The 57671-nt window shown below is 65.6% G+C and carries 39 protein-coding genes and 2 pseudogenes (1 of these 41 running past the window's edge); 21 read left to right on the forward strand and 20 right to left on the reverse strand.

From position 1 onward, the window contains the following. From dnaA to DGN21_RS00060, 12 genes are all read left to right on the forward strand, one after another. Nucleotides 1-1329, forward strand: a complete 1329-nt coding sequence (gene dnaA / locus DGN21_RS00005) for a chromosomal replication initiator protein DnaA (protein ID WP_024939149.1) — start codon at nt 1-3, stop codon at nt 1327-1329. 277 nt (nt 1330-1606) lie between these two features. Then, on the forward strand, nt 1607-2707 hold the full coding sequence (gene dnaN, locus DGN21_RS00010; protein WP_016901842.1) for a DNA polymerase III subunit beta: 1101 nt from the start codon (nt 1607-1609) through the stop codon (nt 2705-2707). 1087 nt (nt 2708-3794) lie between these two features. After that, complete coding sequence (recF, locus tag DGN21_RS00015) at nt 3795-4901, forward strand: DNA replication/repair protein RecF (RefSeq protein WP_167763460.1); 1107 nt, start codon at nt 3795-3797, stop codon at nt 4899-4901. 114 nt (nt 4902-5015) lie between these two features. After that, on the forward strand, nt 5016-7460 hold the full coding sequence (gene gyrB, locus DGN21_RS00020; protein ID WP_016901840.1) for a DNA topoisomerase (ATP-hydrolyzing) subunit B: 2445 nt from the start codon (nt 5016-5018) through the stop codon (nt 7458-7460). Between the two features lie 67 nt (nt 7461-7527). Beyond that, nucleotides 7528-8364, forward strand: coding sequence for a CPBP family intramembrane glutamic endopeptidase (locus DGN21_RS00025; protein ID WP_102255252.1), 837 nt, complete (start codon nt 7528-7530; stop codon nt 8362-8364). Nucleotides 8365-8426: 62 nt separating this feature from the next. Then, nucleotides 8427-9233, forward strand: a complete 807-nt coding sequence (locus DGN21_RS00030; protein WP_016901838.1) for a M48 family metallopeptidase — start codon at nt 8427-8429, stop codon at nt 9231-9233. A 152-nt stretch (nt 9234-9385) separates the two neighbouring features. Then, entirely contained in the window at nt 9386-10582 is a 1197-nt protein-coding gene (locus DGN21_RS00035; RefSeq protein ID WP_024939146.1) for a tetratricopeptide repeat protein, read from the forward strand. 267 nt (nt 10583-10849) lie between these two features. Continuing rightward, entirely contained in the window at nt 10850-11407 is a 558-nt protein-coding gene (locus tag DGN21_RS00040; protein ID WP_024939145.1) for an energy transducer TonB, read from the forward strand. Nucleotides 11408-11492: 85 nt separating this feature from the next. Continuing rightward, nucleotides 11493-12254: a TonB-system energizer ExbB gene (gene exbB / locus DGN21_RS00045; RefSeq protein ID WP_005912445.1), complete on the forward strand. Its 762-nt coding sequence runs from the start codon at nt 11493-11495 to the stop codon at nt 12252-12254. Nucleotides 12255-12299: 45 nt separating this feature from the next. After that, nucleotides 12300-12722, forward strand: a complete 423-nt coding sequence (locus DGN21_RS00050; protein WP_011035268.1) for a biopolymer transporter ExbD — start codon at nt 12300-12302, stop codon at nt 12720-12722. 3 nt (nt 12723-12725) lie between these two features. Further along, nucleotides 12726-13136: a biopolymer transporter ExbD gene (locus tag DGN21_RS00055; protein ID WP_011035269.1), complete on the forward strand. Its 411-nt coding sequence runs from the start codon at nt 12726-12728 to the stop codon at nt 13134-13136. Between the two features lie 353 nt (nt 13137-13489). Continuing rightward, nucleotides 13490-13897 (forward strand): biopolymer transporter ExbD, encoded by a 408-nt coding sequence (locus tag DGN21_RS00060; RefSeq protein WP_126966812.1) that lies wholly within the window; start codon nt 13490-13492, stop codon nt 13895-13897. Nucleotides 13898-14024: 127 nt separating this feature from the next. Here DGN21_RS00060 and DGN21_RS00065 read toward each other — a convergent pair whose 3' ends face one another. From DGN21_RS00065 to cls, 3 genes are all read right to left on the reverse strand, one after another. Beyond that, entirely contained in the window at nt 14025-14792 is a 768-nt protein-coding gene (locus DGN21_RS00065; protein ID WP_126966813.1) for a pyridoxine 5'-phosphate synthase, read from the reverse strand. Nucleotides 14793-14802: 10 nt separating this feature from the next. Beyond that, nucleotides 14803-15072: a hypothetical protein gene (locus DGN21_RS00070; protein WP_024939143.1), complete on the reverse strand. Its 270-nt coding sequence runs from the start codon at nt 15070-15072 to the stop codon at nt 14803-14805. A 74-nt stretch (nt 15073-15146) separates the two neighbouring features. Further along, on the reverse strand, nt 15147-16607 hold the full coding sequence (gene cls, locus DGN21_RS00075; protein ID WP_046345200.1) for a cardiolipin synthase: 1461 nt from the start codon (nt 16605-16607) through the stop codon (nt 15147-15149). Nucleotides 16608-16742: 135 nt separating this feature from the next. Here cls and DGN21_RS00080 point away from each other — a divergent pair, with 135 nt between their 5' ends. Next, nucleotides 16743-17837 carry a PA0069 family radical SAM protein gene (locus DGN21_RS00080; RefSeq protein WP_126966814.1) on the forward strand — a complete coding sequence of 365 codons (1095 nt, stop codon included), beginning with the start codon at nt 16743-16745 and terminating at the stop codon, nt 17835-17837. 85 nt (nt 17838-17922) lie between these two features. Here DGN21_RS00080 and DGN21_RS00085 read toward each other — a convergent pair whose 3' ends face one another. Then, complete coding sequence (locus DGN21_RS00085) at nt 17923-18627, reverse strand: 2OG-Fe(II) oxygenase (RefSeq protein ID WP_104591067.1); 705 nt, start codon at nt 18625-18627, stop codon at nt 17923-17925. 120 nt (nt 18628-18747) lie between these two features. Then, entirely contained in the window at nt 18748-20088 is a 1341-nt protein-coding gene (locus tag DGN21_RS00090; RefSeq protein ID WP_024939140.1) for an outer membrane protein transport protein, read from the reverse strand. A gap of 217 nt (nt 20089-20305) precedes the next feature. Between DGN21_RS00090 and DGN21_RS00095 the strand changes: the two genes are divergently transcribed. From DGN21_RS00095 to DGN21_RS00105, 3 genes are all read left to right on the forward strand, one after another. Then, a complete protein-coding gene (locus DGN21_RS00095) occupies nt 20306-20998 on the forward strand; it encodes a rhomboid family intramembrane serine protease (RefSeq protein ID WP_024939139.1) in 693 nt (230 codons plus the stop codon). A gap of 99 nt (nt 20999-21097) precedes the next feature. Continuing rightward, complete coding sequence (locus DGN21_RS00100) at nt 21098-21418, forward strand: DUF1820 family protein (protein WP_016901574.1); 321 nt, start codon at nt 21098-21100, stop codon at nt 21416-21418. Then, on the forward strand, nt 21418-22404 hold the full coding sequence (locus DGN21_RS00105) for a D-2-hydroxyacid dehydrogenase family protein (protein WP_046345202.1): 987 nt from the start codon (nt 21418-21420) through the stop codon (nt 22402-22404). Before DGN21_RS00100 ends, DGN21_RS00105 begins: the two co-directional genes overlap by 1 nt. Before the next feature lie 201 nt (nt 22405-22605). Here the strand turns inward: DGN21_RS00105 and DGN21_RS00110 are convergent, their stop codons facing one another. Both DGN21_RS00110 and DGN21_RS00115 read right to left on the reverse strand, forming a co-directional pair. Then, nucleotides 22606-24102, reverse strand: a complete 1497-nt coding sequence (locus DGN21_RS00110) for a S41 family peptidase (protein WP_184578292.1) — start codon at nt 24100-24102, stop codon at nt 22606-22608. A gap of 141 nt (nt 24103-24243) precedes the next feature. Continuing rightward, nucleotides 24244-25542 (reverse strand): peptidoglycan DD-metalloendopeptidase family protein, encoded by a 1299-nt coding sequence (locus DGN21_RS00115; RefSeq protein WP_184428928.1) that lies wholly within the window; start codon nt 25540-25542, stop codon nt 24244-24246. A 97-nt stretch (nt 25543-25639) separates the two neighbouring features. On the opposite strand from DGN21_RS00115, the gene DGN21_RS00120 reads away from it, so the two are divergent. Further along, the gene (locus DGN21_RS00120) at nt 25640-26296 is read left to right on the forward strand and encodes a hypothetical protein (protein WP_104544113.1); all 657 of its coding nucleotides are present in this window, start codon (nt 25640-25642) and stop codon (nt 26294-26296) included. A 60-nt stretch (nt 26297-26356) separates the two neighbouring features. Then, nucleotides 26357-28087, forward strand: a pseudogene (locus tag DGN21_RS00125) (M28 family metallopeptidase); the annotation flags it as partial. A 427-nt stretch (nt 28088-28514) separates the two neighbouring features. Here the strand turns inward: DGN21_RS00125 and DGN21_RS00130 are convergent. From DGN21_RS00130 to DGN21_RS00145, 4 genes are all read right to left on the reverse strand, one after another. Next, nucleotides 28515-28964, reverse strand: a complete 450-nt coding sequence (locus DGN21_RS00130) for a PepSY domain-containing protein (RefSeq protein ID WP_160955047.1) — start codon at nt 28962-28964, stop codon at nt 28515-28517. 337 nt (nt 28965-29301) lie between these two features. Next, nucleotides 29302-30363: a glycoside hydrolase family 5 protein gene (locus DGN21_RS00135; RefSeq protein ID WP_160955046.1), complete on the reverse strand. Its 1062-nt coding sequence runs from the start codon at nt 30361-30363 to the stop codon at nt 29302-29304. A gap of 513 nt (nt 30364-30876) precedes the next feature. Next, entirely contained in the window at nt 30877-31866 is a 990-nt protein-coding gene (locus tag DGN21_RS00140; protein WP_184428999.1) for a glycoside hydrolase family 5 protein, read from the reverse strand. Nucleotides 31867-32665: 799 nt separating this feature from the next. Further along, nucleotides 32666-33739 carry a glycoside hydrolase family 5 protein gene (locus DGN21_RS00145; protein WP_126966817.1) on the reverse strand — a complete coding sequence of 358 codons (1074 nt, stop codon included), beginning with the start codon at nt 33737-33739 and terminating at the stop codon, nt 32666-32668. A gap of 308 nt (nt 33740-34047) precedes the next feature. Here DGN21_RS00145 and DGN21_RS00150 point away from each other — a divergent pair, with 308 nt between their 5' ends. Then, a complete protein-coding gene (locus DGN21_RS00150) occupies nt 34048-35106 on the forward strand; it encodes an NAD(P)-dependent alcohol dehydrogenase (protein WP_016901586.1) in 1059 nt (352 codons plus the stop codon). A 188-nt stretch (nt 35107-35294) separates the two neighbouring features. Here DGN21_RS00150 and DGN21_RS00155 read toward each other — a convergent pair whose 3' ends face one another. The 4 genes from DGN21_RS00155 to DGN21_RS00170 form a co-directional block, all read right to left on the reverse strand. Next, nucleotides 35295-36380, reverse strand: a complete 1086-nt coding sequence (locus DGN21_RS00155) for an acyltransferase (RefSeq protein WP_126966818.1) — start codon at nt 36378-36380, stop codon at nt 35295-35297. A gap of 678 nt (nt 36381-37058) precedes the next feature. Then, nucleotides 37059-38540 carry an FAD-dependent oxidoreductase gene (locus DGN21_RS00160; RefSeq protein ID WP_160955044.1) on the reverse strand — a complete coding sequence of 494 codons (1482 nt, stop codon included), beginning with the start codon at nt 38538-38540 and terminating at the stop codon, nt 37059-37061. A 176-nt stretch (nt 38541-38716) separates the two neighbouring features. After that, a complete protein-coding gene (gltB, locus tag DGN21_RS00165; protein ID WP_126966819.1) occupies nt 38717-43189 on the reverse strand; it encodes a glutamate synthase large subunit in 4473 nt (1490 codons plus the stop codon). A 202-nt stretch (nt 43190-43391) separates the two neighbouring features. Beyond that, a complete protein-coding gene (locus DGN21_RS00170) occupies nt 43392-43772 on the reverse strand; it encodes an I78 family peptidase inhibitor (RefSeq protein WP_016901590.1) in 381 nt (126 codons plus the stop codon). Nucleotides 43773-43830: 58 nt separating this feature from the next. Here DGN21_RS00170 and DGN21_RS00175 point away from each other — a divergent pair, with 58 nt between their 5' ends. Beyond that, nucleotides 43831-45108 carry a DNA topoisomerase IB gene (locus DGN21_RS00175; RefSeq protein WP_181097841.1) on the forward strand — a complete coding sequence of 426 codons (1278 nt, stop codon included), beginning with the start codon at nt 43831-43833 and terminating at the stop codon, nt 45106-45108. 201 nt (nt 45109-45309) lie between these two features. On the opposite strand, the gene DGN21_RS00180 is transcribed toward DGN21_RS00175, so the two are convergent. From DGN21_RS00180 to DGN21_RS00190, 3 genes are all read right to left on the reverse strand, one after another. After that, on the reverse strand, nt 45310-45654 hold the full coding sequence (locus tag DGN21_RS00180; RefSeq protein WP_024940425.1) for a hypothetical protein: 345 nt from the start codon (nt 45652-45654) through the stop codon (nt 45310-45312). Nucleotides 45655-45881: 227 nt separating this feature from the next. Further along, nucleotides 45882-46103, reverse strand: coding sequence for a hypothetical protein (locus DGN21_RS00185; protein ID WP_046345213.1), 222 nt, complete (start codon nt 46101-46103; stop codon nt 45882-45884). Further along, nucleotides 46100-54628, reverse strand: a complete 8529-nt coding sequence (locus DGN21_RS00190) for a glucoamylase family protein (RefSeq protein ID WP_215825220.1) — start codon at nt 54626-54628, stop codon at nt 46100-46102. Before DGN21_RS00190 ends, DGN21_RS00185 begins: the two co-directional genes overlap by 4 nt. Before the next feature lie 639 nt (nt 54629-55267). Here DGN21_RS00190 and DGN21_RS00195 point away from each other — a divergent pair. After that, nucleotides 55268-56101: pseudogene (locus DGN21_RS00195) on the forward strand (penicillin acylase family protein); the annotation flags it as partial. Between the two features lie 238 nt (nt 56102-56339). Here DGN21_RS00195 and DGN21_RS00200 read toward each other — a convergent pair. After that, on the reverse strand, nt 56340-57380 hold the full coding sequence (locus DGN21_RS00200) for a serine protease (RefSeq protein WP_160955042.1): 1041 nt from the start codon (nt 57378-57380) through the stop codon (nt 56340-56342). A gap of 86 nt (nt 57381-57466) precedes the next feature. Continuing rightward, nucleotides 57467-57671 carry the end of a hypothetical protein gene (locus DGN21_RS00205; RefSeq protein ID WP_160955041.1) on the reverse strand. It continues 1229 nt past the right edge of the window, so only the last 205 of its 1434 coding nucleotides appear in the window; its start codon lies off the right edge, out of view; the stop codon is at nt 57467-57469.

The following is a 57671-nucleotide window of genomic DNA, read 5'->3' on the forward strand; positions in this document are numbered from 1 at the left end:
ATGGATGCTTGGCCCCGCTGTCTGGAACGTCTCGAAGCCGAATTCCCGCCCGAGGACGTCCACACCTGGTTGAAACCCCTGCAAGCCGAAGACCGCGGCGACAGCATCGTGCTGTATGCGCCGAACGCCTTCATCGTCGACCAGGTCCGCGAGCGCTACCTGCCGCGTATCCGCGAACTGGTGGCGTATTTCGTCGGCAACGGCGAAGTGGCGCTGGCAGTCGGCTCCCGCCCGCGTGCGCCGGAACCGCAGCCGGCACCGATGGCCACGCCCAGCGCACCGGTTGCCGCGCCGATCGTGCCGTTCGCCGGGAATCTGGATTCGCACTACACCTTCGCCAACTTCGTCGAGGGTCGCAGCAACCAGCTCGGTCTGGCCGCCGCGATCCAGGCCGCGCAGAAGCCGGGCGACCGCGCCCACAACCCGCTGCTGCTGTACGGCAGCACCGGCCTGGGCAAGACCCACCTGATGTTTGCCGCCGGCAACGCGCTGCGCCAGGCCAATCCGGCCGCCAAGGTGATGTATCTGCGCTCGGAACAGTTCTTCAGCGCGATGATCCGGGCGCTGCAGGACAAGGCGATGGACCAGTTCAAGCGCCAGTTCCAGCAGATCGATGCGCTGCTGATCGACGACATCCAGTTCTTCGCCGGCAAGGACCGTACGCAGGAGGAGTTCTTCCACACCTTCAACGCGCTGTTCGATGGCCGCCAGCAGATCATCCTGACCTGCGACCGCTATCCGCGTGAGGTCGAAGGCCTGGAGCCGCGGCTGAAGTCGCGCCTGGCCTGGGGCCTGTCGGTGGCGATCGACCCGCCCGATTTCGAGACCCGCGCGGCGATCGTGCTGGCCAAGGCGCGCGAGCGCGGCGCCGAGATTCCGGACGACGTGGCGTTTTTGATCGCCAAGAAGATGCGCTCCAACGTGCGCGACCTGGAAGGTGCGCTCAACACGCTGGTGGCACGCGCCAACTTCACCGGCCGCTCGATCACGGTGGAATTTGCCCAGGAGACACTGCGCGACCTGTTGCGCGCCCAGCAGCAGGCGATCGGCATCCCCAACATCCAGAAGACCGTGGCGGACTACTACGGCCTGCAGATGAAGGACCTGCTCTCCAAGCGACGCACCCGCTCGCTGGCGCGTCCGCGCCAGGTGGCGATGGCGCTGGCCAAGGAACTCACAGAACACAGCCTGCCCGAGATCGGCGACGCCTTCGCCGGCCGCGACCACACGACCGTGCTGCATGCCTGCCGGCAGATCCGCACGCTGATGGAGGCCGACGGCAAGCTGCGCGAGGACTGGGAAAAGCTGATTCGCAAGCTCAGCGAGTAAGCCGGCAACGGTCTTGACCGCCCGCTTGGAGAAAAGCGTGGAAACGTTGGGGTCAAATGCGGGAGAATCTGTGGATAACGTTGCCTCGCAGGTCGGGCGGAAAACTATCCACAGGTTTTACCGCCAGACCAGGGGCACTAGTCCAACGACTTTCAGGCGCTAATTTGTCTTTGGAAACAAACAGTTATGGTGGTTATCCGCTGAAAACGGCCCTACCATCACCACCAAGCTTTTGATTTATTCCATTATCTTTTAAAGCATAGGGGCACGGAACCACATGCGTTTTACACTGCAGCGCGAAGCCTTCCTCAAACCATTGGCCCAGGTGGTCAATGTGGTCGAACGCCGTCAAACCCTGCCGGTTCTGGCCAATCTGCTGGTGCAGGTCAAGGACGGACAGGTCTCCTTGACCGGTACCGACCTGGAAGTGGAAATGATCTCGCGCACGATGGTGGAAGACGCGCAGGACGGCGAAACCACGATTCCGGCGCGCAAGTTGTTCGACATCCTGCGTGCCCTGCCCGACGGCAGCCGCGTCACCATCTCGCAGACCGGCGACAAGGTCACGGTGCAGGCCGGGCGTAGCCGCTTCACCCTGGCAACGCTGCCTGCCAACGATTTCCCGTCGGTGGACGAAGTCGAAGCCACCGAACGGGTTGCGGTGCCGGAGGCGGCGTTGAAGGAGCTGATCGAGCGCACTGCGTTCGCCATGGCCCAGCAGGACGTGCGTTATTACCTCAACGGTTTGCTGTTCGACCTGCGCGAGGGCTTGCTGCGGTGCGTGGCCACTGACGGCCACCGTCTGGCGCTGTGCGAGACCGAGCTGGAAAAATCCGGCGGTGCCAAGCGTCAGATCATCGTGCCGCGCAAGGGCGTAACCGAGTTGCTGCGGTTGCTGGAAGCGGCGGACCGCGAAGTGGAGCTGGAAGTCGGTCGTAGCCATATCCGCGTCAAGCGTGGCGATGTGACCTTCACCTCCAAGCTGATCGACGGCCGCTTCCCGGATTACGAGGCGGTGATTCCGATCGGCGCCGATCGCGAGGTCAAGGTGGACCGTGAAGCGCTGCGTGCATCGCTGCAGCGTGCGGCGATCCTGTCGAATGAGAAGTACCGTGGCGTGCGGGTGGAAGTGTCGCCGGGACAGCTGAAGATCAGCGCACACAACCCCGAGCAGGAAGAAGCGCAGGAAGAAATCGAGGCCGACACCAAGGTCGACGATCTGGCCATCGGCTTCAACGTCAACTATCTGCTCGACGCGCTGTCTGCACTGCGCGATGAGCACGTGGTCATTCAGCTGCGCGATGCAAATTCGTCGGCACTGGTGCGCGAGGCCAGCAGCGAGAAGTCCCGCCATGTGGTGATGCCGCTGCGTCTCTGACGTCGCGTTCCACGTGGAACACGAAGAGCCCGGCGAAAAAGCCGGGCTTTTTCGTTTTGGAGGTCAAGATCGCTACGTTCGTTGCGGTGTAAGGCTTTGGGAGGCGTGAGCGTCCGTGGGCATCCGCTCTGCGCTGGTATTGGGTGCCCAGATGCGTCGGTGCCTTACCCGGAGCTACTTTGCCTTCGGGCATGAGCCTCAGAGCATCAATGCCGCACGTTTACCAAGCCAAGAACGGTTCGATAGACGCCACTCACGGGTAGTCAGACTTCGACGACCGGACAAGGGCGTTGGTTCGTTTGCTTGGATTGACGGGTGTGAGTTGGAACACGAGCGCTATCAAAAACTGGCATCAGCCCGGTGCGCTGCTGTCGTCAGCACGGATACTTTGCCCATCTGTGTTTCAGACATGCCCAAGGATCAGTGAGCTGTCTTGCCTAGGGAACGCGCCGCGTGCGATCGCTGTGCTCTGGGCAAGCAGGCAACCTAGCCGTGACCTGTCGAGTTGCGGAGGCTTTGTTGGCAGATCCACGCGGTGCACGTTGAACAACGTGCTTCTCCTCGTGTCACCAACCGCATTGAGGAAAGCCGGCTTGTCGCAGCTCCTGTGAGATTCGGTGGCCATGCATGCTGCGCTTTGTCGTCCAGCGAAGTCGCGCTCATTGGAGTTGGCCTGAACGCATTCATCAAAGACAGCATGGCCCGCTCAGAACCAGCATGTGCAGTTGCGTCTGGCGTAAGCATCCTCAAGCCGGTTTTTTGAGTTATGCACATCGCGCTTTGCCTTTAAATCTATAAATAATTTAAGAGCTTGGTGGTGATGGTAGGGCCAGATTTCGCCGGAAACTACCCTATGTGATTGTTTTTAATTTACTTTTAGGCCTCGAAACCCTGTGTCTAGACCCGTGTAGAGGGGTCCACAACCTGTGGATAAGCGGAAGCGGTTGTTCGGGCCTGCTTTTTATCCACAGGTTGTCCCCTGCCTGTCCCTAGGGTCGCCTCACGTCTGCACGGGCAGGATCCGCATCGATCACGTATCCTCCGCTCCGACCGGGATGCCGGATCACAGCGCAGAGCAGACCGATCGATGCACGTAGTGCGGTTGTCCATCCATCGACTTCGTCGTTTCGAGACCGTCGACCTCCACCCCGCCAGTTCCTTGAACCTGCTGACCGGCGATAACGGCGCGGGTAAGACCAGCGTGCTGGAAGCGTTGCATCTGATGGCCTATGGCCGCAGCTTTCGTGGCCGTGTACGCGACGGGCTGATCCAGCAAGGTGCCAGCGATCTGGAAGTCTTCGTGGAGTGGCGCGAGGGAACCGCCGCGATTGGCGAACGCACGCGGCGGGCGGGGTTGCGCCATAGCGGCCAGGAATGGACGGGGCGGCTGGATGGCGAAGATGTCGCCCAGCTGGGTGCCTTGTGTGCGGCGCTGGCTGTCGTGACCTTCGAGCCCGGCAGCCATGTGTTGATCAGTGGCGGCGGTGAGCCGCGGCGGCGCTTCCTCGATTGGGGGCTGTTCCACGTGGAACCTGACTTCCTGGCGCTGTGGCGGCGCTATGCGCGGGCGCTCAAACAGCGCAATGCCTTGCTCAAGCAGGGCGCACAGCCGCGCATGCTCGATGCCTGGGATCACGAACTCGCCGAATCCGGCGAAACGCTGACATCGCGTCGCCTTCGCTATCTGGAGCGCCTGCAGGAGCGACTGATTCCGGTCGCAACCGCGATCGCCCCGTCGCTCGGGCTGTCCGCGCTGACGTTCGCACCGGGCTGGAAGCGCCATGAGGTGTCGTTGGCCGACGCGCTGCTATTGGCACGCGAGCGTGATCGCCAGAACGGCTACACCTCGCAGGGGCCGCACCGGGCCGATTGGGCGCCCGCCTTCGATGCATTGCCGGGCAAGGATGCGCTCTCCCGCGGCCAGGCAAAGCTCACCGCCCTCGCCTGCCTGCTGGCACAGGCCGAAGATTTCGCCCACGAGCGCGGCGAATGGCCGGTGATCGCCCTGGACGACCTGGGCTCGGAACTGGACCGCCACCACCAGGCGCGCGTGTTGCAGCGCCTGGCGTCCGCACCGGCGCAGGTACTGATCACCGCAACCGAAATGCCGCCCGGCCTGGCCGAATCCGGCAAGCTGCTGCATCGGTTCCACGTGGAACACGGCGAAGTGGCCGTGTTGACACCCTCCGCGTAACCGTCGGCGGCGCAGGTGGGCCGACTGGTATAATTTCCGGGCTATCCCCCTTTTCCCACGGTGCGATGCGGCTTCCGTCGCCTGCGCCCGTGTTGTGGAGCTAACGGCACACGCATGACCGACGAACAAAACACCTCGCCCACCCCCAACGGCACCTACGACTCCAGCAAGATCACCGTGCTGCGTGGCCTGGAAGCCGTCCGCAAGCGCCCCGGCATGTACATCGGCGATGTCCATGACGGCACCGGCCTGCATCACATGGTGTTCGAAGTGGTCGACAACTCGGTCGACGAAGCCCTGGCCGGCCATGCCGACGACATCGTGGTCAAGATCCTGGTCGATGGATCGGTTGCGGTGTCCGACAACGGCCGTGGCGTGCCGGTCGACATTCACAAGGAAGAAGGCGTCTCCGCGGCGGAGGTGATCCTCACCGTGCTGCATGCCGGCGGCAAGTTCGACGACAACAGCTACAAGGTATCCGGCGGCCTGCACGGCGTGGGCGTGTCGGTGGTCAATGCGCTGTCCGAACACCTGTGGCTGGACATCTGGCGCGACGGCTTCCACTACCAGCAGGAATACGCGCTGGGCGAGCCACAGTACCCGCTCAAGCAGCTGGAAGCCTCGACCAAGCGCGGTACCACGCTGCGCTTCAAGCCGTCCGTGGCGATCTTCAGCGACGTCGAGTTCCATTACGACATCCTGGCGCGACGCCTGCGCGAGCTGTCGTTCCTCAATTCGGGCGTCAAGATCACCCTGATCGACGAGCGCGGCGACGGCCGTCGCGACGATTTCCACTACGAAGGTGGCATCCGCAGCTTCGTCGAGCATCTGGCGCAGCTCAAGTCGCCGTTGCACCCGAACGTGATCTCGGTGACCGGCGAGCACAATGGCATCGTGGTGGACGTGGCCCTGCAGTGGACCGACGCCTACCAGGAAACCATGTACTGCTTCACCAACAACATCCCGCAGAAGGATGGCGGCACCCACCTGGCCGGCTTCCGCGCCGCGCTGACGCGTGTGCTGAGCACCTACATCGAGCAGAACGGCATCGCCAAGCAGGCCAAGGTCGCGCTCACCGGCGACGACATGCGCGAAGGCATGATCGCGGTGCTCTCGGTCAAGGTGCCCGACCCAAGCTTCTCCTCGCAGACCAAGGAAAAGCTGGTCAGCTCGGATGTGCGTCCGGCGGTGGAAAACGCCTTCGGTGCGCGCCTGCAGGAATTCCTGCAGGAGAATCCGAACGAAGCCAAGGCCATCACCGGCAAGATCGTCGACGCCGCCCGTGCGCGCGAAGCCGCCCGCAAGGCGCGCGACCTGACCCGCCGCAAGGGCGCGCTGGACATCGCCGGCCTGCCCGGCAAACTTGCCGACTGCCAGGAAAAAGACCCGGCGCTGTCCGAGCTGTTCATCGTCGAGGGTGACTCGGCAGGCGGCTCGGCAAAGCAAGGCCGCAACCGCAAGAATCAGGCGGTGCTGCCGCTGCGCGGCAAGATCCTCAACGTCGAACGCGCGCGTTTCGACCGCATGCTGGCCTCCGACCAGGTCGGCACGCTGATCACCGCGCTGGGCACCGGTATCGGCCGCGACGAGTACAACCCGGACAAGCTGCGTTACCACCGCATCATCCTGATGACCGACGCCGACGTCGACGGCTCGCACATCCGGACCCTGCTGCTGACCTTCTTCTACCGGCAGATGCCGGAGTTGATCGAGCGCGGCTACATCTACATTGGCCTGCCGCCGCTGTACAAGCTCAAGCAGGGCAAGAGCGAGCTGTATCTGAAGGACGACGCGGCGCTCAACGCCTACCTGGCCAGCAACGCGGTCGAAGGCGCGGCGCTGATCCCCGCCACCGACGAGCCGCCGATCACCGGCGAGGCGCTGGAAAAGCTGTTGATGCTGTTCACCAGCGCCAACGAGGCGATCGCGCGCAACGCACACCGCTACGACCCGGCGCTGCTCACCGCGCTGATCGACCTGCCGCCGCTGGACGTGGACAAGCTGCAGGCCGAAGGCGAGGTGCATCCCACCCTGGATGCGCTGCAGGCGGTGCTCAACCGCGGCACCCTCGGCACGGCGCGCTACCAGCTGCGCTTCGACCCGGCCACCGATGGCGCCTCGGCGTCGCTGGTGGCGGTGCGCAGGCACATGGGTGAGGAATTCACCCAGGTATTGCCGATGGGCGCGTTCGAAAGCGGCGAGCTGCGTCCGCTGCGCGAGGTCTCGCTGGCCCTGCACGATCTGGTGCGCGAAGGCGCGCAGATCGTGCGCGGCAACAAGACCCACCCGATCACCAGCTTCGCCCAGGCGCATGCCTGGCTGCTGGAAGAGGCCAAGCGCGGCCGCCAGGTACAGCGTTTCAAGGGCCTGGGCGAAATGAACGCCGAACAGCTGTGGGAAACCACGGTCAATCCGGACACGCGTCGCCTGTTGCAGGTGCGTATCGAAGATGCCGTGGCCGCCGATCAGATCTTCAGCACCTTGATGGGCGATGTGGTCGAGCCACGCCGCGACTTCATCGAGGACAACGCGCTGAAGGTGTCCAACCTGGACATCTGAGCCACCGTTGCCCGTCGGCGCACCGCTCAGGCGTTGCGCCGACGCCTGCGGTTTTTTCAGGACGACGATGAGCGCAGATCCTTCCCCGCGGCCGGTACCGACGCCGGCCGCCGGCACCGCCCCGCTGTTGCCGCCATTGCTCGGCTTCGGCATCGATGTGCTGATCGCCACCGGCCTGCTGCTGTCGCTGAGCGTGGCCGGGTTTGCGCTCTGGGGCGTGTTCCGCGGCGTCAGTGCCGTGCAGGCCGCCAAGGCGCAGGGCCTGACGCTGTCCTCGAGCGAGATCATGGCCACCATCGGCCAACCCGGCGTGCTGGTGCAATTGCTCACCGCGTTGGTCAGCACCGCCTCGCCGGCGCTGCTGCTGTATTACTGGCGTCGGCGTGCGACGGCAGACGAACACCGGGCCTCGCGCGCCGCTGCAAGGCGTGCCTCCACCTGGGGCTGGACCGCGCTGATCGCGGTCGGCGTGTTCCTGCTCAGCAATCTGGTCAGCGTCGCGGCGTCCGCGTTGGGCATCAAACCGGTGCCGACCAATCTGCCGCTGATGGAAGAAGCCATCAGGCAATGGCCGCTGGCGCTGGTGGTGTTTGCCGTGGCGATCGCCCCGGCGTACGAAGAATTGCTGTTCCGACGCGTCTTGTTCGGCCGCCTGCTCGCCGCTGGCCGGCCCTGGCTGGGCATCGCGCTGAGCAGCGCGATCTTTGCGCTGGTGCACGAAGTGCCCGGCGTCAGCGGCAACGGACCGGCTGCCATCGCGCAGCTATGGCTGGTGTACGGCGGCATGGGCGCGGCGTTCGCATGGCTGTACTGGCGCACCGGCACGCTATGGGCACCGATTGTGGCGCATGGCGTCAACAACGCCACCGCCCTGGCGGCACTGTACTTTTTTGGCATCGGCTGAGCCGTTTGACGAAAAGTTAAGACGAGCCTGCCAAAATGCCCCCAGGGTTCAAGGGGGATTGAATGAAAGCCAGGCTGTTGATCGTTGTCGCCGTCTTTGCACTGACGGCATGTGCCACCACAACCTCGCCGACCGGCCGCCGACAGGTGGTGGGAGGCGTCACGCAGGACCAGCTCGACAAGCTTGGCGCCGAATCGTTCGCGCAGACCAAGGCCAAGGAAAAAGTCAGCACCGACGGCAAGCAGAACGCCTACGTGCAGTGCGTGGTCAATGCGCTGGTGGCGCAGCTGCCGCCGCAGTGGCGCGAAACCCGCTGGGAAACCGCGCTGTTCGTGGATAACGAAGCCAACGCCTTTGCGCTGCCCGGTGGCAAGGTCGGCGTGAATACCGGAATCTTCACTGTCGCCAAGACGCAGGATCAGCTGGCTGCCGTGCTCGGGCACGAAATCGGGCATGTGATCTCCCGCCATCACGAAGAGCGCATCACCCGCCAGCTCGGCGCGCAGACCGGCCTGGGCATCATTGGCGCGCTAGCTGGTGCGGCCTACGGCGACGGCGCCGCTAGTGCGGTCAACCAGGTCGGCGGGATGACTGCCCAGACCGTGTTCCTGCTGCCCGGCTCGCGCACCCAGGAAAGCGAGGCCGATGTGGTCGGCCAGCGCCTGATGGCCCAGGCCGGCTTCGACCCTGCCCAGGCAGTCACGCTGTGGCAGAACATGATGGCCGCCAGCGGCAATCGCCAGCCGCAGTGGCTGTCCACCCACCCCGACCCCGCCAATCGCATCCGCGAACTGCAGGCAGACGTCAATCAACTCGAACCGGTTTACCAGCAGGCGCGACAGGACGGGCGCGTGCCGCGTTGCGGCTGATATCGCAGCGCTCACGTACCGAATGTCGCAACACAGCATGGAAACCGTTTTCGGGAACTGAGACTTTCTGCTAAGTTTGCCGGCTCAGATTTTTCGTACAGCGTTTATTCCGCTTTTCGTACCGCCCGACGGCGGCTCGTCCGAGGTGAAACATGAAACTGCTCAACCGCAAGCAAGCCCTGTTGTCCCTGTTCATCGCCGCGTCCCTGGGCGGGGCTGTCGTCACCGACGCGGTTGCGCAGTCGGATCGGTCGTCCGAGCGCGCCAGCCGCAAGTCCAAGAACAGCGGCAAGGCCGAAGAGTTGTATCCGCAGTCCACCCGCGCCGCGCCGACGATCAAGCCCTCCTCCAAGATGGGCAGCAAGCTGCAGAAGCTGATCGAAACCTTCAACAAGGGCGAAGACTTCCCGGCCGTGCGCAGCCAGGCCGACGAGATCCTCGCCAATGGCTCGGCCAACGAAGCCGATAAGGCGCTGGCGTCGCAGCTGGCCGCCCAGGCGGCGTACAACATGGACGACACTGCTGCTGCCAAGAAGTACCTGCAGCAGGCGATCGGCCTGAATGCGCTGGACAACAACGGCCAGTTCCAGTCGATGCTGATGCTGGCGCAGTTGCAGATGCAGGACGACCAGCAGGCCGAAGGCCTGGCCACGCTGGACAAGTATCTGGAAGAGAGCAAGTCGCAGCGTCCGGAAGACCTGATCCTCAAGGGCCAGGCGCTGTACCAGGCCGAGCGCTACAAGGAAGCCATTCCGGTGCTGAAGCAGGCCATTGCCGCCTCGCCCGAGCCGAAGGACACCTGGAACCAGTTGCTGATGGCGTCCTACGCCGAAGCCGGCCAGACCGGTGAAGCGGTGGCCGCTGCCGAAGCGCTCGCCGCCAAGACGCCGAACGACAAGAAGGCCCAGCTCAACCTGGCCAGCATGTATATGCAGGCCGACCAGATGGACAAGGCCGCCGCAGTGATGGACAAGCTGCGCGCTGCCGGGCAGTTGACCGAAGAAAAGGAGTACAAGCAGTTGTATTCCATCTACGCCAACACCGAGAACAAGGAAAAGGACGTCATCGCGGTCATCAATGAAGGTATGCAAAAAGGCATCCTTAAACCCGATTATCAGACATACCTTGCGCTGGCACAGTCGTATTACTACAGCGACGACGTGCCCAAGGCGATCGAGAATTGGCAAAAGGCCGCACCGCTTTCCAAGGACGGCGAGACCTATCTGAATCTGGCCAAGGTGCTGCATTCGGAAGGTCGCATCCCGGAGGCCAAGCAGGCCGCGCAGCAGGCAATCGCCAAGGGTGTCAAAAAACCTGATGACGCCAAGAAGATCATCAATCTGAAGTAAAAAAGAAAATAAACCCCCGAAATCCCTGTGTTTTTAGTGGTTACAGGACTCGGGATTGGTATAAGCTTGGGGGTTCCTGCGGTGTCAAAGCCGTCCGAAAACCTGGGGATCATCACAGTGATCCGGGGCCCCCACTGAAAGAGCCATTGGCGCATGACGGAACAACTCGTTATCCACAGGCATGACTATGATGCCGGGAACCAGGGTCTGAGCTGGGCCCGCATTATCGGCATTGCTTTCGTAATTGCCTTGCACCTCACTGCACTGATGATGTTGCTGATCCCTGCAGTGGCGCCGAAGGCTCCGGCAGAGAAGGAGCGCACCACCATGGTCACCTTGGTGGATGCACCGCCTCCTCCCCCGCCGCCGCCGCCGCCGCCGCCGCCGGAAGACAAGCCGCCACCGCCGGTCAAGAATCTGTCGCCGCCGAAGCCGTCACCGGTTCCGCCGCCGCCGGAAGCTCCGGTTGTCGATGTTCCCGAACCGCGTCCCAGCGATATCGTCACGCCGCCGAGCCCGCCGGCTCCGCCGCAACCGCCGAGTGACATCGGCGCCAGTGTCGATATCTCGTCCAAGAACATGAACCCGCCGAAGTACCCGCCGGCTGCATTCCGTGCCGGTGTCCAAGGTGAGGTCATCCTGATCGTGGATGTGGATGCCAACGGCAACGTGACCAATGTGTCGGTCGAAAAGTCCAGCCGCAACCGCGACCTTGACCGTGCCGCGATGGACGCAGCACGCAAGTGGAAGTTCAACGCCTCCACTGTCAACGGGCAGAAAGCCGCCGGACGTGTCCGCGTCCCGGTCAACTTTGCTCTGAACTGATCCCACGGGCCGGCCACGGTCGGCCCAGGATCCTGTCTTCCTTTCGCTCCACCCTTCATCACCACACACAACAAAGGTAAGCGTCATGCTGCAGGAATTCTTTATCGCCGCCGCTGCAGGGGGCTCCAATCCGTCGGCCGCCCTGTCGCAGATGGGCTTCGAGCACTTGATCACTGAAATGACGTCCAGCCCCGGCGATTTCGCCGTGTCCTGGGTCGTTCTGATCACCCTGATCGCCATGTCCGCTGCCTCCTGGTACTGGACTGTCATCAACATCTTCCGTGCCACCCGTCTGAAGAGCGCGGCTGACCGCGTCACCACTGCGTTCTGGGATGCCCCGAATGCACAGGATGCCATCCGCGCCATGGAAGAGCAGCCGGCTTCCGAGCCGTTCTCCAAGATCGCACTGGACGCAGCGCAGGCTGCTGCTCACCACCAGCGCGCCGAAGGCAGCACCGGTGGCCTGGGCGAGAGCCTGAGCCGTTCGGAATTCGTCGATCGCGCCCTGCGTCAGGCCGTGACCCGCGAAAGCACCAAGCTGCAGTCGGGCATGACCCTGCTGGCCACCGTCGGTGCGACCGCGCCGTTCGTCGGTCTGCTCGGTACGGTGTGGGGCATCTACGGCGCGCTGATCAAGATCGGTGCAACCGGTTCGGCCTCCATCGACGCCGTTGCCGGCCCGGTGGGTGAAGCGCTGATCATGACCGCGATCGGTCTGTTCGTCGCCATCCCGGCCGTGTTCGCGTTCAACTTCTTCTCCAAGGTCAACAGCTCGGTGATCGCCAAGTTCGACACCTTTGCCCACGACCTGCACGACTTCTTCGCCACTGGTTCGCGCGTTCGCTAATCCGTAGTAAAGAACGACTTCGCAACGATTTAGACGGAGCCCGTTATGGCCTTCAGTAGTGGAAACAGCGGTGGCCCGATGGCCGACATCAACGTGACGCCCCTCGTGGACGTGATGTTGGTGCTGCTGATCATCTTCATCATTACGGCACCGCTGATGTCCCATAAGGTCAAGGTGGAGCTGCCAGAGGCCAACCTGATCCAGAAGGAAGATGCGGAGAAACGCGCCGCGCCGATCACCCTGGCCGTCAAGGAAGACGGGTCGCTGTACTGGAACGACGAGCCGATTTCCAAGGAGGCCTTGGAATCGCGCCTGTCCACCGCCGCACAGCAGACACCGCAGCCGCCGCTCAATTTGCGTGGCGACCGCACGACTAAGATGCGTACGATCAACGAGATCACCAAGATCGCGCAGGGTCAGGGCATGTTGGACGTCGGCTTCGTCGCAACCAAAGAGAAGGGGCAGTAAGCCATGGCATTCAGTACCGGTGGAAACCGCGGCCCAATGGCCGACATCAATGTCACGCCCCTGGTGGACGTGATGTTGGTGCTGCTGATCATCTTCATCGTGACCGCGCCGATCATGACCTACCCGATCGCCGTGGATCTGCCGCAGCGGGTGCTCAACCCGCCACCGCAGACGACCGAACCGCCGCCGCCGATCGAGTTGCGGATCGACGCCAGCAACCAGGTGTTCTGGAACAACAGCCCGACCCCGGTCGCGCAGTTGCAGCAGAAGATGGAAGAAGTGGTGCAGGCCGATCCGACCAATCAGCCGGAACTGCGCATCGACGCCAATGAAGATGCGGAGTACGAAGTGATGGCCAAGGTCCTCGCTGCGGCGAAGAACTCGCAGATGAAGAAAATCGGCTTCATGCAGTAAGACATCGCAAGACCGCAACACAACAGTCATGACGCGACTGCAACGCCACCGGAAACGGTGGCGTTTTTTTATGCTCGATCAATGGGGTGGTTGCTGCTGCGATGTTCGACGCGCATGCATGCGGCCGGCTGTTTGCCAGGACGTGATATCCGTTTCCCGGGCACCGGGCGAGTGATGCATGCAGTGACCCTCAGGTCGTCCGCGCAAGCAAACCGCCGGAGGTGCAGCGACAAGTCGCAACGGCACGCTTCGGGGCTCGGCCTGCCAGAGGCGTCTGCCCTGCCCTTCCCTCACTGCCGACCAGGTGTATGCTCGATCGTGCAGCACCCACGCTCATAGCACAGGAGGCAGTCATGGCTTTCAGTACGGCAGGCAATCGGGGACCGCTGGCGGAGATCAATGTCACGCCGCTGGTGGATGTCATGTTGGTGTTGTTGATCATCTTCATCGTCACCGCTCCGATGCTGGCGCGGCCAATCACGGTGGACCTGCCACAGCGCAGCGAGCAGACCCAGTCACGCATGGACCCGCCTGCACCGATCGGGTTGCGTGTGGACGCCAGCGGGCAAGTGTTCTGGAATGCCAGCCCGATAACGCTGCAGCAATTGCAGCCCAGGTTGATCGAACAGATGCGCCAGGCAGCCGGCAATCAGCCAGAGCTGCGCATCGCCGCCAGTGCGGATGCCGAATACGCGGTGATGGCCAAGGTGCTGGCTGCAGCCGAGAATGCGCAGGTGGATCGCATCAGTTTTGTGCAATAAATGGGTGATTAACCAGCCTGGTAAATCAGCCGCAAGTCATCGATAACGATTGCATCGGGGCAGACGCCCTGCCCCGATGCAATACCTAGAAACTAGACAACGCATCCATATAATCGACTTGATTATCTCAAGCGCTGATCGATGCGCCGCGCAGTATGTCCAGATAGGCGCGCACGGTCGCATCCAGGCCTTGATACAAGGCTTCGCTGATCAATGCATGACCGATCGAGACTTCGAGTACGCCGGGGACAGCGCTCAGAAAGTCGCCGAGATTGGCCTGCGACAAATCGTGGCCGGCATTGATGCCCAGACCTGCGGCGGCGGCGCGCTGCGCTGCGTCGGAAAACAGCTTGAATGCAGCATCCGGCTGGCCGCTCAGATGCGCGTGCGCATATGGGCCGGTGTACAACTCGATCCGGTCTGCACCGAGTGCTGCCGCCTGTGCGATAGCGGGATTTTCGGCATCGACAAACAGACTGACGCGAGCACCGATGGCCTTGAACGAGGCAATCAGCGTGGCCAGTTGGGAGGTGTCCTGGGCAAAATCGAAACCGTGGTCGGACGTCAGTTGTCCATCGCCATCCGGTACCAGGGTGACCTGTTCGGGGCGGGTGGCACGACATAAGTCCAGCAGGCCCGGATAACCGTCGCGCGGCGGCGCGAACGGGTTGCCTTCGATATTGAATTCGACACCGTGCTCGCGTGTCAGCGCGCTCAGCGCCAGCACATCGTCGGCGCGGATATGCCGCTGGTCCGGGCGCGGGTGCACGGTGATGCCGTGCGCACCGGCGGCAATGCAGGTGCGTGCGGCCTGCACCACATCCGGATCGTGGCCGCCGCGCGAATTGCGCAACACCGCGATCTTGTTGACGTTGACGCTGAGCTTGGTGGTCACTGCGTCGGTCTCAGGCCTGTGGCTCGCCGTCGCGCGTGGCATTGAGGGCAGCCGCCTTGCGGGCTTCGGCGATCTCGCGCAGGCGGCGCAGCTCGGCCGGGTCGATCAGGCTGCTGGTATCGCGCTGGGTATCGCCCATGCGCGAGGCGAACCAGCCGCGCGTCCACAGCAACAGCAACAGCAGTGCCACCAGCAGCGAGGCCACCAGCAACCACACGTGCGGCGTGCTGAACGCCAGCACCAGCGCACCCAATGCCATAAGCAGAAACAGCCAGTGCATGACGAGCTCCCCGATCAGTGGCGGCAGTGTAGCGCCGCGCCCGGCATGGTTCCACGTGGGCGCGGCGATGCGGCTCAGAGCAGCGGTGACAGCAGCCGTGCACAGGCTTCGGGCAGCCGCGATCGCCACAATGGCCGGTGGCGGGCGAAGCGCACCTCCTGCGCCTGCTGCAGGTCGGCGTCGATCAAACCGGCCAGCTCGGCGGCCACCGCCTGATCGCGGAACAGCATCGACAGCTCGAAATTCAGGCGAAAGCTGCGGCTGTCGAAATTGGCGCTGCCGACGATGCAGACCTCGTCGTCGGCCAGCAACGCCTTGGTGTGCAGCATGCGCGGGCCGTATTCGTAGATGCGCACGCCGGCCTCGAGTAGCTCGTCGAAATACGAACGCGCCGCGTAGGTGACCAGACGCGAGTCGCTGACACGCGGCACCAGCAGGCGCACGTCCAGTCCGCCCAGTGCGGCCGAGGTCAGCGCCATGCGCGCGGCCTCGCCGGGCACGAAATACGGCGTGACCAGCCAGACCCGATGCCGGGCTTCGTGAATCGCAGCGACCATCAGCCGGTGGATGGACTCCCACGACGAATCCGGGCCGGAGACCAGCACCTGCGCGTCGACATCGCCCTGCGCACGGCTCGGCACGTCCTCGGGCCATAGCTGCTGGCCGTGGAAGGCAGCGCGGCCCTGCCCGGTGGCGTACAGCCAGTCTTCCAGGAACACCAGCTGCAGGCTGCGCACCACGTGGCCCTGCAGGCGCATGTGCAGGTCGCGGTAGGCATCGCTGCGGACCTGCTCGTTCTCTTCGTCGGTGACGTTGATGCCGCCGGTGAAGCCGATCCTGCCGTCGACCACGACCACTTTGCGGTGGGTGCGCAGGTTCAACCACGGCCGCTTGAACGGCTTGAGCAGCTGGGATGGATGGAACCAGGCGGTCTCCACCCCGGCCGCGCGCAGCGTGCGCAAGCTGCGCCGGGTCATCGCCGACGACCCCACCGCATCCATCAGCAGGCGCACCTTGACCCCGGCGCGTGCGCGCTCCATCAGCGCATCGCAGATCGCGGTGCCGCTGTGGTCGGGCTGGAAGATGTAGTACTGCAGATGGATATGATCGCGTGCACCGCGGATGGCCTCGATGATGGCCGCATAGGTGGCCGCACCATCCACCAGCCAGTGCACCTCGGTGGCGCTGCTGGGGGCCAGCCCGGTAGTGGACTGGGCGATCTTGGCCAGCTCGGTGCAGTCCGCATCCGGCGGGCAGACGCTGCTGTAGCTCTCCATGCCCGAGCGCGAACGGCCGCGCCGCAGTCGCTGGCGTTTGACCTTCTGCGGGCCGAGCCAGTAGTAGATCAGCAAGCCCAGGTACGGCAGCGCCGCCAGCGACAGCACCCAGCTGAGCGTGGCCACCGGCTCGCGCTTCTGCAGCACGATCCAGCTGGCGATCCACAGCAGGTACAGCACGTAGGCGGCGAGGAGAAGCGCTTCGAGGTGGGGAATGGTGGCCAGCCACTCCCACGCGCCCTGTACGGATGCGAGCATGCGCGGATTCTACGGGGCGCACGTACCACTGCGGTGAGCGTGGGGACGATGCGATCGCCGCGCCGGGTCTGAAAGCTTCATCGTGGCGCGCCCCTGGTCGCATCGATTGAGACCCGCCGGCCGTACGATGACGCGATGGCAACAGCGATCAAGGGCCGTGGGGCGACCGGCCATCTGCCCGGACGCTTCGAAACCACCACCCAACAACCGGTGGACGATGGCTGGTACGCCGACGACGGCGAGGAGTTCGCCGCGCCGGCATTGCGCACCCAGGTCACCGAGGAAACCGCGCGCAGCATCATCAGCCGCAATCAATCGCCGGACATCGGCTTTTCGCAATCGGTCAATCCGTATCGTGGGTGCGAGCATGGTTGCAGCTACTGCTTTGCGCGGCCTTCGCATGCCTACCTCAATCTGTCGCCCGGGCTGGATTTCGAGACCAAGCTGTTCGCCAAGACCAACGCGCCGGAGCTGTTGCGCCGAGAATTGTCGCGCCCGGGCTATGTGCCCAGCCCGATCGCACTGGGCATCAACACCGATGCCTACCAGCCGATCGAGCGCAAACGCGCACTGACGCGGCGCCTGATCGAGGTGCTGTGGGAAACCCGGCACCCGTTCACGCTGATCACCAAGAATGCGCTGGTTACGCGCGATCTGGACGTGCTTGCACCGTTGGCACGCGAGGGCCTGGTCAACGTGCATTTTTCGGTGACCACGCTGGACCCGCATCTGTCGGCCAGGCTGGAACCGCGCGCATCCGCACCGCATGCCCGCCTGCGCGCGATGCGGGCACTGCACGAGGCCGGCGTGCCGGTCGGGGTGATGGCCGCGCCGGTGATCCCGTGGATCAACGACCATGAGCTGGAAGCGATCCTGCAGGCCGCGTCCGCTGCCGGCGCGCACAGTGCCGGCTATGTGTTGTTGCGGCTGCCGCACGAAGTGGCGCCGCTGTTCCGCGACTGGTTGCAGACCCATCACCCGCAACGCGCCGGGCACGTGATGAGCACGATCCAGCAACTGCGCGGCGGCAAGGATTACGACAGCGCCTTCGGCACACGCCTGCGCGGCCAGGGCGTCTACGCGGAGTTGCTGGCACGCCGCTTCGCCCTGGCCCACCGCCGCAGCGGTTTCGACGCACGCGACATGCCGGCATTGGACACGACCAAGTTCCGCCGCCCCGCTCCGCCGGCCAAGCCGGTGCCGCAATCGCCGCAAGGCAGTCTGTTCTAGCGGCGGGGCTTGGGGATTTGGGATTGGGGATTCGTAACAGCCGACGCACTGCAGTGACCCGCCCTTACCAATCCCCAATCCCCAATCACGAATCTCCGCCGTACAAGGCACTCGCCGACTGGAACAGGATCCAGCTGGTGGCGATGAACTTGTCGCCGCCGACCGGGCGGTTGCCGCGGTGGGTGTGGGTGAAGGCGGTGGGGGCGATCAGCAGGCTGCCGGTGCGCGGGCGGGCCTTGCGCTGCTGGAACAGGAATTCGGTCTCGCCCTGTTCGAACTCGTCGTTGAGGTACAGCGTCCACAGCAGATGCCGGTGCAATGTGTCGGCGCTGGCATCGCGTGGATACAGCTCGCAATGCCAGTAGGGATAGCCGCCCTGGTCGGCGGTGTACCACTGCAGGTTGATCGCGCCCGGACGCAGGCAGGTACGGGCCAGGTCGCCCAGCGCCTGGTCGCTCATCTGCGCGATGTCCTCGGCCACCAGCCGGTGCGGGCTGCCGTCGGCAGTGGTGACCTGCAGCATCAGCGGTGAGATCAGGGCTTGTGGATAATGCCGCAGATAGGTCAGCACGCCTTCGAACACCGCTTGCTGCAGGCGGTTTTCCACCGCCGCCCACTCGGCTACGCCGCTGATGCGCAGGTCGCGGCTGTGTTTGAGTTCGGGAAACACGCCGCCACCGATACGGCCGGGATGCAGCTGCTGGCTGTCGCGCATGCGTTGCACGATGGCGGCGCAATCCTCGCGCGAGACGGCGTTGTCGGTGATCTGGATGAAGTCGGGTTGGCTCATGCGCACGACCATAGCAATCTGCGCTAGCGCCTGCACAGCGCGCCCGGCGGCGCACGCAAGGCAGCAAAGAAAAACCCCGCCGAAGCGGGGTTTTTCGTTACACGCGTGGTGCTACGACGATCAGAACTTGTAGTTGACCGAAGCGGCCAGCACGTCGCCCTTCACCTTGTAGCTGCCCGCCAGGCGGTCGCCGGTGGCACTGCGGGTGTCGCTGGTCGGGTCGCTGGTGAACAGGTGGGTGTAACCGAAGTTGTATTCGGCCTGCTGCGACGGACGCCAGCTCAGACCCAGCGAGACCCACTTGCGGCTCGCATCCGGCACGCGCACGTCGCGGTGCTCGGCGGTGGTCGGGGTCTGGTCGTACGCCAGGCCGCCACGCAGGGTCAGCGTCTCGCTCATGCGGTAGTCGGCACCGATCGAGGCGAAGGTGGTGTCGCGGTAGGAGAAGTCCAGCACGCTGTCGGGCTGGTTGGAGGCGAAGTCCACGGTCACCTGGTCGAACTTGCTCCAGGCGGTGCGGGTGACGTCGGCCATGATCGACCACTGCTCGTTCACGTTGTGGGTGAAGCTGGCGGTGGCGCTGGCCGGCAGCTTGACGGTAGCGCGACCCTTGGTGTCGACGAAGGTGCCCGGCGCGGCAACGCCCAGGACTGCCGCAGCCGGACCCGGCACGGTGAAGTCGGCATCGCCGTCGGTGATCTTGTGCTCCACTTCCGAGCGGTAGCTGAAGCCGATGTGGGTGTTCTCGTCGATGCTGAACAAGCCGCCGAGGGTGAAGCCCACTTCGGTGCTGTCGCCCTTGATGCGCGAGTAGCCATCGGCATTGCCCGGCGCGAAGCCCGGCACGCGGCGCGCGGCCAGCACGCTGCCGAAGTCGACCGCATTGGCCAGGTCGATATCCAGACGCTCGGCGAACACCGAGGCACCGAAGGACACGTACGGGTTCACGTCATAGGAGAACGCGACATTGAAGTCGATCGCCTGCAGCTCGGTCTTGGTGCCGTGGTAGCGGCCGACCCAGTCGCGGTCGTATTCGGTCTTGAAGCCGAACGGCACGGTCAGCGAGGTACCCAGGTGCATGTTGTCGTTCTCGCCGAACGGCACGTGGAAGTACATCGCCGGGACCGGCGCGATCATGCCGGCGTCGCCGCCATTGCCGCCGGAGACCGGGGCGCCGTTGGCGTAGGTGGCGGTGTCGGGCTGGAACTTGGCCGAGAAGCTGATGGCGCTGACGTCGGCCTGGAACAGGCGACCGTCCAGCTGGCGCATGCCGGCCGGGTTGTTGGCGATGATCGAGGCATCGTCCGGGGCGCTGCCCGAACCGGCGAAGGCACGGCCAAGACCCTTGGCGCTGTTTTCCTTCAGCTGGAAGGCGGCGCCGTGGGCCTGGCCAACGGCGAGTACGCCGGCAATACCGACGGCCAACAGGGTGGCGCGGCTGAGAGTGGAAGCGGTAGACATAAGGTGGTGCTCTCCGGATAAAGACTGCAGTGGTCGGTACAGCGCCCGCGCCCAGCGCCAAGTGGCTGCTGGAGCGCGCCGGAGACCCCCCCCCGACATACGACGCCGTACGCAGTATACCCACCACAATTAACCGAACAATAACGAAGCACGTTTTGATCGTCTGGACAGGTTAGGGATGGGTTCAGGAGCGTGAACCCGCTAGAGTGCCACTCCGATGTTCGTCTCTCTCCCTTCCCGCAAGAAACCCACCCCGCGCTGGGCAGTGCCGTTGCTGTTCGCAGCCGTCTGGCTGGCCTACCTGTGGTCGATCAGCCGGCCCGGCGAGGCACGCAATACGCTGTGGCTGGACTGGGGCGCGCTGTCCAGCGGCGTGTCCAACCTGGGCGACTGGTGGGCGACGCTGCGCGACGGCAGCGTGCTGCGGCTGTTCACCGCGTTGTTCCTGCATGCGGACTGGTCGCACCTGCTCGGCAACCTGGTGTTCCTGCTGATCTTCGGGCTGCCGGCCGAGCGCATCCTCGGGCCGTGGCGCCTGCTGTTGCTGTTCCTGGTCGGCGGCGCGGCCTCCAATCTGGCGGCAATCTTCGCGATCGGCACCCCGGACCGGGTGATCATCGGCGCCTCGGGCGCGGTGTCGGCGTTGATCGGCACCTATCTGGCACTGTTTCCCGGCGCCAAGCTGGGCGTGGTGCTGCCGCTGGGGCTGTTTCTGGAATTCATCCGGGTACCGGCGCCGTTGCTGATCGGCGCCTGGGCGCTGCTGCAGGTGGTGTTCGCCTATATCGGCCCGGCCTTCGGCATGGTGGCGTGGTCGGCGCATATCGCCGGGTTCGTGTTCGGCATCGTGTACGGGCTGTATGTGCGCGCGGCGATCGCGCGGCGGCTGCGCAAGCGCCACGGGTTCTAGCGCGGCGGCAATCGTGCAAGGCGCACCGGGGCGCCGTGTTGCGCCGGCTGCGCGCTGCGTCGCTGCGTCGCTGCGCGGTGGCGCGCCTATAATCGCCGCATGTCCAAGCCTCTGTACAAAGTCACCTTCCTCAATCACGGCAAGGTCTACGAGCTCTACGCCCGCCAGGTCACCGGCAGCCATCTGTGGGGCTTCAACCAGATCGGCGAGCTGGTGTTCGACGTGCACGACGGGCTGGTGGTCGACCCCACCGAAGAGCGCCTGCGCGAAGAGTTCGGCAACACCAAGACGCTGCATCTGCCGATGCAGAGCATCGTGCGCATCGAGGAAGTCGAGAAGAAGGGCCAGTCGGTGATCCGCGATGCCACCACCGGCGACAAGGTGGTCACGCCGTTCCCGTTGCCGACCAAGCCGCGCTGATGCGCATCCTGGTGCCCGACGATTACCAGGGCGCCGTGCGTCACCTGCCCTGCCTGCAGCGCCTGCACGGCCACGATGTGCAGGTGCTGGGCGCGCTGGCCACCGACCCCAACGAATGGGCCGAGCGGCTGGTCGAAGCCGATGCATTGGTACTCATCCGCGAACGCACCCGCGTGGACGCCACGCTGTTGCGGCGCCTGCCGCGACTCAAGTTGATCAGCCAGACCGGGCGGATCGGCGCGCATGTGGATGTGGCCGCGTGCACCGAGTTCGGAGTGGCGGTGGCCGAAGGCGTCGGCTCGCCGGTGGCACCGGCCGAACTGACCTGGGCCTTGATCCTGTCGGCCAGCCGGCGCCTGGGCGAGTACCAGCGCGCGCTGCACCAGGGCCGCTGGCAGGCGCTGGGCGATCCTGGTCTGGGGCGCGCGTTGCATGGGCGCACGTTGGGCATCTGGAGTTACGGGCGCATCGGCCAGCGCGTGGCCGGCTTCGGGCGTGCATTCGGCATGCAGGTGCTGGTGTGGGGCGGCGAGGCCTCGTGCGCACAGGCCGCGCGCGATGGCTTCGACATCGCCGCCAGCCGGCAGGACCTGTTCGAACGCAGCGATGTGCTGTCGCTGCATCGGCGCCTGACCGCGCAGACCCGCCACCAGATCAACGCGCAGGATCTGGCCTGGATGCGTCCGGATGCGTTGCTGGTCAACACCAGCCGCGCCGAGCTGATCGCGCCCGGCGCCTTGCTGGCCGCGCTGGATGCGGGCCGGCCGGCACAGGCGGCGGTGGATGTATTCGAACGCGAGCCGGTGCTGGATCCGCGCGACCCGCTGCTGCAGCATCCGCGCGTGCTGGCGACGCCGCATCTGGGCTACGTGGAAAGCGACAGCTATGCGCTGTACTTCGAAGCGGCGTTCGACAATGTGCTGGCATTTGCCGCCGGTGCGCCGCGCAACCTGGTCAATCCCGAGGCATTGGCGATTACGCGATAGCGCGTGGTTGACGCGGTGATCGTGCGCTTGGAGAGGCTTGTCGCGACCGGGGTCGCTCCTACAAGCGCTTTGGGGTCCAAACCCGCCGGCGCTGTGGCGGCCGGGTGATCCAGGGATGCGTGCAGGTGGCGTGGCAGTGCCGATGCGTAGCGATCGGGCCTGGCGCGCAGCGGGTGATTCACCCGCTGCGCTGTGGCCGGATTACTTGACTGGTTCGGCCGGCGCAGGCGCAGACGCGGCAGGTTCCACCGGCGGCGCGGGCTTGGCCTTGTCGGCCGGTTCGCTCGGCTTGTCGGCTGCTGCCGGGCGCGCGGCGGCCGGCCTGGGCTCGGCCGCGGTCTTGGCGGCCTTGGCCTTCTGCGCTGCCTGTGCCTTGGCCTTGAGCGCGGCTTGCGCCTTGGCCGCCGAGCCGGGCTGCTTGAGCTCGGCCAGCGCGGAGGCGATCGGGCCATCGCCCGGCAGCACGTCGCCGGCGCTGTAGCCCTCCTCGCCTTCGGCATCGCCACGCAGATGGCCCGGCAGCGTGGCTTCGCTGAAGTCGGCCAGGCTGGCCGGCACGTCGGCATCGCCCGGTTGCGGTTCCGGGGTGAGCAGCACTTCCGGCACGATGCCGCTGGCCTGGATCGACTTGCCACTGGGGGTGTAATAGCGCGCGGTGGTCAGCTTGACCGAGTCGCCGTTGTCCAGCGGCAGCACGGTCTGCACCGAGCCCTTGCCGAAGGTGCGGCTGCCGATGATGCGCGCGCGCTGGTTGTCGCGCAGCGCGCCGGCCAGCACTTCCGAGGCACTGGCCGAGCCGGCGTCCACCAGCACCACCACCGGCGCGCCGCCGAGCAGATCGCCCGGGGTGGCGTCGAACTTGGCATCGCTGATGGAGATGCGCCCGCGCGTGCTGACGATGTTGCCCTTGTCGAGCAGGTCGTCGGCCACCTGCACCGCCGAGGTCAGCAGACCGCCCGGGTTGCTGCGCAGGTCCAGCACCAGGCCGCGCAACTTGCCGCCGGCCTGCAGCTGCTTGAGGTTCTTCTGGAAGTCGGCACCGGTGTCGGCCTGGAAGGTGCTGATGCGGATATAGCCATAGCCCGGCTCCAGCAGCTTGCTGCGCACGCTGGCCACGCGGATGGTCTGCCGCTGCAGGGTCACGTCGAACGGCTTGGGCGCCTTGTCGCGCACGATGGTCAGCACGACCTTGCTGCCGGATTCGCCGCGCAGCGGCTCCATCGCCTTGCTGGCGTCGATCGGCTTGCCGTCGATGGCCACGATGACGTCGCCGGCGCGGATGCCGGCACGTGCGGCCGGGGTGTCGTCGATCGGCGCGATCACCTTGAGCGTGTTGTCCTGCTGCTGCAGCAATTCCACGCCGATGCCGTCGTAGGCGCCAGTGGCCTGCTCGTCGAAGGCTTCGGCATCTTCCTTGTCGAAATAGGTGCTGTGCGGGTCCAGATCCGAGAGCAGGCCGCGCACCGCGGCGTGCATCAGCTTCTTGTCCTCGACCGGGTCGACGTAGGCCTGCTTGACCGCGTTGTACACCGCCACGAAGCGGCGGATCTCGTCCAGCGGCACCTTGGAGACGGCGGCTTCGTTGGCTTCCGGATCGTCCGCAGTGGCCTGGGCGGCGGCGGGACTGGCTTTCTGCGCCCAACCGGGTGAGGCGAACAACGCCAGCGACAGGGCAACGGACAGGACGGCTACGCGCATGAAGCACTCCGACAAAGAGATAAGACGCCCCGCAACGGAGCAGCCTGGATTATGCGCGAAGCCGCGGTAAATCCGCGTTGACTTGGCGGGGCCAGGTATGGCGGCGGTCATGCACCGGCACGCGCGCGGCGTGCGCGCCACTCAGCGGCGCTGCAACCAGCTCGACGGATCCACCGGCTGCCCGTTGCGACGCAGTTCGAAGTACAGCGCCGGCACGCCCTGCCCGCCCGAGCTGCCGACCTTGGCCACCGCTTCGCCGCGCTTGATCGACGCGCCGGCATCGCGCAACAGCGTGTCGTTGTGCGCGTACAGGCTCATGTAGCCGTTGCCGTGGTCCACGATCAGGATCATGCCGTAGCCGGTCATCCAGTCGGAGAACACCACCGTGCCATCGGCCACCGCGGTGACGGTGCTGCCCTTGGGCGCGCCGATCAGCACGCCCTTGCTGGTGTGGCCATCGGGCAAGGTGGCGTTGAAGCGCGCCAGCAGGTTGCCCGCCACCGGCCAGCTCAGGCCGCCGACCTTGGGTGCCGGCGCACTCGCGATGACCTTGGGCGGGGTCTTGCCGGGACGCTCGGGGCGCTCGGTCTTGCTGCGTTTGGCCTGCGCGGCGGCTTCAGCGGCAGCGCGTCTGGCGGCGGCACGCCGTTCGGCCTCGGCCTTGGCGGCGGCCGCGCGCAGGTTGGCGAGCAGCTGCTCCAGCGATTTGGCGTCCTGGCCCAGGGCTTTTTCGCGTTCGGCGCGCTGTTTGTAGCGGTCGTCCAGCTGCGCGACCGTCGCCGCCTGCTGCGAGCGATCCTTCTGCAGCAATGCGGCCTGCGCCTTTTGCTGCGCACGCGCCGCATCCAGTGCCTGGCGACGGTTGGCGATGTCCTGCTCCACCTTGGTCAGCGCATCCAGCTGCGTGGTCAGTGCCTGGATGCGCTGTGCACGCGCGTTCTGCACGTAGCGATGATCGGCCAGCATGCGCGTGGCATCGCCCACGGTGTCCTGCGACAACAACACCTTCAACGGCGCGTTGCGGCCGACCTGGTCGGCGGCGCGCAATAGCGCAGCCAGCTGCACGCGCTGGTTCTGCAGGCCGCGCTGCAGCTGCGCACGCTCCTGCTGCAGCTTGCCCAGATGCTGTTCCTGCTCGCGCATCGCCGTTTCGGTCTCGCTCAACGCGCGCGAGGTCCTGGCCACCTTCTCATCGGCCTGGCGCAGTTGCTGGGCGGCAGTGCCGCGCTTGCCTTCCAGCTCGCGGCGGTCGGCGCTGATGGTCTTGAGTTCGTCGCGCAGCTGCTGCAGTTTGCGCTCGGTTTCGCGCTGGCTTTGCGCACCGGCCGCGGTGCTGCCCAGCAGCGTGCAGGCCAGCACGGTCGCCGCCAGCCACGCGCGGCAGCGGCCGGTGGCGGGGGCGGACGGCAGGCGCGAGCGCGGGGCGGGCGACAGGGGCAACGAAAGGTCCAGTGACTTCAGGCAGGTGCGCGATTGTAGCCAAGCATGGTGTGATCACCGCCACGCCCAAGACAGCCGCCGCCGCGCAAGGTTCAGCATGAAGCCCCAGCATCTTCTTCTGGCATTGTCCCTGGTCTGCGCAAGCGCCTGGGCCGACGAGGACATCAGCAAGGTCAACGGCCGCATCAGCGCCGAGCCCGGCAAGGTCTATGGCGGGCTGGACACCGTCAATGGCTCCATCGAGGTCGGCGCCGGCGCGCAGACCCGGAGCGTGGAAACGGTCAACGGCAGTATCCAGATCGGCGACAACGCCCGCACTGGCGATGTTTCCACGGTCAATGGCGCGATCACGCTGGGGCAGAAGGTGGTGGTGTCCGGCGGGCTGGAGACGGTCAACGGCAGCGTGCTGGTGGAGCGCGGCAGCCGCATCAGCGGCGGTGTGGAAACCGTCAACGGCAGTATCGGCCTGGTGGAAACCGAGCTCGGCAAGGGCATCGAGACCGTCAACGGCGACATTACCGTCGGGGTGCGCTCGCATGTGCATGGCGGGATCGAGGTCACCAAGCCGAACTTCAGCTTCTCGTTCAAGCCTGCGCGCAAGCCGCGCGTGGTGATCGGCCCGGATGCGGTGGTCGATGGCCCGCTGGAGTTCGAGCGCGAGGTCAGCCTGTACGTGCACCGCACTGCGAAGATCGGTGCCGTCACCGGCGCCACCGCGCGCAGCTTCGACAGCGACGTGGCACCCAAGGACTGACGCGCTCACCACGGGACCAGCGCCTAGAATCGGGGGACCTTCGCCGCACGAGGAGTCCCGATGCCCCGCAAGATCCTGTTGTGCCTGGCCGCGACGCTGGCCCTGGCCGGCTGCAAGCGCGAATCCGCCGACGCACCAAGCGCGCCCGCCGCACAGGCGCCGGTGGACACGGCGGCCAGCGCACCGGTCAGCCGCCACACCTTTTCGCCGGAGCTGACCGGCGACGACTTTGCCGAGCTGGTCAAGACGCTGGCCTCGGACGAATTCGAAGGACGCGGCCCCGGCACGCCGGGCGAAGAGAAGACCGTCACCTATATCCGCGATCAGATGCAGCGCATCGGCCTGCAGCCGGGCAACGGCGACAGCTGGTTCCAGGACGTGCCGATGGTGGAAACCACCGCCGATGCGGCCACTGCACCCAGCCTGCGCAGCGGCGAGCAGACCCGCACCCTGGCCTTCGGCACCGACATCGTGGTCGGCACCCGCACCGGCCAGGCCGAGGTCAAGCTGGACAACAGCGAGCTGGTATTCGTCGGCTACGGCGTGGATGCGCCCGAACAGCAGTGGAACGATTACGCCGGCCAGGACTGGAAGGGCAAGACGGTGGTGATGTTCGTCAACGATCCCGGCTTCCATACCGGCGATGCCAAGCTGTTCGACGGCAAGCGCATGACTTACTACGGCCGCTGGACCTACAAGTTCGAGGAAGCCGCCCGCAAGGGCGCGGCCGCCGCGCTGATCGTGCACGACACCCCGGGCGCCAGCTATGGCTGGGATGTGGTCAAGAATTCCTGGGCCGGCCCGCAATACGACCTGCCGGCCAAGGACGATCCCGATCCGCGCCTGCCGGTACAGGGCTGGATCAGCGCCGAGACCGCCAAGCAGCTGTTCGCCAATGCCGGGCTGGATCTGGCGCAGGCCTACAAGGACGCCAGCAAGCGTGGCTTCAAGCCGGTGCCGTTGAAGGCGAGCTGGTCGGTGGACCTGAAGAGCACGATCGCGGAGAAATCCTCGCGCAACGTGGTCGGCGTGCTGCCCGGGACCACGCATGCCGACGAAGCGGTGCTGTACATGGCGCACTGGGATCACCTGGGCAAACACCCGGGCGAGAGCGGCGACAACATCTATAACGGCGCGGTGGACAACGCCACCGGCGTGGCCGGCATTCTCGAGATTGCCGACGCGTTCGCGCATCAGGATCCCAAACCGGCGCGGTCGGTGGTGTTCGTTGCGGTGACGCTGGAAGAATCCGGCCTGCTCGGTTCCAAGTACTACGTGGCCAACCCGAGCTTTCCGCTAGACAAGATCGCGGCGGTGATCAACCTGGATGCGATGTCGGTGGCCGGGCGCGCACGCGATGTCACCGTGGTGGGCATGGGCAGTTCGGAGCTGGAAGACATCCTCAAGCCGATCGCCGCGATGCAGGGCCGCACCCTGCATGCCGAAGCCACGCCGCAAAGCGGCTCGTATTTCCGCTCGGATCATTTCAACTTCGCCAAGGCCGGTGTGCCGGCGCTGTATGCCGATGGCGGCGAAGACCTGCGCGAGGGCGGTACCGCGGCCGGGCGCGCGGCCGCCGAAGACTATGGGCGCAATCGCTATCACGCCCCGGGCGACGAATACGATGCGGCCAGCTGGAAGCTCGATGGCACCATCGAAGACCTGCAGGCGGTGTATGGCGTGGGCAAGGAGGTGGCCGCCGGCCAGCGCTGGCCCAACTGGTATGCCGGCAACCCGTTCAAGGCTGCGCGCGATCGCATGATGGCCGGCAAGCCCGCTGCGGGCGCCGCGGTAGCCGCGCCTGACGCCGAAAAAGACGCAGCTGCCGAGGGCAAGAAGGCGGCGCCGGCGCGTTGAACGACGCCAGCACCGCATGCGATGTCATGCAGCTACTGCATGGCGTCGTGATGCGGCCTGCAAGGTGCGCGGCAGCGGCGAGCCCGCGTATCGCGATCAACGTAAAGGGCCTCCGGTTGGAAGCCCTTTGTGTTGGTTCGTCCTGATCGTTGCGGTTGCGGACGAGGTCACGATCCGTGTCGATGCAGTGCATCGATGCGTCAGATCACGTGCCGCCTCCCACTGAAGTATGTCTGTTCGTCGGTGCCCTTCTGAGAGAGGATGCCACCGGCCTGGGAGATGCCTTCAATCGTGCTGACGGCAATGCCTTGCCATCAGCACGGCCGTCCTGTCGGCACGCCGGCGCCCCGAGATGCGATGGTCAATCGTTATCCACGCTAACCACGTGACCATCATCCGGGTCGACGTGCAGATCGACCTTCTGCCCACCGCGTTGCTCGGCATCGGCCTTCCACAAGCCGTCTTCGAACTTGAGATCGTGCACATTGGAATAGCCGCCGGTCGACAGCGCGGCGCGGATATCGGCCTCGCTCAGTTTGGAGGTGGTCTGGTCGCCGTACACGCGGCCGGTCACCGGATCGATACGGACATCCACATCCTTGCCGTCGCCGCTGCGTGCGTCGGCGGTCCACACGCCATGTTCGAACTTGACGTCGTGTACCTTGGTATAGCCCTTGTCGGTCAGCATGCTGGTGACCTCGCGGGCGGTCAGCGCCTTGGCCGGCTTGTCGGCGGCGGCCTGCGCAAACGCGCCCTGCGCTGCCAATGCGAGTGCGCCGATCAGCGCGGTCTTCATCAGTCGATGTGCCATGTGATGCTCCTGCAGTGAAGTGCGCCCATGCTGGACGCGGCTTTATCGCTGCCAGGTGAATGGCCGTTAGAAGCCGCAGCAAGAGTTCAGTGAGCTCAAGCTTCGGTGATGATGCGCCCGGGGTGCGTCCGATGGCGCACGCACGTTCGCACGTTCATCAGCCAGTGGTTTGCGGCATTGCGGCGCAATGGGCGCGTAGTGTGCTGGGAGCGACGTAAACGGTGTCACATCGAAACCGTCCTGCCCGGCCTGTCATCCAATAGACAGCCAGTACGAAGATGCAAAAGAAGCGAGCCGCCTTGCGGCGGCTCGCGTGACTCAACCCATCTGCCTCAGATTACGGAATGGCACGTGTGGCGCGCACGGCCTGCGGCGAGAGGATGGACATCTGCGGCTTGTCGGTGCCGTCCTTGTTGGGATGCACGCTGTACTGATAGCTGACGTTCCACCACGAACCGGCAGCCCACCAGGTCCAGCCCGACCAGACATCTGCATTGGCATCGATATAGCGGAGCATGCCGCGCAGTGCCTCATTGCAGACGGGGTTATTGGCGGTGCCGAATTCGCCCAGAAACCCGCGCCTGTGGTTGGTGCGCAGCCACTCGGTGAAACTACGCAGACGCTCGACACCGATGGTGGCACTGACGCAGACATTGGTGGTGCCGCTGGAATCGGCATCCAGGTATTGATGCACTTCGAACGCGTAGCGATCGAGCGGATCGTAGATCGAAACCAATGCGGTTGCGTTGGAATAGCCGTCGTTGGTGGGCGAATACCAGCTGTGCGCACCGGTCCATAATGCGCCCGGCACCAGAATCAGGTTGTTCGCACCGGTGGCACGAATCGCATTGATGCCTGCCTGTGCAGTGGCAGCCCAGGCGCTGGCCGAGACGCCATTGGGCTCATTCATCAGCCCGAAGATCACCGCGTTGTCACTGGGAAATGCCAGCGCAAGGCGGCGCCACAAATCGGCGAATGTGGCGATCGGCACTTCGTCGCCACCGATCTTGTAACCGTAGTATTTGCCGTAATTGTGGATGTCCAGCACCAGATACATGCCCGATGCCTTGGCGCGTGCCACGGCTTGCTGCACCAGGGCCAGTTGGGTCGGATCCAGTTCACCGCGTGCACTGGGCTGCAGACGTTCCCACAGCACCGGCAGGCGGATCGTGTTCATGCCGACGCCGGCGAAATAGGTGTAATCGCTGGCCGAGGCATACATATAATCCTTATTGAGGACGCCGGGTTTTTTGGACGATGCGAATTCGGCGCCGGATAAATTGACGCCGGCATACGTCAGTGCGCGTGTTTGTGCGTAGACGGGTGCGAATGTGCCGAACAGAATGCAGAGCAGGGTGCAGCGGAAAACGGTGCGCAGCGTTTGAGAGACAGCAGACATGAAACAACTCCTTCGACGACGGGGATGGTGTGTCGCAGCGGTTTGCGTGCGATCTGCGCGAGGTGCGCCACACCTGTCGTAACCAATGCATCTGCCGTGCCTAAACGCTCACCACATCGAATGTGAATTAAATGTGTAGGCTGGGTCGCAGTCACTTACCGCAAGGGTCACGTTCTGGAACAGCACGCTGTGACGCGCCGCGCTGAAAAGCGGTCGCGCACGCTTGTCGACACCGCCATCGCATGCATGGCGCTGTCGAAAAATCGGCGGATGGATACGCTCGCCGTCAACGGCGCGGCGCCGGATCACCGACGCTGCACTGCTGTAGCGCACGCACACGCAGCGAGCGCTAGAGCGCTTGCTGAGTGCTGGCGTTTTGCTGCGTGACGACTGTGCTCACCGCGACTGGGCACGGCTGTTGCCGGGCATCGGCATATACCGGGTGTACATGCGTGAGCTGGGTGCTTGCTGCGCAGCGTGCGACGGTTGCCCATCGCACGCTGCTTGCTCCGACTACTGGGTGATGCGTTTTGCGCGCGCGCTCAGGATCGACATCTGCGGCTTGTCGCGGCCCTGCGCATCGGGCTGCACGTTGAAGGGGTAGCTGCGGTTCCACCACGCGCCGGCGGCCCACCAGGTCCAGCCCACCCATACGTCGCGGTTGGTTTCCAGATAGCCCAGCATGCCGTTGAGTGCGCTATTGCAGGTGGCGTTGTTGCCGGTACCGAACTCGCCGAGAAAGCCCTGCTTGTGATTCAGACGCAGCCATTCGGTGAAACTGCGCAGGCGTTCGGCACCGGCGGTGCTGCTGACGCAGCCGGCACTGGTGCCGCTGGAGTCCGTATCCAGGTACTGATGCACTTCGATGGCGTAGCGATTGAGCGGGTCGCGAATGGAGGCCAGCGCCACCGCGTTGGACTGGCCGGCAACGGTGGAGTACCAGCTGTGCGCGCCACTCCATAGCGCGCCGGGCACCAGGATCAGATTGTTGGCACCGGTCTTGCGGATGGTGTCGATCGATGCCTGCGCGGCGTTGGCCCAGGACTGCGGGTTGATGTCGTAAGGCTCGTTCATCAGCCCGAAGATCACGCTGTTGTCGTTCTTGAAGGCGATCGCCAGGCGTCGCCACAGATCGTTGAAGGTGCTGATCGGCACGCGCGCGCTGCCGATCTTGTTGCCGTAATACCGGGCGTAGTTGTGGATATCCAGGATCAGGTACACCTTGGCCGCCTTCGCGTTGGCCACGGCCTGGCGGATCAGTGCCAGCTGCGCCGCATCCAGCTCGCCGCCGGCCTTGGGTTGCAGGCGCTCCCACAGGATGGGCAGCCGGACGATGTTCATGTGTTTGCCGGCGAAGTAGCGGTAATCGCTGGCGGCCGGATACAGATAGTCGACGTTGAGCACCCCGGGCTTTTGCGAGGATTTGATTTCGGCACCGGAAAGATTGACGCCTGCGTACTTCAGGCGGTTCTGTGCCTGTGCGAATGGCACACCTGCAAGCAGCGCCATGACAAGCAGCAGCAATGACAACGCACGGCTGGACAGCCGGCGCGTCGGCGTGGGGGAGGGCAGCATGGGTGACTCCTGAAGCATTCGCGGGGGAGATGCATTGCCCTGGCGTGGACCTGCCACGTGCATGACGACACTGCATCGCGTTTCACCCTAAGCGCATCGAGACATTCAAACTACGAATGCGAGCTATCACTTAATTGGAGCTGTGAGCGACTTCGCGTTTATTGCCAAACATGCGCACGCTTTGTTGTGGTAAGGCGACACCGCACGGTCACGCGCATTGCATGCCGATTGCAATCTGCGCCGAATCGCTGCGGAAATACGCCGCCTCCCGCATCGCTGGACGGCCATGGTGCGATCACAACGCGGCAGGTCGATGGCGCCGTGCGCCTGGCAGTGGTGCGCATCGCAATTGCGACGTACGCCGCATTGCGCGGGCATCATCGAAACGCAACGCGCGGCGCGGCGCAGCACCTGCAATCGCCACCGCGCTGCTGCGCGATCAATGCGCACGCACATGCAAAAGTCACCTGGTGCGGTCGCGCAACCTCGGCACTTGCCATGTGCACCGCGCACTAGGTGTGGGCGGCGTCATGCTTTCGGCAGCGGGCAGCCAGTGCACCTGCTGCAATAAGAAGATCGGATTGCGGCTGAGATGGATGCAGCGCGCGGTCTGCAATCGCTGGTGGATGTCATCGGTGACGCGTGGCAGGACAGGGCGGATGGCGCGCAAAAAAAACGGTGGCCGCAGCAACCGCTGCGACCACCGTGATCGAGCGGACCGCGCGGCTTACTTGGTCGCGCGGCGGGCATACTTGCTCAGAATCGACATCTGCGGCTTGTCGCTGCCGTCCTTGCCCGGCTGCACGGTGAAGAAATACTCCGGCTTCCACCAGGCACCAGCGGCCCACCAGGTCCAGCCCAGCCACACGTCGCTGTTCTTTTCCATGTAGGTCAGCATGCCTTCCAGCGCCTGGTCGCAGACCGGATTGTTGGCGGTGCCGAATTCGCCCAGAAAGCCCTTCTGCTTGTTCTCGCGCAGCCATGCGGTGAAGCCGCGCAGCTTTTCCTCGCCGACCGTGGCGCTGGTGCACACCGGCTTGGTGCCGCTGTAGTCGTTGTCCAGATATTGGTGCGCTTCGAAGGCCAGGTTATTGCCCGGGTCCTTGAGGATTTCCAGCGCCTTGGCATTGGAGACGCCATAGTTGGAGCTGCGCCAGCTGTGCGCGCCGCTGTAGGCGGTACCCGGCACCAGGATCAGGTTCCTGGCGCCGGTCTTGCGGATCGCGTTGATCGCGCCTTGCGCCGCACTCGCCCAATCGGTGGCGGAAATGCCGTTGGGCTCATTCATCAGCCCGAAGATCACCGACTTGTCGTCCTTGAATTCGAGCGCCAGCCGGCGCCACAGATCCGCCACCGCGCCGGTGGGCACCTCGCTGCTGCCGATGCGCTTGCCGTTGTACTTGGCGTAGTTGTGCACATCCAGGATCAGGTACTGCTTGTTGGCCTTGGCCGCATCCACCGATTTCTTCAGCAGCGCCAGTTGCGCCGGATCCAGATCGCCATTGAGCTGTGGCTGCAGGCGTTCCCACAGGAACGGCAGGCGAATCGTGTTCATGCCCTTACCGGCGAAATAACTGAAATCCGACGCGGCCGGGTAGGTGTAGTCCTTGAACAGCGTGCCGGGCTTCTTGCGTGAGTTGAACTCGGCGCCGGACAGATTGACGCCGACATACTTCAGGCCGCTGGATTCCTTTCCGGGGCGCGCAGGCTCCTTGGCGTGCGCCAGCGGCAGTGCGGCCAACAAGGTCAGTGCGAGTGCGGCACTGCGCAAGGATGGGAGGTTGGGGGGAGAGCGGAACATGGAAGCCTCCTTCGGCATCGACGTAGGCGGCCGCAGGGGGAGGGCACGGCCAGCAGGGATGGTGCAGCGCAGGATGGTGGTTGGTCAGCGTAGAAGCTCCGGCGTTAGCGCGCCATTCACGCCGGCGAACGCCGATTTGATCGCGCGCAAACACCTGCAGGGCGCACCATGCCGCTGCGGTCGCGTCCGCAACCCGCCAGGCAAGACGCACTGTCGCAGGAGTGCGACAGGCGCCTGTCTTAAGCTAGCGCCACCCTTTTTTAGTCTCCCGCACTGTCGCGGGGGACGTCACATCTGGAGTCTCCCCCATGAGCCAAGCCCACGCGTACGCCGCCCAAACTGCCGATCAGCCGCTTGCACCGTTCGTGTTCGAACGGCGTGCGCCCGGCCCCAACGATGTGCAGATCGATATCGCCTATTGCGGCGTGTGTCACTCGGACCTGCACACCGCACGCAACGAATGGCACAACACGCGCTACCCGTCGGTGCCCGGCCACGAGATCGTTGGCCGCGTCACTGCGGTCGGCGATGCGGTCACCGGCTTCAAGGTTGGCGATCTGGCCGGCGTCGGCTGCATGGTTGACAGCTGCCGCAGCTGCGCGTCCTGTCAGGAAGGCGAAGAACAGTATTGCGAGCAGGGCTTCACCGGCACCTATAACGGCCCGATGTTTGGTGGCGGCGAGAACACCTACGGTGGTTACTCGGACCACATCGTGGTCGACCAGAAATACGTGCTGCGCATCTCGCACAGCGACAACCTGGCCGCAGTGGCGCCATTGCTGTGCGCCGGCATCACCACGTATTCGCCGCTGGCGCACTGGAAGGTCGGTCCCGGTCAGAAGGTGGGCGTGGTCGGTCTGGGCGGCCTGGGCCACATGGCGGTGAAGATCGCCAAGGCGATGGGCGCCACCGTGGTGCTGTTCACCACCTCCGAGAGCAAGCGCGCCGATGCGCTGCGCCTGGGCGCCAGCGAAGTAGTGGTGTCCAAGGACGAGGCGCAGATGGCCGCGCAGGCCAACACGCTGGATTTCATCCTCAACACCGTGGCCGCGCCGCACAACCTGGACCCGTTCCTCAATGCGCTCAAGCGCGACGGTGCGATGGTGCTGGTGGGCGTGCCCGAGGAATCGCATCCTTCGCCGAGCGTGTTCAATCTGGTGATGAAGCGCCGCACCCTGGCCGGTTCGTTGATCGGCGGCATCCGCCAGACCCAGGAAATGCTGGATTTCTGCGCCAAGCACAACATCGTCTCGGACATCGAAACCATCCGCGCCGACCAGATCAACGAGGCCTACGAGCGCATGCTCAAGAGCGACGTGAAGTACCGCTTCGTGATCGACATGGCCACGCTGGACAAGGCGGCCTGATCGCCTGGCTTGCAGCCCTGCCACAGGGCTGCAGGTCGGTTGCCGGCGCTACGGTCGGCCCAGGTGATGCGGCATGGAATGCATCACCCGGGTTAGGACGGCGGTGTGTGGTCGTATGACCGCACGACATCAGCCGTATCAGCCGGATCGGCAGCGCCGCTGGGCGGCACTGCCGGCAAGGACTGCGGCTATGCGGACACCGGCGAGGCGTGCAGCTTGCCGGCGACAGGCAAGCTGCGTGGGCGACGCACCGGCAGCGGTGCGGAGAACAGCAGGTTCAGCGCGGGCAGGCGGCCCGGTGCGCGCAGCAGGCACAGCACCGCCGGCCCCAGCACGCCGACACTCAATAAGGCGAAAAACAGCACCGTCCCCTCGTCGATCCAGCGCGGCAGCAGGTAGGCCAGCACAATGAACGGCGGAAAGTGGCTCAGGTAGAACACCACCGAGTTGCGGCCCACATAACGGATTGCCTGCGCGGCCGGTTGCCGGTTCGCCCACATCGCCGCGGTGATCAGCAGCGGCAGCGCGACCAGCACCAGCGGCAGGTAGCCGATCCAGATGCTGTGCAGCGCGGTGAGATTGGCGATCAGCACGATGGCGCACAGGCTCAGGCACGACAGCGGCCAGATCCAGCGCGGTGCCTGCCGCAGCAGTGCCGGCACCCGGCCGGCCAGCAGCGTGCCGATGTAGAAGAACGCAAAGTAATAGAACGGATCGGCACCCTGACGCAGCAGCGGACCCAGGCAAACCGAGCCCAGCACGGTCGCGGCCAGGACCAACGGCGCCGGCAGCCGGCGCAGCAAGGGCATCAGCACCAGAAACACGAACAGGTAGAACAGGAACCAGGTCAGTGCCACGTTGCCCACTGCGATCTTGCCCAGGTCCACCCAGGCGATGGGTTCGGCCTTGGCCAGCACCGAGCCGGCCTCGCGCAGGGCGAAGATCAGCACCGACCAGAGCAGGTAGGGATACAGCACGTGCCGCAGCTTGCCGCCGAGGTAGGGCGCGATGCCCTTGTCCAGCCCACGCGCCACGAACAGGCCCGAGAGCAGGAACATCAGCTGCATACGCAGCGGCGCCAACGAGCGGTTGAGGCGCTCGATCGACAGCATCAGTGCGCTGCTTTCTTCAGCAGCGCCGCCGCGCAGTTCCGGGTAGGCATCGAAGGCAAAGCCGTAGGCGTGCAGCACGATCACCATCAACACGCTGGCACCGCGGAGCCAGTCCACCCAGTCGTCGCGTCCGTATTGGCCGGTAGTGAGTTGCTGTGTCATGAGGTTGCTTCCTTGGTGGGGCCCACGGCTTCGCCGCCGCGGGGCGCGGCGACAGATGAATGAGGTCTGGAGTCCGCGGCGGCGGTATCGCGCACCGGGATGGGACCGACTGCCGTCATTGCCGAGCACATCCGGTTCGGAGCAGGGCGTCCTGCGCGTCGCTGGTGAGTCGGCAGCATCGCGTTAGGGGGCGACAGCAGATATGTGACTTAAATCACACTTCTATAGTGGGTGCAATCGTCGAGGCTGCAGATCGATGCGGGCCCGGGCGCATGCCGATGGCAGGCTCAAGCGTGTGTGCGAAAGGCTGCATGGCGGCTGGGCGCTTGCGTTTGCTGGCACTCCCGTCCGGTGCGCCGTGTGTCAGCTAGATGCCGATCGCGGAGGAGGCGTGCGTGTGGCCTCGCGCGCTGCGGGTCGGACAAGCCACGACCTTGCGGATGCGATATCGGCGTTGCGCCACGAGGCGTGTGGCCTGCGTGGCAAGCAGGTGGAACCCTGGGGCATGAGTCAGGCGAGAGTCTGGTCGCCTACAGGAGCGTCTTCCGCACGGTGGGTCGCGGTGGATGCGCTGCATCGAGCAGCGTCATGCGGCCTGGCCGCCAACGCAGCGTGCGGGCTGCCCGCACGCGAGCCGGTAACCAGCGGTGGGCGCCGAGCCCACGCACTGGTCGGCACTCAGGCGGCGGCCGGTTCCTTGACCTGCGCCTTGACGCCCAGCAGCTGCACGATGCTGCTGGCCGCATCGCGGCCTTCGGCCACCGCGGTGACCACCAGGTCGGCGCCGCGCACGCAGTCGCCGCCGGCGAACAGGCGCGGGTTGCTGGTCTGGTAGGGCAGGCGGCCGTTGTCGTCGGCCGGTGCGACGATGCGGCCGTTGCTGCCGGCTTCCACGCCCTGCGCTGCCAGCCAGTCGGGCAGGGTCGGCGAGAAGCCGAAGGCGATGATCACCACGTCCGCTTCCAGCAGCGATTCGCTGCCTTCCACCGGCACCGCGTTGCGCCGCCCGCTGGCATCTGGCTCGCCGAGCCGGGTTTCCACCACGGTCACGCCGATCGCTTCGTCGTCGGCGCCGGATTCGATCGACAGCGGCTGACGGTTGAACAAAAAGCGCACGCCTTCCTCACGCGCGTTGGCGACCTCGCGTGCAGAGCCCGGCATGCTGGCCTCGTCGCGGCGGTAGGCGCAGGTGACCTTGGCCGCACCCAGGCGGATGGCGCTGCGCACGCAGTCCATGCCGGTGTCGCCGCCGCCGAGCACCACCACGCGCTTGCCGTTGAGATCGGGCAGCGCCATCTGGTCTTCCCAGCCGGCGATCGGCCGGCCGTGCGGGTCATTGCCGCTGACGATGCGGCTGTTCTGCACCAGGAACGGCAATGCCGGCAGCACGTTCTTCAGGTCCTGCCCGGGCAGCCCGCCATCGGTGTAGCGGTAGGCACCGGTGCCCAGGAACACCGCATCGAACTCGCCCAGCAACTGCTCGATGCTGACGTCGCGGCCCACTTCCACGCCCAGGCGGAACTGCACGCCCATGCCTTCGAGGATCTCGCGGCGCTTGCCGATCACCGACTTGTCCAGCTTGAAGCTGGGAATGCCGAACTGCAGCAGCCCGCCGATCTGCTCGTAGCGGTCGTAGACCACCGCCTCGATGCCGGCACGCACCAGACGGTCCGCGCAGGACAGGCCGGCCGGGCCTGCGCCGATCACCGCCACCCGCCAGCCGCTCGGCTGCACGTTGCCCAGGTCCGGGCGCCAGCCCATCTTGAAGGCGGTATCGACAATGTATTTTTCCACCGCGCCGATGGTGACCGCGCCGAATTCCTCCAGCGTGCAGCTGCCTTCGCACAGGCGGTCCTGCGGACACACCCGCCCGCACACTTCCGGCAGCGGATTGGTGGAGTGGCACAGTGCGGCGGCTTCTTCGATGCGGTTTTCCTGCACCAGCTGCAGCCACTGCGGGATTGCGTTGTGCACCGGGCATTTCCAGCTGCAGTACGGGTTGCCGCAGTCCAGGCAACGGCCGGACTGGTACTGCGCGTCGGCCTTGTCGAACTTGCCGTACAGCTCGCCCCAGTCACCGGACGTACGCAGCTCCACCGGAATGCGCGTGGGCATGGTCCGGGGCAGGTCGAGGAATTGGAAGGCTTGCTTGCGGCTCATAGGGCTGGGATTCGGGAGTTGGGATTGGGGATTCGCAACAGCGGGCGACGGGGGGCGGACGCGGTGCGAATCTCGAACAAACAATCACGACGCTGGAAGGCCGGGAGTGGAGATTCGGGAATCGGGATTCGCATAGCTTGAGCGAATCCCCAATCCCGATTCACCAATCCCGTCACTCAGGCGGCACGCCTGAGCGACTCTGTCAGCGACTCGATGCTGGCGGCCTTGGGTTTGACCAGCCAGAACTTGCCGATGTAGTCGCGGAACTCGTCCAGGATCTGCTGCGCCCAGATGCTGCCGGTCAGCTCGCGGTGGCGGCTGATCAGGGTGTGTAGGTGCTGGCGATGGTTCTCGAAGCCCTCGGCGGAGACGCGGTGGATGTCGATCAGCTCGTGGTTGTAGCGGTCCACGAAGTCGCGTTCGATATCCAGCACGTAGGCCAGCCCGCCGGTGAAACCGGCGCCGAAGTTCAGGCCGACCTTGCCCAGCACCAGCACCACGCCGTCGGTCATGTACTCGCAGCAGTGGTCGCCGGCACCTTCCACCACCGCCAGCGCGCCGGAGTTGCGCACCGCAAAGCGCTCGCCGGCGCGGCCAGCGGCGAACAGCTCGCCGCCGGTGGCGCCGTACAGGCAGGTGTTGCCCACGATCGGCGTGCTGCGCGCCTCGAAGCGCGCCCCGCGCGGCGGGCGCACCACCAGCCGGCCGCCGGCCATGCCCTTGCCGACGTAGTCGTTGGCTTCGCCTTCCAGCTCCAGCTGCAGGCCACCGGCGTTGAACGCGCCGAAGCTCTGCCCGGCGGTGCCGCGGAAGCGCAGATTCAACGGCGCATCGCTCATGCCGTGGTTGCCGTGCACGCGCGCGATGGCGCCGGACAGGCGCGCGCCGATCGAGCGGTCGGTGTTGTGGATCAGGAAACGGTGGTCGCCGCCGCGCTTGTTGGCGATCGCATCGGCGAGCAGGCCGTCCATCTGCGTGGCCAGGCTGTCGGGCGATTCGTACAGGCGCTGGGCCGCGCAATGGCTGCCGTCGTACTGCGCATGCGTGAGCAGGCGCGAGAGATCGACCTTGACCCCGGCACGCGGCGAGACCTCCAGCTGTTCGAGCAGGTCGGTGCGGCCGACGATGTCGTCCAGCGAACGCACGCCCAGGTAGGACAGCCACTGGCGCACCTCTTCGGCCAGCAGGCGGAAGAAATGCTCCACGCGCTCCGGCAGGCCGGTGAAGTAGTTCGCGCGCAGGCGCTCGTCCTGGGTGGCCACGCCGGTGGCGCAGTTGTTGAGGTGGCAGATGCGCAGGTACTTGCAGCCCAGCACGATCATCGGCGCGGTGCCGAAGCCGAAGCTGTCGGCGCCCAGCAACGCGGCCTTGACCACGTCCAGGCCGGTCTTCAGGCCGCCGTCGGTCTGCAGGATGGTGCGCTCGCGCAGGTCGTTGGCCACCAGCGCCTGGTGCGACTCGGCCACGCCCAGTTCCCACGGCACGCCGGCATAGCGGATCGAGCTGACCGGGCTGGCGCCGGTGCCGCCGTCGTGGCCGGACACGGTGATCAGGTCGGCGCCCGCCTTGACCACGCCGGCGGCAATGGTGCCGACGCCGGCATGGGCCACCAGCTTCACCGACACCAGCGCGGTCGGGTTGACCTGCTTGAGGTCGTAGATCAGCTGGGCCAGATCCTCGATCGAATAGATGTCGTGGTGCGGCGGCGGGCTGATCAGACCGATGCCGGGCTTGGCGTAGCGCAGCCGCGCGATCAGCTCGTTGACCTTGTGGCCGGGCAGCTGGCCGCCTTCGCCGGGCTTGGCGCCCTGGGCGACCTTGATCTGCAGCACTTCGGCGTTGACCAGGTATTCCGGGGTCACGCCGAAGCGGCCGGAGGCCACCTGCTTGATCTTGGAGCGCTTCTCGGTGCCATAGCGCGCCGGGTCTTCGCCGCCTTCGCCCGAGTTACTGCGCCCGCCCAGGCGGTTCATCGCGATGGCCAGCGCCTCGTGCGCTTCGGGCGACAACGCGCCCAGGCTGATCGCGGCGGTGTCGAAGCGACGCAACACATCTTCGGCCGGGGCCACCTCGTCCAGCGGGGTCGGGGTGTCGGCGCGCTTGAGCTGGACCAGATCGCGCAGCGTGGAGGCCGGGCGCGCATGCACCGCATCGACGTACTTCTGCCAGTCGCCGGCATCGCCGGTGCGGGTGGCGCGCTGCAGCGTCATGACCACGTCGGGGTTGTACATGTGGTACTCGCCGCCGTGCACGTACTTGAGCAGGCCGCCCACTTCCGGCTTGAGCTGGTCGTTCCAGGCGCGTGCGGTGAGCTCGCGCGCCTCGGTATCCAGCCGTGACAGGCCCACGCCGCCGATGCGTGCGGGCGTCTCGGCAAAGCAAAGCTCCACCACGTCCGGGTCCAGCCCGACGATCTCGAACAACTGCGCGCCGCGGTAGCTGGCGATGGTGCAGATGCCCATCTTGGAGATGATCTTGGACAGGCCCTTGTAGATGCCCTTGCGGTAGCGGCGGCCGATCTGCGACTGCTCGCCGCCCTTGCTCAGCTGCAGGATGCCGCGCCGGCCCAGGTCGAACAGCGTCTGGTAGGCCAGGTACGGATACACCGCGGTGGCGCCGAAGCCGAGCAGGCAGGCCATGTGGTGCGCATCGCGCGCGGTGCCGGTTTCGATGATCAGGTTGACGTCGCAGCGCAGGCCCACCTTGCACAGGTGGTGGTGCACCGCGCCGGTGGCCAGCAGCGCATGCGCCATCGGCCGGTCCGGGACCGGGTAGCGGTCGGACAGCAGCAGCATCACCGCGCCCTCGCGCGCGGCCGCCTCCACGTCCTGGCAGATGCGTTCCAGGCCGGCCTTGAGGCCTTCCTCCACGCTGTAGGACAGGTCGATCAGGCGGTTGCGCTCGACGTACTGCTCCATCTTCAGCAACTGGCGCAGCTTGCGCTGGCTGAGCACCGGCGAGTTGAGGATGACGTGGTTCACCGTCTCCGCACCGGCGTGGAAGATGTTGGTCTCCTTGCCGAGCTGGGTGGTGAGCGACATCGCGATGCCTTCGCGCAGCGGGTCGATCGGCGGGTTGGTGACCTGCGCGAAGGCCTGGCGGAAGTAGTCGTACAACGGCCGGGTCTGGCGGCTGAGCACCGCCATCGGGGTGTCGTCGCCCATCGAGCCGGTGGCTTCCTGCTCGGTCTCGGCCAGCGGGCGCAGGATCTGCTCCACTTCCTCGGTGCTGAGCTGGAACAGCTTGTGGTAGCTGCGCAGGGTCTGCTCGCTGAAGGGTTCTTCCACCAGCGAAGGGTCGATCAGTTCGGTCTGCAGATAGGTCACGCCCTGCTGCAGCCATTGCTTGTACGGCGCGCGCGCGCGGTTGATGCGGTCGATGGCGTCCGAGTCCAGCAGATCGCCGCGCTTGAGGTCGATCGCCATCATCTCGCCCGGGCCCAGCTTGCCCTTGCGGGTGATGCGTTCGGCGGGCAGCTCCCACACGCCGGCCTCGGAGGCCACCAGGAAATGGCGGTCGGAGGTCAGCATCCAGCGCGCCGGGCGCAGGCCGTTGCGGTCGAGCATGCAGGCGGCATAGCGGCCGTCGCAGGCGACGATGCCGGCCGGGCCGTCCCACGGCTCAGTATTGAGGCCGTAGAACTCGTAGAACGCAGCCAGGTCGGCGTCCTTGAACTCCAGCGACTGGGTCGCCGGCGGCACCAGGATGCGCAGCGCCTGCAGCAGGTCCATGCCACCGGCGATCAGCAGCTCGAGCATGTTGTCCAGGCTCTGCGAGTCCGAGCCGTGCATGGAGATCACCGGGTCGAACTCGGCGATGTCGAAACGCGGGGTCTGCCACACCTTGCTGCGCGCCTGCGCCCAGCGGCGGTTGCCTTCGATGGTGTTGATCTCGCCGTTGTGGGCGAGCAGGCGGAACGGATGCGCCAGCGGCCAGCGCGGCAGCGTGTTGGTGGAAAAGCGCTGGTGAAAGACGATCGCGCTGGAGGACAGGTCGCTGCGCTGTAGGTCCGGGTAGAACGTGCTCAGCTTGTCCGGCAGCACCATGCCCTTGTAGCTGATGCCGTTGGGCGAGAGCGTGGTGACGTAGAAGTTTTCCACCTCGCGCAGCGCCTGCTCGGCGCGGCGGCGCGCCAGGAACAGCGCCAGGGTGAAGCCATCTTCGCTCTGCTCGGCGCCGGCATCGACGAATACCTGTTCGATGCGCGGCAAGGTGTCGCGTGCCAGCTGGCCGCAGACGCTGTCGTCGGTGGGCACCACGCGCCAGCCGCGGAACTGCACGCCGGCGCTGTGCAACTGGGTTTCCAGTTCGGTGCGACAGCGTGCGGCATCGGCTTCGTCCAGCGGCAGGAACACCACACCGGCCGCGTAACGCGTGCCCAGGGCGATGCCGGCATCGCGCGCCAGCCCGCGGAGGAACGCATCGGGCTTGCGGATCAGCAGGCCGCAGCCATCGCCGGTGAGGCCGTCGGCCGCCACGCCGCCGCGGTGGGTCATGCGCGAGAGCGCCGCAATTGCGGTGTCCACCAGCGAGCGGGAAGGTTGGTCGTCCAACTGGGCGACCATGCCAAAACCACAGGCGTCGCGCTCATCGCGCGCGCTGTTGTAGAGACCGTGGTCGTTGAGCCCTTGGCGAGTGCGGGGGGCCATGTCTGCCTCTTTGCGATCTGGGAGAGCGGCGACGACGTTGCAGCGCTCGATCCGTGGAGCGTTTCGAAGAGGTCACCGGATGATCGACTAGACCACAGTTGATGCGGTGCCGCAATACACCGTTACAGCTGCAACGAGGGCGGCCGCAAGGCCTTGTGCCAGCTGGCTTGGCGCCTGTTCGCCAACAGGCGCCAACCGATACTTAGCCGCAACGCACCGAAGCGATCACGTTCTTGGCATCCACTTCCAGATTGAGCCGTTCGCCGTTGAACTCCATCGTGGTCATCTGGCCGGGCTTGAGCACGCGCACCGACTTGGCGCCTGCGTCTGTGCGGGCCTGGTCGCTCACCGCATCGGTCAGCGCCTGGCCCACCAGCGATTGCACCTGGGTGGCATCGCAGCTGCCGATCGGCGGCGCTTCGGGCGCGGCCGCCGGTGCCGGTGCGGCGGCCTGTTCGGCGGCTTGCTGCGCCTTGGCGGAGACGGCTTCCTGCTCGTCCGGTTGCGGCGAACCGCAGGCAGTCAATGCCGCCAGCACGACCAGGGTACAGGCCAGACGGGCGGTAGGCAGGACAGCACGCATCGATGACTCCAGCACAGTAGGGGAGGTCCAAGCATAAGCAGAAAACCCGCTCGCGGGCATCGCTTGCCCACATGGCGTTGTCGTAGCGTTGACGCGGCCTAGTCCTGACCGGCTCAACAATCGGCGCCTGTCCTTCGATCCGTGCGCAATGAAAGCCAAACGTGTTCTTCGCAATGCCGCCGCCACCGCCAGCGCGGCCGGCAAGTTGGCCACCGTTGCCGCCGGCGCGGTGGCCGCCACCGCCGCGGTGGCGAGCGTGGCCGCGGTTGCACAGGCCAAGGCCACCGCGCGCGCGGCCGGGCTCACCTACGTCAACGATCAGCAGCCCGGCATCAGCCGCCGCAAGGCCGGCAAGAGCTTCAGTTACCGCAGCGCGGATGGACAACGCGTAGCCGATGCCGACACCTTGCAGCGCATCCGCGCGCTGGCGATTCCGCCGGCGTATACCGAGGTGTGGATCTGCGCCAAGCCCAACGGCCATCTGCAGGCCACCGGCCGCGATGCGCGCCGGCGCAAGCAGTACCGCTACCACGCCGATTGGGCGCAGGTGCGCGGCGAAGGCAAGTTCGAACGGGTGATCGCCTTCGGCCAGGCGCTGCCCAAGTTGCGCCGCAGGCTGCGCCGCGATCTGGTCCTGCCGGGATTTCCGCGCGAGAAGGTGCTGGCGATCGTGGTGGCGTTGCTGGCCGACACACTGGTGCGTGTAGGCAACGCCGAATATGCGCGCAGCAATCGGTCCTACGGGCTGACCACGTTGCGCAACCGGCACATGGAATTCCTGCGCGGCGGACGTGCGCGGCTGAAGTTCCGCGGCAAGAGCGGCCAGGATCACGATATCGAGGTGGACGACAAGCAACTGGTCAAACTGATCCGCGAATGCCAGCAATTGCCGGGGCAATCGCTGTTCCAGTACCGCGATGACGACGGCCAGCTGCAGCCGGTGGACTCGGGCGAGGTCAACGACTACCTGCGCGAGGCGATGGGCGAGGATTTCACCGCCAAGGATTTCCGTACCTGGGGCGGCACGCTGGCGGCATTGCAACGTCTGGCACGGTTGCCGCTACCCGAGCGCATGAGCGAGCGCGCGCTGACCCAGGTGCAGAACGATGTCATCCGCGAAGTGGCCGATGCGCTGGGCAACACGCCCTCGGTGTGTCGCAAGGCGTATATCGACCCGTGCGTGTTCGAAGGCTGGCGCGCCGGTCACTTGCAGGCCATGGCCACCGGCGTGCGCGGCGAGCGCCAATGGGAGGCGGCCACGCTGAAGTTCTTGAGCGCTTCGCGTAACAAGCCCAAGGCACGGGCAAGGCCTGCATCAAAGCGGAAGTCCGCTTGAAAACGGCGACAAAAACGACTGCGCTGACCCCCAGGCGGGCGCGGCAGGTGCCACAAGTACAGTGCGGTTGCTGCTCGCCGTCCACGCTTACGTGAAGCCGACGCGCTAGATTTTGTCAGCCACTCCAAGTGGAGGACCGGGAGCCGGATAGCAGCAGTGCCTTACCGAATCCCGAATCTCCAATCCCGAATCCCAAACGACTCAGCCGCAGTAGATCGCGGTGATGTTGTTGTTCGGGCCGGTCTCGACGGTGAGGTGATCGCCACCGCTTTCGCTGGCGCCCTGGGCCGGGTCGGCCAGGCCGCTGGCAGTGGTGCCGCCGGTGGCGCGCTCGCCGCGGCGCACGCTGACCTGCAGGCTGTCGCTGTCCACGCGCGCGCGTTCGATGGTCTGTGCCGCCGCGGCCAGGCCGACTGCGCCGCGCACCTTGTCGATATGGCACTGCCCGGAAATGGCCCCGTCGATGGGCTGCACCTGCACGACCTGGTTGGAGGCACAGGCCGAGAGCAACAACACGGCAGCGAGCGGAGCAAGGGTGCGGATCATCGGAGATCTCCAGCGGAAGAATGGCGCAAGCGTGAAGAAAGCGTTGTTGGCGTGGCATGAAGACTGCCCGCAGCCCGTGCAAACGCCGGCTGACGCTGTTGGGCGTGGCGCCCCAGTCGGCGCGCGGCCCCGGCAAAACCGGCGCTGCGTACCATCTGCACGTACAGCGCAATGTCACCGAGATCGACCACCAGCGGCCTTGGCGCGTGCGGAGGCTGCCTGCGTGCTTACTGCGTCCGCGTCAGTCCGTGACGGCGCAGCAGCTGCCGCAGGCGACATTGCACCCGCTGCAGATCGGCTGCAGCCGCCTCATCCAGAATGCCTTTGGCCAAGGCATCGAATTGCGGCCAGAACTGGCTGGGGTCGCGCACCCGCTGCGGCCAGACCGACAACATCTTGCCCAGATCGGAAAGCTGGTGATTGGTGTGGGTGCGTATGCGTGTGCTCATGTCGCGTCTCCCGGCCAGTCCAGGGCGACAGCGTGGACCGCACCGTCGTCGACCAGAGTGAAAGCAAGCTCGGCTTGCGCTATGCCGTCGATTTCCAGCCGTGGCTCGACACCGGGGCGCTGGGTGACGTCAATGACGTAGGTGCTGGTGCCGAAGCGATAGCGCAGCTGGTACTGGGGCCAGCTGGCCGGGATGCACGGCACGAGGTGCAGGCGCTCGCCATGGCGTTGCAGGCCGAGCAGCGATTCGGTCAGCAAGCGGTACATCCAGCCGGCGGCGCCGGTGTACCAGCTCCAGCCGCCGCGGCCGGCGTGCGGCGCCACCGCGTAGACATCGGCCGCCAGCACATAGGGTTCGGCCTTGTAGCGCTGCACGCCCGCCGCGTCGCGGGCGTGGTGGATTGGGTTGATCAGGCCGGCCAGTTGCCAGGCCCGCGCGCTGTCGCCCAGATGCGCGAAGGCCATCGTCGCCCACACCGCCGCATGCGTGTACTGGCCGCCGTTTTCGCGCACGCCGGGGACGTAACCGCGGATATAGCCGGGGTCGTGCCCGGTGCGATCGAACGGCGGCACCAGCAACTTGACGATGCCGGCGTCGGGATCCACCAGCTGCTGGTGCATCGCGTCCATCGCCTGTGCGCTGCGTGCCGGGTCCATCGCACCGGACAGCACCGCCCAACTCTGCGACAGCGAATCGATGCGGCATTCGTCCGAATCGCTCGAACCCAGCGGCGTGCCGTCGTCGAACCAGGCACGCCGGTACCAGCGCCCATCCCAGGCATGCTGCTCCAGCGCGGTGCGCAAGGCCTGCGCATGCGTGCGGCAGGTCGCCGCGAATGCCGCATCGTCGCGCTGCACGGCCACCTCTGCGAACCTTAGCAGCGTGTCGTAGAGGAAGAACCCCAGCCACACGCTCTCGCCTTTGCCGTCCTTGCCGACCCGGTTCATGCCGTCGTTCCAGTCGCCGCTGCCGATCAACGGCAGGCCGCGTTCGCCCAGCCGTGCCATGCCGCGTTGCAGGGCGAGCACGCCGTGCGCGTACAGCGACTGCATGTTGGCGGTGATCTGCGGCAGGTCGTAATACGATTCCTCGTCGGGCTTGAGGGCGCGCCCGTCGATAAAGCTCACCCGCTCGTCCAGCACACTGGCGTCGTTGGTGACGTCCAGATAGCGGCATAGCGCCTGCGGCAACCACAGAAAATCGTCCGAGCACTGCGTGCGCACGCCGCGGTCCTGTGGCGGGTGCCACCAATGCTGCACATCGCCCTGCACGAACTGATGCGCGGCGCAGCGCAGCAGATGCGCGCGTGCCAGCGCTGGCTGCCCGTGCACCATCGCCATGCTGTCCTGCAACTGGTCCCGGAAGCCGTACGCGCCACCGGACTGGTAGTAGCCGCTGCGTGCCAGGAACCGGCAGGCGATGGTCTGGTAGAGCAGCCAGCCGTTGGCCAGCAGATCCACCGCCGGATCGGGCGTGGTGACCTGCACGGTGCCCAGAACCTGCTGCCAATGCGCGCGCACCGCCAGCAAGGCGGTGTGCGCGGCGGCCACGCCACGGCTCTGGCGGGCCAGTGTCAGTGCGGTGTCGCGATCCACCGCCGCGCCCAGGCGGAATACCGTTTCGAAGCTCTGTTCGGCCGCCAGCGTGACCGGGATCTGGATCACCGCGCACGGGTCCAGGCCGGCACCCACGCGCCCGGACAGACGTTGCCGGCTGAGTGCGGCGGGCGCGGCCAGGCTGCCATTGCGCCCGATGAATTCGCTGCGGTCTGCGGTGATGCTGCGGCTGGGTGCATCGGCATCGAAGAACGCCACGCGCCCGTCGAACTCGGTGTTGTACGGGTTGCGCGCGGTCAGCACGCTGCTGCCCAGGTCCACCTCGCTGACCACGTGCAACTGCGAGCGGGTGCGGATGTCGCCCAGCACCCACTCCACGTACCCGGTGACGCTGAGCCGGCGCGGGCGGCCGGAAAGATTCTTCAACCGCAGATGGCTGAACTTGATCGGGCGCTCCACATCCACGAACACCCACAGCTCGCTGCCGATGCCGTGTTCGATATGGCTGTAGACGCTGTAACCGAAGCCGTGGCGCACCGTGTAGCGACCGCTGCCGCGGCATGGCAGCGCCATCGGCGACCACACCTGGCCGGTGTCTTCGTCGCGCAGGTAGAACGCTTCGCTGGAGGCATCGCCGACCGGGTCGTTGTGCCACGGCGTGAGGCGGAATTCGTGCGCGTTTTCGGCCCAGCTGTAGCCGGGGCTGCTGTCGCTGACCACGCTGCCGAACTGCGCGTTGGCCATCACGTTGCACCACGGCGCCGGCGTGGCCGCGCCTTCGTCCAGGGTGATGCGGTATTCGCGGCCGTCGGCGGCGAACGCGCCCAGGCCGTTGTCGAACAGCACAGGTTCTTCGGCGGCGGCCTGCAGGGTTCGGTCCAGGTAGGCGGCGTGGGTGCTGCTGAGGTAATCGGCGCTGTCCAGTTGCTTGATGGGCTCCAGCAACGGCGGATGCGCACGCGCGCTGGGGTGGCGCTGCAATTGCGCGTCCAGGCTGCCGTTGGCATCGCTGAGGATCGCGCGCGCCACGGTCTGCAGCAGCACGCGGTCTTCCTGCGAGATGTGTTCGATGGCGCGCACGAAGATGCCGCCGGGGCGGTCGAGCACATTGGCCTCGGGGTCTGCGGCGATCAGGCCCAGGATGGCGTCCTGCAGCGATTGCCGATAGCCGGCCTGGCTTTCGTTCCAGATCACCAGATCCGCGCGCAAGCCTTTCAGGCGCCAGTACGCGTGTGCCTGCACCAGCTGGCGCACCAGCTCCAGATTGTCCGGGTCGGCGATGCGCAACAGCACGATCGGCAGATCGCCGGAGATGGCGTGACTCCACAGCGCCGACTGGCCGCGATGGTTGTGCAGCAGCACCTCGCTGTCGGCGCGCAATTGCGGGTCGACGAACAGCACGCGTGCGGCCAGCCGTTCGTAGAGCATCGCGTCTTCCAGCGAGGCGTTGATCTGCCGGCGGATGACCTGGCTCTGGGTCAGCGCCAGGTCGAACACGCGGTCGGCCAGACGGCGGTCGCGGTACTTGTCGATCAACGCGGTGCAGGCCGCGCGTTGGGTGCCGACGCCGTAGACCATGTCCACCTGCGCCTGTTGATCCGGCGCCAGCGAAATGCGGCAGCGGATCGCCACGATCGGGTCCAGCACCGAGCCGGCCGCGCCGGACAGGCTGGCCTGATCGCGCAGGGCCAGCGGATTGCGGGTGCTGCGCCCGCGCCCGACAAATGCAGCGCGATCGGTCTCGTAGGAGATCGACGCCACGTCGGCATCGTGCACTGCGACCAAATGCAGCATCCACGGCTGCGCCTCGTCGTGCCCGCGCGGGCGACGCGTGCACAGCAACGCCTGTTTGTCGGCCAGGATCTCGGTCTGCACGAACAGGTTGCTGAAGGCCGGATGCGCCTCGTCGGCCTGTGCCGGTGCCAGCACCACTTCGGCGTAGGTGGTGATTTCGATCACCCGCGTCTGCCGCGAGCGGTTGCGGATACGCAAGCGGCGCAGTTCCACATCGTCTTCGGCGGAAATGGCGATTTCCAGATGGCTGTCGTAACGCTGGTGGCTGCCCTTGAACTCGGCCTTCGCATCGGAAAAGATCGCCTCGTACCGTTCCACCGGCACGCAGGTGGGCTGATGCGCGGCCGACCACACCGCGCCGCTGTCCACATCGCGCAGATAGCAGAACGTGCCCCAGTGATCGCGGGTGCCGTCTTCGCGCCAACGCGTCACCGCCATGTCGCGCGCGCGGCTGTAGCCGCCACCGGCCGACGTCAGCATGCCGTGGTAACGCCCATTGGAGAGCAATTGCAGCGCCGGCTGCGGCAGATTGGGGTCGCGATGGATGCGCAAGGCCATGCCGGCTTCGGTGGCCACAGGGCGCTCGGCGGCGTCGGCCAGGCCTTTGACATACACGCCAGCGCGCGGTGCACGCTCCTGCAAGAGCAACAGCGTGGCCTGGAATTGCGGGTCGGCGACAAAGCGCTTCTGCATCGGCCCGTCGCGCAACACGTGGTCCAGCGCCAGCAGCGCCATGCCCTGGTGATGCGACATGAACGAGCGCACCAGCGCATGCTGTTCGCCACGCGGCACGCGCGAGGGGGTGTAGTCGATCGCCTCGTACAAGCCGAAACGCCCGCCAAATCCCAGCGCCTGCAGTTGCTGCAGATTGCGGCAGGCCGCATCCGGCTCGACTATCAGCGCCATCGCGCTGGCGTAGGGGGCGATCACCAGATCCTGGCCAAGGCCGCGCTTGAGCCCCAGGCCGGGCACACCGAATGCGCGGTACTGATAATTGCGCCGCGTATCGACGGTGTTGTAGCCCGATTCGGACACACCCCACGGCACATCGCGTGCGGTGCCATAGCGGATCTGCGCCTGCACCGCGCCGCGCATCGAACGGCTCAGCAGCGTCTGCGGGTAGCTGGGCATGACCAGATCGGGCATCAGGTACTCGAACATCGAGCCGCTCCACGACAGCAGCGTGGGCTCGGCGCCGGTGTCGGTCAGCGTGCGGCCGAGTGCGAACCAGCTCTCCTGCGGCAACTTGCCCTGGGCGATCGCCACGAAGATGCCCAGGCGCGCCTCGGAGGCGAGCAGATCGTAATGGCCGCTATCCAGGCGCTGGTCGTCGACGTTGTAGCCGATCGAGAGCAACTGCTGGGCGGGGCTGTAGAGGAAATCGTAGTCCAGCTGCGCCAGCTGCCCGGCGATATGCGCCAGCCGTTGCAGCTCCTGCACGCGTCCGGCGGCCCAGGTCTGCACGCCGGGTGCGTGGTCGCTGGCGGCGAGTTGCCGCAGCGTGGCGACCGCATCGCCGGGTTGTTCGGTCGCCTGCGCAGCGCTGCCGGCAGGCGCCGCCGTGCAGTGGCCCACTTCGGCCAGGGCCGCCTCGCAGCTGTCGATCAAGCGTTGCGGCCACGGCTCGTCATTGTCGCTGCCCGGCATCAGCGCCAGGATCGTGTGGCTCTGCGCCAGCAGCAGGCGCAGCGCTTGGTCGGCCTGGTGCAGGCTCGGCGCGGGCTGGCTGCGGATGCTCTGCAAGCTCTGCGACATGGCGTCCAGCGCATTGGCGGCGGCGTCGCTGCGTGTCTGCGCTCGCGATGCCAGCACGCCCAGGGTGTCGGCCAGCCCATCGAACACCGCCATCGACACCGCCGGCGCATCCACCAGTGCCAGCAGGCCTTGCCGCAGCGTCAGCAGATGCCCGACCAGGTTGCCGCTGTCCACGGTGGAGACGTAGCGCGGCAACAGCGGCACCAGCGTTTCGGTGTCGTACCAGTTGTAGAAGTGGCCGCGATAACGCGGCAGCGTTTCCAGCGTGGTCAAGGTATCGGCCACGCGGGTCATCACGCCGGCCACCGTCAGGTAGCCCAGATCGTAGGCGGCCAGATTGGCCAGCAGGCCCAGCCCGATATTGGTCGGCGAGGTGCGGTTGGCCACCACCGTGACCGGGTATTCCTGCACGTTGTCCGGTGGCAGCCAGTGGTGCTGCGCGGTGCAATGGCTTTCGAAGAACGCCCAGGTGCGCCGCGACAATCCACCGAGGAAAGCGCGTTGTTCCTGCGACAACTGCGCCACCGGTGCGGCGGGTTGTTCGCCCAGCCAGGCCATCAGCCAGGGCGCGGCCATCCACGCCAGCCCCAGCGGCAATGCCGCCCACAACGCCAACGGCGACCACCACGCCACCGCGGCGATCGCCAATGCCGCGCTGCACGCGGCGCCGGCCATCAGCTGTTGCTCGGCATTGCCGCTGCGCGCGCTGCGTTCCACTTCGCTGGATGGCGCCCACTGCAGCAGATGGCGCCGGGTGATCGACATCCGCACCAGCGTGCGGGCGATGGCGGCCAGCTGCATCCCTGCTTCGAACGGCAGGCAGGCCAGCACCACGCCGGTGCGTAGCAGATGCTGACGCAGCCCCACACCGACCTGGCGCGCGTGATGACGCAGCCCCAGGCCCTCGGGCGGATGCGCCAGCGCATACACCGCCGAACACAGCCCCGGCAGCAGCCATAGCACCAGCAGCCACAGCGTCCAGCGCAATGGCGTGGGTGAGCAGAACCAGCCGATCAGCAACAGACTCAGCGCGGCCGGGGCCACCAGGCTGCGGCGCAGGTTGTCCAGCAGCTTGCCGCGCGACAGCCACGACAAGGGATTGCGCGCGCGCCGGCCACCCCGGTCGGGCACCCACGGCAGCAACCACGGCAGCAACTGCCAGTCGCCACGCACCCAGCGCGCGCGGCGCTTGGCATCGGTGGCATAGCGTTGCGGGTGGCGCTCGTACAGCCGCACGTCGCTGAGCAGCCCGGCGCGCACGTAACAGCCCTCCAGCAGGTCATGGCTGAGCACACGGTTGTCGGGAAAGCGGCCGGCCAGCACCTGCTCGAAGGTGGCCACGGCATAGATGCCCTTGCCGATGAAGGAGCCTTCGCCGAACAGATCCTGATACACGTCCGACACCACACGCGTGTACGGGTCGATGCCCGGCTCGATGCCGAACATGCGCGCAAACCGCGACTCGCCGCCCTCGCTCATGCCGGTGCCCAGGCCCGGCTGCAGAATGCCGTAACCGGCCTCGACGATCTGCCCGGCCGCATCCATGCGCGGCACATTCAACGGATGCGACATCGCCCCGACCAGCGCGCGTGCCGCATCGCGCGGCAGGTGGGTGTCGCTATCGAGCGTGATCACATAGCGCACCTGCACCAGCGCGGCGACATCGCCTTGCACCTGCAGGAATTCGCTGGCCGCCTGCAGCCGCGCGTCGTCGGCGCAGAGCAGGCGGTTGAGCGCCTCGAGCTTGCCGCGCTTGCGTTCTGCGCCCATCCAGCAGCCTTCGCCCGCGCTCCACTGGCGTGCGCGATGCAGCAGGAAGAAGCGATCGCCGTGCGCATCGGCATAGGCCGCGTTAAGCCGGTCGATATGCTGCGCCGTATGTGCCACCAATGCCATGTCGCCAGGCAACAGCGCTTGCGTGGCATCGAGAAAATCGGTGAGCAGCGCGAAGTACAACTGTGCGTCGCGGTTGGCCAGGTAATGCACCTCCAAGGCGCCGACCAGCTCGTCGATGGCCTCGTGACTGGCGAGCATGCTCGGCATCACCACCAGCGTGCGGCAGTCGGGCGTGATGCCGGCACGCAGGTCCATGCGCGGCAACGGATGCGGGCGCACCCACAGCGTTGCCACCCAGTTGACCAGCGCAATGCCCAGCTCGCTGGCGGCCAGCAGCGCGATGCCAGCGGTGATCCACCACAGCGCCGGCGGCAGTGCGCTCACGCCCTGCAGCAGCACGCCGGTCCACAGCAACGCGATCGCTGCGATCGGCAACAGGTAGAGCGGCAGCGCAACGCGATGCGCGCGCGGGCGAGGGGGGGGCGGCGTATCTGCCGCAGCTGGGTCGCGAAGCGCGGCACGCAGCCGCGGCAATCCCGCATCCACCAGGTAATAGCCCACGTGGCCGGCCACCGGCATCGCGGCATCTGCGTGCGCCGCCAGCTGCAGCACGGCCTCGGCCACGTCCGGCTCGTCGCGGTCCAGGCGCTGCGCCAGCTGTTCCACCACATGCCGGTAGCTATCGCGGGTATGGAAATCCATGCGTGCGTAGACGTCGGCCGGATCCTTGCGCAAAGTCTGCTCGACCACGCTCATGGCCTCGACGAAATCGCGCCAATCCATGTCGTCCAGGAACCGCAGGCTGCCGATGCTGTTGCTGATCGCCACCTGCTCGGCTGCCTGGCGCTGGCTTTCGGCGTGCACCAGCGCTTCCACACTGTGGCCCTCGCTTGCCAGCCATTGCTCCACCCAGGCGCTGGCCATCGACAACACCGGCCCACGGCCGTGGATGCCGCGCGTCAGCTCGGCCACGAATGCACCGGTCACCGGTGGCTGTGAGCGCGCCAGATCGGCCACCACCACCACCACGTCCTTGGGTTGCGCCGCCGCCGTGGCGTTGAGCAACGCGGCCCAATGCGCGGCCAGGCGGGTGTCGCGCCCGTCGTGCATGATGTCGTCGGCAACGCGGCGCAGGTTGTCGATCAGCGCCAGCCGCAACATGATCGGAATCGCCCACAACTCGCCGAGCTTGAGCGGTGCCACCTGTTGGTAGGCGGCGATGAAACGGCTCAGCGTGATGACATCCACGCGTCCGTCGCCATGCGCCACCACCTGCAAGCCCAGCTCGTAGACGCGCGGCAGGCCCACCGACGTTGGCGTGCGCAGACGCGGTAATTGCCGGCTATACCCGGGCGGAAGATGCTGACGCGCCAGGCGCATCTGCTCTTCCACCAGATAATAGTTGTCCAATAACCACTCGCCGGCCGGATGCAGGCGCAAGCCATCGGCAGACATTTCGGCCAATCGCGCTGCGGCCGTGCCGAGCGAGCGCTCGTTGAATTTGAGTTGCGACAGCAGCAGCTCGCGGGTAGGCCCGGTATAGAGCACATGCGCCTGCGCCAGGCTGTGCCCCAGCGCCTCCATCTGCTCGTCGCCAAGCAAGGCCGCGCCTTCAGGCACGGCATCGCGCACCGACGGATGCTGCAGGGTTGCTGCTGGCTGGGTAATCGACTGCCACCAGAGAGAAAATGCAGAAGCCTTCCGCTGTGGCGGCATCGAGACATGACCTGTGCAGCATAAGAGCCGCTAGAACCACGATCATGCGCGCTTGGTCTGGCAGGCATGTGAAGGCACTACGTCGAGGCGTTGCAATCGTTGGCCTGGCGACAAACGCTCATGCGCCACGCGCGCCGATCCGGCAAACCGACGACTGCACGCGTGCCTCCATCGACGCAGCTGCAGCGGGCCGTACGCGGATGGTGCCGATCGCCGCCAGACGATGCGCGGCCAGGAGTGCAGACACGATTCGTTTCTCGCGCCGCTGGTTCTCTGGCGACCCGATGCACCACGCACCCCATGCCGCACCCTGCGCGACTGTTTATGGGATAACTGACATGCCGCTGAGTACCACTCTTTTTACCCGCAAGGTGCGCCACGCATGATCTGGATGAGCATGATTGCGACACGCAAGATCGCGAAAAGCACGATCTCGATCGGCAAGACAGCGCTCTGGTGTCTTGCGGTGTGCCAGCTGATGCTCAACAGCGCAGCGGCGGCCACGCCGACGCGCGGCATGCGCGCATCACCCAGGTGCTGTCGCAGCTGCCAACGGTGAGCCTGCAGGATTCGGAAAAGCTGCAGAACGATCAGCTGTCGTTGCTGGCGCAGCGCCTGGTCGCGCTGGTCGCGCCGCTGCATGCACAAGATGCCGCAACCACTGCGGCGCTCGGTTTGCTCAAACCCTGGGATGGCACGGTGAGCGCCACCTCTGCTGCTGCCGCGTTGGAAGAAGTGTGGTTCAGTCGCTATCTCGGCGATGCCTACAAGGCGCTGGTGCTGCGCCCCTCCGAGGCGGCCACCTTCGGCATGCCCGATGCAGCGGTGTTGATGGATGCGCTTGAACATCCAGGCGCCGCCTTCGGCCCCGCACCGGCCGCACGCCGCGATCAGCTGCTGTTGGACTCGCTACGCAGCGCGTACCAAGCACTGGTCGAGCTGCAAGGCCCGGATCCGCAGCAATGGCAATGGGGCAAGCTGCATACCAACAAGGTCGCGCACGCGATGAGCGCGGCTGTCGGCACCGATCATGCGCTGCTGGACGTTGGCCCGTTCGCCAAGGGCGGCAGCCCGTATACGCCCAATCAGTCCAGCTACAACCCCAGCGATTTCCGCCAGACCATCGGTCCCTCCGCACGCCTGATCATCGACCTGGGCAACTGGGACAACTCGCGCGCCATGAACTACCCAGGCCAATCCGGCGACCCGGCCAGCCCGCATTACCGCGACCTCGCGCCGCTGTGGCTGCAGGGCCGCTATTTCCCGTTGGTGTATACGCGGGCGGCGGTTGATGCGGCGACGGAGCAGATCGTGGATCTGGTGCCGGCGCAAGTGCCATAGCGCAGTGCTTGAAGCGCGTATGGCATCGAAGGCGATGCAGATGTGCTGTCGCTCTGTCTTCGGTATGCATTCAATGTAATGTGTGGATTCAATACAGCACAGCACACATGCGCTTGATGAAACAAGCACGCACACACTGTGCGAGATAGCAGTACGTTTGATACAGCAGCCACATACGCATCAATTGTGTTCGTTCATTCGATCCGACATGCATGCGTTCAAGAGGCACGAGCTCCTACTACAGTTCCACGAAATCCGTCGTACCAATCCGGTTGGCGATCAATAGGATCTTGGTGGCCGCGGTAATCACTGCTGCTGCTTCCTGTGCTTCAACCTGTGTGGCATGGAAGCTGACCGGCGTGGAATCCTTTGACGTGAAAAGGCCCCAGCACCTGCGCCATCCTGGATTGAACGTGTCCAGGTTTGGAACTAGCGGTTCGATTTCGCGGGCCAGACCAAAATGCACGGCATAACCTATCCCGTGTTGATCAGATTCGGCACGTAGTGAGCGGCTCACCATGCCGATGACCTCGCCTTCACGGTTGAACACCGGCCCACCGCTCATGCCGCTTGGCCAATCGCTTTCTATTTCGAACACCGGCGTTGGGTTTGGCTGGCTAACTCCTTGTGCGTGGATCGCGACGACTCGCCCATACGCGCCGTACATCCCCTCGGTGATCAGCGCCACTTGCCTTTCGACGTCTACCTCGGATAGATCCAGCTCAGGAAAACCAATGGCAAGTACGATATCGCCGACCTTGGGCATCGAGCCTCTTGTTCGGACCGGCAAGGTCTGCGGAAGGCGGGCACCTGGACCTACCGGGGCAGGTTTCATAAGCGCTGCGTCGATTGCTGGTTGCTGAGAAGAAGCGCCGCGCAGGGTGGCCATCGGGTCGTCCTTCTCCTTCATTGGCACAACAACTTCTTCCACTGGCACGAAACAATCGTCTGGAACGTGAACTGTGCCAAACACCAGTGCATGCATGCCGAGAAAAAGGATAGGGCGGCCAGCGAGATGCTGGTGTACGAAGTCGACGACATGGTGAGCGCTCAGGAAACTTCCAAAGCCATCGACGTGGAAAGCGGTCCCCACACCGTACATTCGACCGTCGACGTGCTGGCAAAAAACGGGCACGATCGCGTTGCGAAGCCCAAAAGGATCTTGGATCTCGAAAGGTGAGAATGGTCCAGTCTTTCCGGGTGGATAATCAGTCGCGGTATGCGAAGACTTGGTGCGTGCCTCGCAGGTACTTATTGCGAAGGGCTTAAAGTCGGACATTAAAGATCCTTGCAGATTGAAAGCACAAATGGAGTCGGCGTCGTAAGGATAAAATTCGTGAAATAATGTAGGTGAAAAAAACATTGTTAGTCATGGGCTGCTGCTTCTGGATCTGCGGGCTGAATGATCCGGTGAACCTTATCGTCTCGCCAAGCCCATCTGCGATCTTCAGGCCAAGACAGCGCGGCAAGGAGAAGCCTCTCGGAGAATGCCCTTATCCTCGTCAGATCTACGCTCATAAGATCGAGGTCTGAAGTGTGTGCGGCATGGAAGAGGTCATGTCTGAACTCT

The organism is Xanthomonas sp. MLO165, from assembly GCF_018831305.1.
Lineage (GTDB): Bacteria > Pseudomonadota > Gammaproteobacteria > Xanthomonadales > Xanthomonadaceae > Xanthomonas > Xanthomonas arboricola.

Bases quoted from the DNA above. Each gene is read 5' to 3' on its own strand.
- dnaA (WP_024939149.1), top strand. From the start codon at position 1: ATGGATGCTTGGCCCCGCTGTCTGGAACGTCTCGAAGCCGAATTCCCG.
- dnaN (WP_016901842.1), top strand. From the start codon at position 1,607: ATGCGTTTTACACTGCAGCGCGAAGCCTTCCTCAAACCATTGGCCCAG.
- recF (WP_167763460.1), top strand. From the start codon at position 3,795: ATGCACGTAGTGCGGTTGTCCATCCATCGACTTCGTCGTTTCGAGACC.
- gyrB (WP_016901840.1), top strand. From the start codon at position 5,016: ATGACCGACGAACAAAACACCTCGCCCACCCCCAACGGCACCTACGAC.
- DGN21_RS00025 (WP_102255252.1), top strand. From the start codon at position 7,528: ATGAGCGCAGATCCTTCCCCGCGGCCGGTACCGACGCCGGCCGCCGGC.
- DGN21_RS00030 (WP_016901838.1), top strand. From the start codon at position 8,427: ATGAAAGCCAGGCTGTTGATCGTTGTCGCCGTCTTTGCACTGACGGCA.
- DGN21_RS00035 (WP_024939146.1), top strand. From the start codon at position 9,386: ATGAAACTGCTCAACCGCAAGCAAGCCCTGTTGTCCCTGTTCATCGCC.
- DGN21_RS00040 (WP_024939145.1), top strand. From the start codon at position 10,850: ATGATGTTGCTGATCCCTGCAGTGGCGCCGAAGGCTCCGGCAGAGAAG.
- exbB (WP_005912445.1), top strand. From the start codon at position 11,493: ATGCTGCAGGAATTCTTTATCGCCGCCGCTGCAGGGGGCTCCAATCCG.
- DGN21_RS00050 (WP_011035268.1), top strand. From the start codon at position 12,300: ATGGCCTTCAGTAGTGGAAACAGCGGTGGCCCGATGGCCGACATCAAC.
- DGN21_RS00055 (WP_011035269.1), top strand. From the start codon at position 12,726: ATGGCATTCAGTACCGGTGGAAACCGCGGCCCAATGGCCGACATCAAT.
- DGN21_RS00060 (WP_126966812.1), top strand. From the start codon at position 13,490: ATGGCTTTCAGTACGGCAGGCAATCGGGGACCGCTGGCGGAGATCAAT.
- DGN21_RS00070 (WP_024939143.1), bottom strand. From the start codon at position 15,072: ATGCACTGGCTGTTTCTGCTTATGGCATTGGGTGCGCTGGTGCTGGCG.
- cls (WP_046345200.1), bottom strand. From the start codon at position 16,607: ATGCTCGCATCCGTACAGGGCGCGTGGGAGTGGCTGGCCACCATTCCC.
- DGN21_RS00080 (WP_126966814.1), top strand. From the start codon at position 16,743: ATGGCAACAGCGATCAAGGGCCGTGGGGCGACCGGCCATCTGCCCGGA.
- DGN21_RS00085 (WP_104591067.1), bottom strand. From the start codon at position 18,627: ATGAGCCAACCCGACTTCATCCAGATCACCGACAACGCCGTCTCGCGC.
- DGN21_RS00090 (WP_024939140.1), bottom strand. From the start codon at position 20,088: ATGTCTACCGCTTCCACTCTCAGCCGCGCCACCCTGTTGGCCGTCGGT.
- DGN21_RS00095 (WP_024939139.1), top strand. From the start codon at position 20,306: ATGTTCGTCTCTCTCCCTTCCCGCAAGAAACCCACCCCGCGCTGGGCA.
- DGN21_RS00100 (WP_016901574.1), top strand. From the start codon at position 21,098: ATGTCCAAGCCTCTGTACAAAGTCACCTTCCTCAATCACGGCAAGGTC.
- DGN21_RS00105 (WP_046345202.1), top strand. From the start codon at position 21,418: ATGCGCATCCTGGTGCCCGACGATTACCAGGGCGCCGTGCGTCACCTG.
- DGN21_RS00110 (WP_184578292.1), bottom strand. From the start codon at position 24,102: ATGCGCGTAGCCGTCCTGTCCGTTGCCCTGTCGCTGGCGTTGTTCGCC.
- DGN21_RS00120 (WP_104544113.1), top strand. From the start codon at position 25,640: ATGAAGCCCCAGCATCTTCTTCTGGCATTGTCCCTGGTCTGCGCAAGC.
- DGN21_RS00130 (WP_160955047.1), bottom strand. From the start codon at position 28,964: ATGGCACATCGACTGATGAAGACCGCGCTGATCGGCGCACTCGCATTG.
- DGN21_RS00135 (WP_160955046.1), bottom strand. From the start codon at position 30,363: ATGTCTGCTGTCTCTCAAACGCTGCGCACCGTTTTCCGCTGCACCCTG.
- DGN21_RS00145 (WP_126966817.1), bottom strand. From the start codon at position 33,739: ATGTTCCGCTCTCCCCCCAACCTCCCATCCTTGCGCAGTGCCGCACTC.
- DGN21_RS00150 (WP_016901586.1), top strand. From the start codon at position 34,048: ATGAGCCAAGCCCACGCGTACGCCGCCCAAACTGCCGATCAGCCGCTT.
- DGN21_RS00155 (WP_126966818.1), bottom strand. From the start codon at position 36,380: ATGACACAGCAACTCACTACCGGCCAATACGGACGCGACGACTGGGTG.
- DGN21_RS00160 (WP_160955044.1), bottom strand. From the start codon at position 38,540: ATGAGCCGCAAGCAAGCCTTCCAATTCCTCGACCTGCCCCGGACCATG.
- gltB (WP_126966819.1), bottom strand. From the start codon at position 43,189: ATGGCCCCCCGCACTCGCCAAGGGCTCAACGACCACGGTCTCTACAAC.
- DGN21_RS00170 (WP_016901590.1), bottom strand. From the start codon at position 43,772: ATGCGTGCTGTCCTGCCTACCGCCCGTCTGGCCTGTACCCTGGTCGTG.
- DGN21_RS00180 (WP_024940425.1), bottom strand. From the start codon at position 45,654: ATGATCCGCACCCTTGCTCCGCTCGCTGCCGTGTTGTTGCTCTCGGCC.
- DGN21_RS00185 (WP_046345213.1), bottom strand. From the start codon at position 46,103: ATGAGCACACGCATACGCACCCACACCAATCACCAGCTTTCCGATCTG.
- DGN21_RS00190 (WP_215825220.1), bottom strand. From the start codon at position 54,628: ATGGAGGCGCTGGGGCACAGCCTGGCGCAGGCGCATGTGCTCTATACC.
- DGN21_RS00200 (WP_160955042.1), bottom strand. From the start codon at position 57,380: ATGTCCGACTTTAAGCCCTTCGCAATAAGTACCTGCGAGGCACGCACC.